This is a genomic window from Streptomyces tauricus, from assembly GCF_014650955.1.
GTDB lineage: Bacteria > Actinomycetota > Actinomycetes > Streptomycetales > Streptomycetaceae > Streptomyces > Streptomyces tauricus.
Genome location: NZ_BMVY01000033.1, coordinates 56,914 through 101,009, shown reverse-complemented (window position 1 = coordinate 101,009; position 44,096 = coordinate 56,914). Strand labels below are relative to the sequence as shown.

Below are 44,096 nucleotides of genomic sequence, written 5' to 3'. Positions count from 1 at the left end.
GGCGGCCTCGGGCCCGGCGGCCTCGGGCCCGGCGGGCGCCGGCGTCCCGCCCGAGGTGACCGGCGGGGCCCGCCACGGCCCGTCCGGTGCCGCGTCCCCTCCCCCTCTCGTCCCCGCAGCGGGGGACCACGCGCCCACGCAGGTGGTGCCGGGCGTGGGACCGGAGCCGCCGGAGGAGCGGGAAGACGTCCGGCACGCCCCGACCCGGCTCGTCACGGGCGACGGCGACGGCGATGGCGACGGCGGCGGCGACGGCGACGGCGACGGCGACGATGACAGTCCCGGTCCCGGTGACCGGTGATGCCGCCCGACACGGGTCCGCACTCGGGACGGCCCTCCGAGCTGATCGGCAAGCAGATCGCGGGTTACCGGATCGAGCGCGAGGTCGGCCGGGGCGGCATGGCCGTCGTCTACCGGGCCAAAGACCTGCGCCTCGACCGCACGGTCGCCCTGAAACTGCTCGCCCCGGAACTCGCCCGCAACGACACGTTCCGCAGGCGGTTCACCTACGAGTCGCGGGTGGCCGCCGCGATCGACCACCCGCACATCGTGCCGGTCTTCGAGGCGGGCGAGACGGACGGCGTCCTCTACATCGCCATGCGGTACGTGGCGGGCCGCGATCTGCGTCATCTCCTCGACAAGGAGGGGCCGTTGGCCGCCACGGTGGCCACCCGCATCGCGGTCCAGGTGGCGTCCGCGCTCGACGCCGCCCACGACCACGGTCTGGTCCACCGGGACGTCAAGCCCGGCAACATCCTGGTCGCGGCGGGCACGGACAGCGACCACCCCGAGCACGTCTACCTCACCGACTTCGGCCTCACGAAGAAGTCGCTGTCCCTGACCGGCTTCACGACCGTCGGCCAGTTCGTCGGCACGCTCGACTACGTGGCGCCCGAGCAGATCTCCGGACGCCCCGTCGACGGCCGCTGCGACGTCTACAGCCTCGCCTGCGTGGTGTACGAGACCCTGGCGGGCGGGCCGCCCTTCCAGCGCGACGACGACATGGCGCTGCTGTGGGCGCACCAGTACGACGTGCCGCCGGCGGTGTCAGGGAAGCGGCCCGATCTCGCCCGTGGCGTCGACGGCGTCCTGGCGAAGGCTCTCGCCAAGAGTCCCGACGACCGGTACGGGTCGTGTCTCGCGTTCGTGGCCGCGTTGCGGGCGGCGGCAGTGGGCCAGCCCGAGTCGCCCTGGGCTCCGCCCTCGCCGCCGGGGTGGGCGCGGCCCGTGTTTCCCGAGGCCGGGAGACTGTAGGGGGTTCGGCGGGTGCGGGTCCGTCGTGGCTGGTCGCGCAGTTCCCCGCGCCCCTTTCGGGGCTGTCAGGTCCTGGTGAGCAGCACGTGGGCGTGCGGGAACGGGCGTTCGTCCGCCATGGGGGCCCTGACGAGACGGGCCTTCTCCGTGAAGCCCGCTTCCGTCAGCAGGGCGACCACGCCGTCGGGGGACCAGCGGTAGGCGAGGGCCACCTTGTGGTCGAAGGACTCCGCGAGCTCCGACGGGTCGTCATGGGCCTGGAACGCGATCAGCAGATGACCGCCCGGCGCCAGTACGCGGTGGAACTCCGCGCATATCCGCGGCAGTTGCTCCGGCGGGGTGTGGATGATCGAGTAACGGGCCATCGCACCGGACAGCGTGCCGTCCGCGAGGTCCAGCGCGGTCATCGAGCCCACCTCGAACCGCAGGTCCGGCCGGGCCGCACGGGCGATGGCGATCATCTCCGGAGACAGGTCGACGCCGGACGCGTCCAGGCCCAGCGAGTCCAGCAGAGCGGTCACATGCCCCGGGCCGCAGCCGAGGTCGGCCACCGGACCGCCGCCGTCCGCGCGCACGAAGGCGGCGAACGCGCCGAGCATCGCCCGGTCCAGCGGGAAGTCCTCCAGACCGTCGGCGAAAAGCTCGGCGTAACGGGCGGCCATCGCGTCGTAGGCCGTTCGGGTGGTGCGCAGGAAGTCCGGCTCGATCATGGACGCGTACGGTAGTACGGCCCGCGGGCCTCAGTCCTTCGGATTCTCCAACTCGCCGTGATGGCGCGTCCGGGAGGCGAGCAGCGCGCCCAGGAAACCGGTGACCAGGCCCCAGAGCAGTGCGATACCGAGCGCGGCCCACAGTCGCGGCCGGAGGAAGAGCTCGCCCGACAGGCCGCCGAGGTCCCCGATGCCGAACAGCGACAGCCCGTAGTGCGCGTCGATCCGGCCGAGCAGACAGACGGCGAGGACCGTGAGCGCGAGGGCGACGGCCATGTGCAGGGCATGCCGCCAGGCCCGCATGTGAGCCGGTGAACGCGAGGCCATCAGGAAGGCGACGGCCAGCAGGAGCACAGCGTCGACGACCACGAGCCACCACACCCGGCTGTCCTGCTCCGCCAGCGTGCCCAGATTCAGGGTCGAGACATCCGGCGTACGCAGCACACGGTCCAGCACCTGCGGCACCGGCAGCCCGAACGGTCCCTCGACCCTGCCGTCCCAGGTCGCCCCCAGACCGATCGTGAAGACGGGCCAGACGAGGTTCGGCAGCCCCAGGAGCACCACGGCGAGCGTCTGGGCGGCATGCCCCCGGGTCACCGCCACCACCAGCGCGACGACAACCCCCAGAGCGACGTACGCGAGCAGCAGCACGACCATGGCGTACGCGGCCGGCCGCACCGACTCCTGGAAGCGCAGCAGCCGGGGCGGGAGCGGCGCCCCGGGCGAGACGAGCAGCGCGAGGACCAGGACACCGGCCAGCCAGAGGAGGCCGAAGGCCAGGGTCACCGGCACATCGGTCTCGAACCCGACCCGTGGCGACGAGGCGCCGAACAGATCGCCGAGTTCGGAGAGCCCGCCCTCGCCGAGGGAGACCGCGAAGGTCCGGCGGGCCGCCAGCGCGAGTGCGGTCAGGGCGAGCAGCCACAGGACGGCGACGCGGCCGGCCCAGCCCGCCAGTTCGGGCGCGCCCGTGACGGCCCTGTGGCGCAGCGGCCGAAGGAAACCGGCGGCGACGACCAGGGCTCCGGTCAGCGTCACCGAGAGCGGGAGCACGGTCAGGCCCGCCCGGGTCTCGGCGATCGCTCCGGCGTTCCCGGCGAACTTGACCGAGCCGCCGACCGCCGTGACCACCGTCGCGGCGACGACACGCGGGAACGCGCCGTCGGGCAGGTCGGCGGCCCCCGCCGCCCACAGTCCGAGCGCGGCGACCACGAGCATGGCGATCAGCCCGGCGAGGACCGTCACCAGGGCCTGGACCCAGCCGTGCCGGGAGACTGCCTGGTCAGGGATTGTAGGGAGGCTCACGCTGCCACGCTAAGCAGGCCGGTGGCGGCGCGCCTGCCGGGAGGGCCGACCGCGTCGGCTTGCGGGCGGTACGGGACCGGAGCACACAATGGGCTCGTTGGTGAACCAAAGGCCACAAAGCGGCGCAAAGCCTGTGGGGTGCCCCAGGGCCGCAAGGGCGCCGCTAGGTCGCTGCGCCGCAGTGCCGCCACGCCGGGAAGAGGAGCTTCGTGAGCGTCGAACCGCCGTCCTCCGGTCGCCCCACAGGACCGCCCTCCGGCCCCTTGTCGGGGCCTACCCGGCCGAACCCCGTACCCCCGTCCGACGGACCTCGCCCCACGGGCTCGTCGATCGGCGGACCGGGCGGGGGCGCCGGAACCGGCGCGGGAGGCGGTGCGGGCGGTGGGTCGGGCAGCGGCCCGTCCGGACCCTCCGGACCCTCCGGACCCTCCGGATCCTCCGGACCGGGCGCGGGCAAGGGGCCCGAACAGCCCTGGTGGAAGTCGGTGCCGCGGGTCGCCCTCATCGCCGCCGCGGTCGTCGTCGCCGTCGTCCTGGCCGTGGTCCTCACCCGGCCCGACGGCACGACCACCGCCACGGACTCGGACGGCGAGGTCTTCCTCCAGGCGGCGGGCAAGCCGGGACCCGACCCGTTCACCGCGTCGACGGCCCGGGACAGCTCCGCCGCACCCGTGACGCCCTCGCCCTCGGACACCTCCGGGTCGGCCAACGTCACGCGGAGTGTGGACGGTGCGGCGCCCGGCCTCTACGGCGGGACCCGTGACGTGGCCGGCTGCGACGTCGAGAAGCAGATCACGGCCCTGGACCGGGCTCCCGACAAGAAGCGGGCCTTCGCCTCGGTGCTGGACCTCCAGCCCTCCGAGGTGCCCGCGTACCTGCGCGCGCTCACCCCCGTACAGCTCCGGATGGACACCCGCGTCACCAATCACGGCTACCGCGACGGCAAGGCCACGAGCTATCAGGCGGTCCTTCAGTCCGGCACGGCGGTCCTCGTCGACGACCGCGGTGTTCCCCGGGTGCGCTGCGCCTGCGGCAACCCGCTGCTGCCGCCCGTCGCGCTGAAGACGACACCGAAGAGGACCGGGGACTCCTGGCCGTCGTACCGGCCGTCGGACGTCGTGGTCGTCTCGCCCGCGACCCAGGTCGTCGACATCTTCGTGATCTACGACCCGGACAGCGGCGACTGGTTCACCCGGCACAAGGGCGACACCGGCGGCAAGGACCGCAAGACCGATCCGCCGGCGAACCAGCCGTCCCCGTCCATGAGTTCCCCGTCGCCCTCGTCGGACTCCCCGTCCCCCTCGACCTCCCCGGCCACGCCCTCGTCGCCCGCCGAGGAGTCCGAGTCGCCCTCGTCCGAACCGCCGGCGCCGGAGTCCTCCGAGCCGTCGCCCGACGACACGTCCGGTACGACGACGGAGTCGGCCGCGAGTCACAGCGTCCCGGAGTCGGCCGCGACCTCTCCGGGACTGTGAGGAACCCCGGGAGGGCTACTCGTCGATCGCGGCGCCCACGTGGGGCGCGCCGAGGGTTTCGGCCCCGTACGTCCACGCACCCGAGGCCGTGATGCCACCCGTCCCGGCCGACAGCACCCAGACGAATCCGTCGCCCGCGTTCTCGCCCGGCGCCGAGGCCAGCAGCCCGAAACGGCCGTCCTTGTTCGGGTCGGTGAGCCGGACCTGGCCGCCCCACTTGTCGCCCTTCTCGGGGACACCGGGCACGTCGGCGGAGTTCTGGTCCCAGGAGCGTGCGCCCGTCGCGCGCAGACCGTCGGACGCGCCGCGCAGCACCCAGACCGCGCCCGCGTCGGCGACCGTGCCGATGTCCTCGCCCGCGGCACCGATCGCCACGTCCGCGTACCCGTCGCCGTCCGTGTCCGCCACGGACAGGTCCGTGCCCCAGCCGTCACCTTGCTCGGCGGTGCCGGGGACGCCGGGGGAGTCCTGCGTCCACCACTGGACCTCGTCGCCGGGGCCGTTCTCGCCGCCGTAGCGCACGCCGACCAGACCGCCCGTCATGGTCTCGCCGCCGTCGTCGGGGGAGTTCGGCTCGCCGGTCACCAGGTCGTCGTAGCCGTCGTTGTCGATGTCACCGGACGCGGAGACCGGGCCGCCGCGCACATCCCGCTCGTACGTCAGCCCGTCCGCGTTCCCTGACAGGTACGTCGACCAGCCGTGCCCGGGCTCGTCCCCGGCCGTCACGCCCGAGACGACGAGGTCCGCGAACCCGTTCCTGTCGTAGTCGCCCGTGGTCAGTGACGTGGGCAGGATGTGGCGCTCCTGTGCCCGGGCGGAGAGCCGCGCGGACGAGCGGCGCTCCAGCGAACCGGTCGCGGCGGCGTCGTAGGCGAACAGTTCCAGGCCGTTGTGGTCGATGACGGCCAGCAGGTCGCCCGGCGTCTCGTTCGTGAAGTGCCCCGCGGCGAGGCCCGCGCCGAACCGCTCGCCCGCGGTGGGCTCCTGCGTCTCCAGCCAGTCGCTGGCCGCGCCCGAGAGGCCTGCCTTCGAGCCCCAGAGGATCGCGATCCCGCCCGCGTCCGCGACCGTACCGAGGTCCTCGCCGGGGATGCCGACGACCGCGTCGTCGTACCCGTCGCCGTCCAGGTCGCCCGTGCCGACCGCCTTGCCGAAGCCGTCGCCCGTCTCGGCCGCTCCCGCGACGCCCGCGGTGGACTGGCTGAAGCGGGCGGCGCCGGTCGTCCCGATGCCCCTCGACGAGCCGTACTGGACGGTCACGAGTCCCGCGCCCTTCTTGCCGCTGACGGTCGCGCCGGGGGCGCCCACCAGCACGTCCTCGTACCCGTCGCCGTTGAAGTCGCTGTTGCGGTCGGCGGCCCGCGTACCGCCGGGAGTGCCCGCGTACGCGGAGGGCGCGGATGCGATGCCCAGTCCCGCCAGCAGAAGAAATGATGCCGCGGCGAGTGCTGTGGAACGGTTCTTGCGCATGAGTCGGCTCCTGTCAGGAAGAACGGCTGGGCAGCGCGGGGGTGTCCGGAAAGGGCCCGTTCCTTGTCCGGCGCCCTGTTTGACATCGCATGGGGCCAAAGGGTTGTACGGGAATTCCGACGCCGTTCACGACCGCGTCGCTCGGAGGGCGGGGTGAGTCCGCCCGGCACATCAGGCCGCGCTGCCGCCGGCGCCCCGCAGTTGGCGGAAGAACGCCCGCACGTCCCCGACGAGCAGGTCCGGCTGCTCCATCGCCGCGAAATGCCCGCCCCGGTCGAACTCCGTCCAGCGCACGAGGGAGTTCGTGCGCTCCGCGTGGTGCCGCAGCGGAATGAAGTTGTCCCGGGGGAAGACGGCGAGCGCGGTCGGCGCGCTGGACGGCTGGGCGAGCGCGTTCTCGCCGGCGGCGTGCGCGCGCTCGTAGTAGACCCGCGCGGACGAACCGGCCGTGCCCGTGAGCCAGTACAGCATCACGTTCGTGAGCAGCTGGTCCCGGTCGACCGCGTCCTCGGGGCAGGTGTCCGAGTCCGTCCACTCCTTGAACTTCTCGACGATCCACGCGAGTTGGCCGACGGGCGAGTCCGTCAGCCCGTAGGCGAGGGTCTGCGGCCGGGTCGACTGGATGTCGGCGTAACCCTGTCGTTCGCGGGTCCACTCCTGGTGGCGCCGCCAGGAGGCGAGGGCGCGTTCGCGTTCCCCGGGGCTCAGCTCCGCCAGCTCCTGGGAGGTCGGCTCGGTGGTGGTGTGGGCGCCGGGCAGCAGGTTCAGATGGACGCCGATCACCCGGTCGGGGTGGGCGCGGCCCAGCTCGCGGGAGATCGCCGCGCCCCAGTCGCCGCCCTGCGCGCCGAACCGCCGATACCCGAGCCGGTCCATGAGCACGGCGAACGCGGCGGCGATACGGCGGTACTCCCAGCCGGTGTCGCGGGTGGGCCCCGACAGGCCGAACCCGGGGATGCTCGGCACCACCACATGGAAGGCGTCGGCGGGATCGCCGCCATGGGCGCGTGGATCGGTCAACGGGCCCACCACATCCAGGAACTCGGCGATCGAGCCGGGCCAGCCGTGGGTGATGATCAGCGGGGTGGCGCCGGGTTCCGGCGAGCGGATGTGGGCGAAGTGCAGGTCCGCCCCGTCGACGACCGTCGTGAACTGCGGCCACTCGTTGAGCCGGGCCTCCGCCGCGCGCCAGTCGTAGGAGTGCCGCCAGTACTCCGCGAGCTCCTTGAGGTAGGTCCGCGGGACCCCGTAGGCCCAGCCCACTCCCGGCAGCTCGTCCGGCCAGCGCGTGAGGTCCAGGCGCGTGTGCAGATCGTCGAGGTCGGCCTGCGGGACGTCGATACGGAAGGGCTGGACGGTGTCACCGTGCGGGGAGGTCATGGCGGGCCATGCTAGTTCCGTGGCCGGACCGGGGCAGGTGAATAAAAGCCGAGGTCACCGCCCTGTCGTACTACGTCCGCGTCACCCGTCCTGAATCTCCGCCCGCGCCACCGATGAGTTTCCCGTCGAGGACCGGTCGATACAGATGACAGCGTTCCCGCTCCTGGAGGTACCGATGAGCACCGACGGATTCACCACGTGTCTCTGGTTCGACGGCCAGGCCGAGGAGGCCGCGAACTTCTACGTCTCGGTCTTCAAGAACTCCGAGCTCGGGAAGGTCGTCCGTGCCACGGAGGCCGGTCCCGGGCCCGCCGGTTCCGTCGTCACGGTCGACTTCGTGGCCAACGGCCAGAAGTTCGTCGGCCTGAACGGCGGACCGGAGTTCAAGTTCAGCGAGGCCGTCTCCTTCCAGATCGACTGCGCGGACCAGGCCGAGGTCGACTTCTACTCGGAGGCGATCACCGAGGGCGGCGGCGAGCAGGGCCCCTGCGGCTGGGTGAAGGACAGGTTCGGCCTCTCCTGGCAGGTGGTGCCGACCAGGCTGATCGAGATGATCAGTGACCCGGACCAGGAGAAGGCGGCCCGCGCCACGGCGGCGATGCTCACGATGCACAAGCTCGACCTCGCCGCCCTGGAGAAGGCGTACGCCGGCGAGTGAGCCGACCGCCCGCGGGGCGGCGCCCGCCAAGGTATGCGAAGCCCGCCACCGCACGACGGCCGCCGTCCGGCACGACGGCCGCCGTCCGGCGCGACGGCCGCCTTTCGACGGGTGCGGCGCGGTGGCCGCTTTCGGCACGTTCGGCCAGGTGGTCGTCCTGCGGGTGCGGCGTGGCGGTCACAGTCCGGTGCGTCCGGCGTGACGGCGGCCGCCCGACATGGGCGGCCCTTGCGGGCCCGGTCATGGGGCGGACCGGTCGCCGCCCCATGGCCGGGCCCCTCGCCGGCCTCATCCCGCGTTCAGGCCGGCAGGCCGCCGTGCAGTGCCGTGTAGGCGCCCGCCAGGGACATCAGCTCCTCGTGCGAGCCGATCTCCCGGACCGCGCCGTCCCCCATCACCACGATCCGGTCGGCGCCCCGGATCGTCGACAGCCGGTGCGCCACCACGAAGGTGGTGCGCCCGCGCACCAGGCGCGCCAGAGCCTGCTGGACCAAGGCCTCGGACTGCGTGTCCAGCGCGGACGTCGCCTCGTCGAGGATCAGTACGCGCGGATTGCGGATCAGGGCCCGCGCGATGGCGAGCCGCTGCCGCTGACCGCCCGACAGCCGCGCCCCGTGCTCGCCCACCACGGTGTCGAGCCCGCGCGGCAGCCGGTCCACGAACTCCAGCGCGTTGGCGTCCCGCAGCGCCGCGCGCACGGTCGCCTCGTCGGCGTCCGCGTCGTCCATGCCGTACGCGACGTTCTCCCGCACGGTTCCGTCGAAGAGGATCGACTCCTGCGGCACCACCGACACGAAGCGCCGGTAGGTCCGCAGGTCCAGGGTGTTCATGTCGGCCCCGTCGAGCAGGACCCGGCCCGAGGTCGGCCGGATGAACCCGATGACGAGACTGAGCACCGTGGACTTGCCCGCGCCCGACGCACCGACGAGCGCGATCGTCTCGCCCGGTGCGACGGAGAGGCTGAAGTCCCGTACGGCGGGCCGGTCGGCGTCCTCGTACGCGTATCCCACGCCGTCGAACTCGACCGCCCCGCGCAGCGATTCGAGCCGCGCCCTGCCCTCGTTGTCCTCCAGTTCGGGGGCTTGCAGGACCTCGCCGACGGACCGTACGGACTCCAGGCCCTTGGTGATGACCGGAGTCAGCCCGGCCAGCGTGGTCGTGGAGTTGGTGAGCGTGGTGAGGAACGCGCTGAGCATGACGACGTCACCGGGGGAGACGGCCCACACACCGTAGTACGCGACCAGCGCCGCCGCGGTGAGGAAGACGACCCCGATCATGTTGAGGAACACCCAGGCCAGCGAGGCGAAGCGGCCGTTGAGGAGGTCGAGCCGCAGCCCCGAGGTGAGGACCTTGTGCAGCGTGCCGTCCATCCGCCGCAGGGCCTTGCCCTCCAGGCCGTGCGCCCGTGTGACGGAGATGAGCCGTGTCATTTCGGTCACCCGCGAGGACAGTTGCTCGACCTCGTGCCGGAAGTCCTCGTTGTGGACACGCAGTCGGCCCCGCAGCCGCGCCACCAGCAGCGCCGCGACGGGCACCACGCACAGGAACACGGGGACGAACTCGGGTGTGCGCACGGCGATGATGACCAGCCCGCCGGTGAGTACGGTGACCGCGCCGAGCCCGGTCTCGGCGGTCTGCTGCACCATCTGCTCGACCGTCTCCACATCGCGGACGACCTTCGCCTGGAGAACGCCCGCGCTGACGCGTGAGTGATAGCCGATGGAGAGGTGCTGCATGCGCGTGCACAGCGCCGACCGCAGTGCCGTGCCCATGCGGCGCACGCTGCCGTACAGCAGCCGCACGTACAGCAGGTGCAGCGGCATGTTGACGACCAGGATCGCGAGGATGACCCCGGCGCTGAGCCAGAGGTCACCGATCGGCCCGTGCCGTACGACCGTGTCGATGATGGTCGCGGTGATCAGGGGCAGCAGCCAGACCGGGCTGTGCTTGACGGTGAAGACGACGAAGGCGGCGGCGAGCTTCCACCGGTCGGCCCGGAACAGATAGACGAGGGTGCGGATCGGGTGCTCGCCGCGGTAGCGGTGGTCGAGCGGTTTCTCCCACGAGGCCATACCGGCCGTCCCTCCCAGGGAGTCGTGAACAGGTGCCAGTCGTGAACAGATGCCAGTCGTGAACAGATGATGCAAGCGATGGGGCAAGCGCTTTCTCCCCATCCCTCGATCACCTACACCCGCCGCTCCCCGATCACCTGTCCTCGTCGGGACACGGCCCCCTCCGGTCCTCCCGCGCCACGTAACGGCTCGGTTTCCGACGTAAATTTCCGCGCTCCGAGGGTTGGCGGACCCCTGCCGGCTGGTTATCGTTCACGCACTTCACTCAATCGTTCCGCTGAACGAATAGCGAACGCCTAGCGAGAGGGACGGTCGGTCCATGCCCGACATCCATCGCCCCGGACGGCGCTCCGTCCTTGCCGCGGCAGCCGCGGGCAGCGCGTCGCTCGGTGCGTCCTGGCTGCTCACCGGCTGCACGGGCGCCTCGGCCGCCCCCGCTCTGCCCGAGGGGGCGAAGCAGGGCACCCCCGATCGCGGCGGAACGCTCCGCATAGCCAGGCCGCCCGCCTCCGAGGCCGAGACGTTGGACCCGGCGAGCGCCCTGTCCGCGTACGAATACCTGGGCGCCCTCTACAACCGGCTGGTCCGTATCGGCGCGGACGGCGATCTGGCGCCCGACCTCGCCGAGTCGTGGGAACCGGACGCCAAGGCCCGTACCTGGACCTTCCGCATCCGCAAGGGCGTCAGCTTCCACGACGGCCGTGAACTCACCTCCGCCGACGCCGCGTACACCCTGCGCCACATCCTCGCCAAGGACACGGCGTCCCCGCAGGCCGCCGTCCTCGCCCCGCTCATCGACCCGGCGAAGCTGCGCACTCCCGACGCCCACACGCTGGTCGTGCCGCTCAAGACCCCGAACGCCGAGTTCCCGAGCCTGCTGACGCACTACAACTGTTACGTCATCCCCGACGGCAGCGCCCGTGGCATCGGCCGCACCGGCATCGGCACAGGCCCCTTCAGACTGGAGTCCTTCGCACCCGCCGGACCCGGCCGGATCACCGCGTTCACGGACCACTGGGCGGGCCGCCCGGTCCTGGACGCCATCGACTTCTACTCCGTCGCCGACATGTCGGCCCGCTCGAACGCGCTGCTCGCGGGCCAGGTCGACCTCCTCTCGCAGACCAACCTGGACTTCGCGACCGCCCGGGTCGTCGCCGCCTCCGACCGCGCGACGATCGCCCGCGTCGAGAACGCCCAGTGGTACGTGCTGCCGATGCTCACCACGGAGAGACCCTTCACCGACGTACGCGTCCGGCAGGCCATGAAACTGGCCTACGACCCCGAGCACGTCGTGAAGGTCGCCCTCCAGGGCGCGGGCACACCCGGCTGGGACAACCCCGTCCCGCCGAGCGACCCCGCCCACCTCGCCGCCCACCCGGAGCACGACCCGGAACAGGCCAGGCACCTCCTGAAGAAGGCGGGCCACGAGGGCCTGACGGTCGACCTCTACACCTCCTCCTACGACCCGGTCTTCACGCCCATGGCCCTCGCCTACCAGGACTCGGCCAGGCGGGCCGGGATCCGCGTCCGGGTGAAGACGGCGTCGGCGGACTCGTACTACACGCAGATCTGGATGAAGAAGCCGCTCATGGCCACCTACTGGTACACCGGCAGACCCGTCGACCAGCTGTTCACGCAGGTCTTCCGCGGCGGCTCCTCCTACAACGAGACCGCGTGGTCGGACAAGGCGTTCGACGCCCTGCTCGACCGGGCCCGGCAGGAGACCGACGACGAGCGGCGGCGCGAACTGTACGGCGAGGCGCAGACGTTCGTCGTCGAGAAGGGCGGCGCGATGACCCCGATGTTCGCCGACCGGCTCGTCGGCATCTCGCGGAAGGTACGCGGCTACGCCGAGCACGGCTTCGAGTTCGACTACCTCGGCATCGGCCTGAAGGGAGCCTGACCATGCTCTCCTTCATCGCCCGCCGCGTCCTCGCCGCCCTCGGCACCCTCGTCCTGTCCTCCGTCCTGGTCTTCCTCGCCGTCCAGGCCCTGCCCGGCGACGTCGCCACCCAGGTCCTCGGCAAGGACGCCACCCCGGACGCGGTCGCCGCGCTCCGCGAGAAACTGCGACTCGACCAGCCGGCCTGGGAGCGGTACGCCGACTGGATCGGCGGCGCCGTGCAGGGCGACTTCGGGTCCTCCCTCGTCTCCGGCAAGGCGGTCGGCGGCGAGGTGGGCATGTACCTCGGCAACTCCGCGCTCATCGCCCTGGTGACGGTCCTGTTCGCCGTCACCGGCTCGATCGTCCTCGGTATCCTCGCCGGCCTGTACCGCGACCGCTGGCCCGACCACCTCATCTCCACGGTCAGCCTGGTCGGGATGAGCGTCCCCGAGTTCGTCGTCGCCACCGTGCTCGTACTCGTCTTCTCGGTCGCCCTGCCCTGGTTCCCCGCGGTCGTCCTGTACGGCCCCGAGGCGAGCGTCGGCCGGCTCATGCCCGCCGTATGGCTGCCCGCCCTCGCCCTCGCGATCGTGATGGCCGCGTACATCGTCCGGATGGCCCGTACCTCCGTCATCGACGTCATGGCGAGCGAGTACGTCACCACGGCCCGCCTCAAGGGCCTGTCGGGCTGGCGGGTCGTCACCCGGCACGCACTGCCGAGCGCCCTCCTGCCGACCCTGCACGTCATCGCCCTGAACGTGGCCTGGCTCGCGGGCGGGGTCGCCGTCGTCGAGAACGTCTTCAACTACCCCGGCATCGGAAAGCTGATGCTCGCCTCCGTCCAGAACCGGGACCTGCCCGTCATCCAGGCCATCGCCCTGATCAGCGCGGTCGTGTACGTCGTCTGCAACCTGGCCGCCGACCTCGGCGCCATGGCCCTCAACCCCAAGCTCCGTACGCGCGGGAGGACCCGATGACCACGCTCGACACCCCACCGGGCACCCCGGGGGACGCACCCGAGGCCCCCGCCGCACCCCCGTCCGCGACGGCCCGCGCCTGGCGCACCGTGCGCTCCTCCCGAGCGGCGGCCGTCGGCCTCGCGATCGTCGCGGTCCACGTCCTGATCGCCCTGCTCGCCCCGCTCCTCACCACCTACGACCCGATCGCCAACAACGCCGACCAGGCGCTGCTCGGCCCCAGCTGGAGCCACTGGGCGGGCACGGACCAGTACGGCCGTGACGTCCTGGCCCGTGTCCTGTACGGCGGCCGGTACGCGATCGGCGTCTCCGTCGCCGCGACCCTGATCACCCTGCTGATCGGCACGGTCGTCGGCTGCGCGGCGGCCCTGCGGGGCGGCTGGTTCGACGACGTGCTGGGCCGGGTGCTCGACGCGGTGCTCTCCATCCCGTCGGTGCTCGCCCTGCTGGTCGTCGTCACCGCACTGGGCACGGGCCCGTCGGTCATCGTCCTCGCCATCGCGGTCGTGTACGTGCCCCAGGTCGTACGAGTCGTCCGCGGCGCCGCGCTGGCCGTGGCGCCCGCCGACTACGTGACCGCGGCGCGGGCCAGGGGCGAGGGCACCTGGGCGATCCTGCGCCGCGAGATCCTGCCGAACATCACCGACGTGGTGTGCGTCGAGTTCGCCATGCGGGCCTCCTGGGTCGTACTGCTGATCTCCTCACTGTCCTTCCTCGGCTTCGGCGCCGACCCGCCGACGCCCGACTGGGGCCTGATGGTGGCCGAGAACCGCACCGCCATCACCGTCGTCCCGATGGCGAGCCTCGCACCGATCATCGCCCTGGCCACACTCGTGGTCGGGCTCAACCTCGCGGCCGACGGCCTCTCCAAGGCATGGGGCGTCGACCGCATCAGGGAGGGGTCCTGATGACCGCCGCCGTCGTATCGGTGACATCGCCCGTGTCCGTGGACTCCCTCTGCGTGGCCTACCGTTCGGGCGGCCGTGACGTGCCCGTGGTGCGTGAGGTGTCCCTGGAGGTGCTGCCGGGCCAGACCCTCGCCCTGGTCGGCGAGTCGGGCAGCGGCAAGTCGACCGTGGCCGCGACACTGCTCGGACATCTGCGGCACGGCTCGCGGGTGACGGGCGGCTCGGTACGGGTGGACGGGGCCGACGTCTTCGCCCTGCCCGCACGGGAGTTGCGACGTCTTCGGGGCGGCACGGTCGCCATGGTCGCGCAGAACGCCGGCCACGCCCTGACGCCCTCCATGCGCATCGGACGCCAGATCAAGGAGGCGGGCGGTGACATACCGGTCGTGGACCTCCTCGAACAGGTCCGGCTGCCCCGCCCCGCCGAACTCGCCCGCCGCTACCCGCACGAACTCTCCGGCGGCCAGCAGCAGCGCGTCGCCATCGCCATGGCCATCGCCGCCCGCCCCAAGGTCCTCGTCCTCGACGAACCGACGACCGGACTCGACGTCGTCACCCAGCGCGGTGTCCTCGACCTGATCGGCGCGCTGCGCGACGAACTCGGCCTGTCCGCAGTTCTGGTGAGCCACGACCTCGGAGTCGTCGCGCACATGGCCGACGAGGTGGCCGTGCTCCGGTCCGGCCGGATCGTGGAGGCGGCGCCGACGGGCCGGCTCTTCGCGGCGCCCCAGGACCCGTACACCGGACGCCTGTTGGCGAGCGTGCCGCGCCTCGACGACGAAGGGCTCGCGCGGGTCGGCGAAACGGGCGGGCGGGAGGTGCGGCCGAAGGCCGTGATCCCCGAGGAGGCCCCCGTCGCCGTGTCCGTGCGGGACGTCACCATCGACTACGGGTCCAGCCGTGCCGTGGACGGAGTCTCCTTCGATGTCCGGCGCGGTGAAGTCCTCGCGCTCGTGGGGGAGTCGGGCAGCGGGAAGTCGACGCTCGCCTGGGCGCTGGCGGGGCTGCGTACGCCGTCCGGCGGGACCATGACCCACGGGCCGGGCCACGACGGGGATCCCGGGGCGGGTGACCTCGCCCGGCCCGCCGGGAAGCGGCCGTCGGCGTTGCGGCGGCGGGTCCAGCTCGTCTTCCAGAACGCCGACACGTCCCTCAACCCGCGCCGGTCCGTCGGCGACGCCGTGCGGCGGCCGCTGCGGTTCTTCGGCACGACCGACTCGCGGGCCGCGACCGCCGCGCGGGCCCGGCAGCTCATCTCCGACGTGCGCCTCGACCCCGCGCTCGCCGAACGGCTTCCCGCGCAGCTGTCCGGCGGGCAGCGGCAGCGGATCGGGATCGCGCGGGCGCTCGCCGGCGAGCCGGACGTACTCGTCGCGGACGAGATCACGACGGCCCTCGACGTGTCCGTACAGGCCGACGTCCTGCGCCTGCTCGACGACCTGCGCCGCGAACGGGAACTCGCCTGCTTGTTCATCAGCCACGACCTCGCCGTGGTGCGGGGGATCGCGGATCGGGTGGTCGTGCTGTGGCGGGGGGTGGTGGTGGAGGAGGGGCCGACGGACGCGGTGTTCTCGGCGCCGGGGCATCCGTACACGCGTCAGCTGATGGCTGCGGTGCTTGAGCCCGATCCGGGGGCGCGGATCGTGGTGGCGCCGGCGCCGGGGTGGGTGGACGCGGCGGAGGGCGGTGACCTGTGGGTCGCCCCCGGCGGGGGGCATCGCGTACGGAGGTGGCGGGCGGCGGGCTGAGGAGCCCTTCCTCGCCCCCACTCACCCCCACCCCCGCCCGAGCAGCAAGGAGCCGAGCAGTTGCAATACCGTACGCACTTCGACCGGCAGGTCATGGTCCAGGACGTCTGGATCCCCACCCGCGACGGCCGCACCCACCTCCACGCCCGCATCTGGCGCCCCACGGACGCGGACACCACCCCCGTCCCCGCCCTCCTCGAATACCTCCCCTACCGCAAGACCGACTGGACGGCCCCCCGGGACGCCCAGCGCCACCCCTGGTACGCCGGCCACGGCTACGCCTCCGTCCGCGTCGACATCCGAGGCCACGGAGACAGCGAGGGCATCCCCGGCGACGAGTACGACGCCCAGGAACTCGCGGACGGCGTCGACGTCGTCAACTGGCTGGCCGAGCAGCCGTGGTGCACCGGCAAGGTGGGCATGTTCGGCATCTCCTGGGGCGGTTTCAACGCCCTCCAGATCGCCGCCCTCGCCCCCGCCCCGCTGAAGGCGATCGTCACCGTCTGCTCGACGGACGACCGCTACGACAACGACGTGCACTACATGGGCGGTGCCGTCCTCGGCGTCGACATGCTCGCCTGGGCGGGCACGATGCTCGCGTTCGCCTCCCGCCCGCCGGACCCGACGAGCGTGGGCGAGGACCGCTGGCTGTCGATGTGGCGCGAGCGCCTCGAATCCCTCGAACCCTTCCTGCACACCTGGCTGGCCCACCAGCGGCGCGACGACTACTGGAAGCACGGCAGCGTCTGCGAGGACCACTCGGCGATCGACGCGGCGGTCCTCGCCGTCGGCGGCTGGAACGACCCCTACCGCGACACCGTGCTGCGACTCGTGGAACACCTCCCCGAGGACCGCGTACGGGGGATCGTCGGGCCCTGGTCGCACCAGTACCCGGACCGTGGGCTGCCGCCGGGGCCCGCGATCGGGTTCCTCCAGGAGACCCTCCGCTGGTGGGACCAGCACCTCAAGGACGAGGACACCGGCATCATGCGCGAGCCGCTGCTGCGCGCCTGGCTCAACGACCCCGTCCCGCCCGCCACTTCGTACGATGTGATGCCAGGCCGGTGGGTGGGTGAGGCCGACTGGCCGTCCGCAGCGACCAGTTGGGACGAGCGGCCCCTCGGTCGGAACGGCGCCGCCCCCGTCCTCGTACGCTCGCCCCACCACACCGGTCTCGACGCCGGCCGCTTCTTCCCCTTCGGCAACGCGAGCGACCTGCCGCCCGACCAGCGCGAGGAGGACGGCCGTTCAACTCTCTTCGACTCCGAGCCGCTGCAGGCGAGGGTGGAGATCCTGGGGCGGCCTCGCGTCCGGATACGACTCGACAGTGCCACGCCCCGCGCCCACGTCATCGCCCGGATCTGCGACGTCGCCCCCGACGGCTCGTCCACGCTCGTCAGCCGCGGGGTGCTCAATCTGCTCAGCCGGCACGGGCGCGACCGGGCCGTGGAGTGGAACCCGGGGACGTACGAGACGGTGGAGTTCGAGCTCAATGGGGTCGGGTACGCCTTTCCGCCAGGACACCGCGTCCGGGTCGCCGTCTCCGACACCTACTGGCCCTGGGTGTGGCCGCACGGCGAGCGCGGCGGGCTGACCGTGCTGCCCGCCGAGAGTGCCGTACTCCTGCCCGTGCGGGACCCCGCGTCCGACGAGGGCCGCGCGCCCATCCGGTTCGAGGAGCCCGAGCAGGCCGTGCCGCTGGCCGTCGAGCACGAGGCGGCCGCTGATCCGGGACCGGAGCGGCTCGTCACGCACGATGTGGCCAAGGGGGAGTGGACTCTGGAGGTCGACCCCAACTACGGCGGCTCACGGGTCTACCCCGACGGGCTGCGCTACGACGAGAGCGCCCGCGAGACGTACCGGATCCGCTCCGATGACCCGCTGTCCGCGCGGGCGGTCTCCGAGTGGGCGATCCGGCTGCGGCGCGGCGACGACTGGGACGCTGAGATCATCACGCGTACGGAGCTGCGGGCCACGGCCACGGAGTTCATCATGGACAGCCGGTTGGAAGCACGGGCGGACGGAGAGACAGTGGTCAAGCGCGTATGGCACCGCACCACCCCGAGGACGTCCGCGTGACGGCCGCGAAGACGCCCCGCCGTGCGGTCGCCGCGGCCGACCGCACGCGCCAGCCCACCGAGGTCCGCCGCCGGCTCATCGTGGAGGCGGCCGTCCCGCTCATCGCCGAGCGCGGCTACGCGTCCGTGGGCGTGCGTGATGTCGCCGCCGCGGCCGGGGTGTCCGTCGGCACGGTCACCTACCACTTCGGCAGCGTCCAGGAGATCCTCTCCGAGGCCATGGTGCTGAACATCGAGCGCTACTACGCGGCACTGAACGAGGCCGCGGAGGAAGCGGCCGGCGGCGCCGAGGCGCTGCGCCTGCTCATCGACGCGCTCTTCACGGAGGACACCGACCGGCACTGGCGGATGTGGTTCGACTACTGGAGCGCCGGCGACCGCGACCAGGACCCCGAACAGGCCTTCGCCGGCGGCCAGGCCAAACGGTACGAGGACTGGCACGGCCAGATCCGCGCACTGGTCGAACGGGGCGTCGCCGACGGCGAGTTCGTCTGCGCCGACCCGGCCGGGTTCACCGTCCGCTTCGCCGCGCTCTCGGACGGCCTCGCCCTGCAACGGCTGCGGCAGGCGCCGCCGCTGAGCACGGAGGACGCGCGTCGGCACATGTACCGGCTGGTGGAGACGGAGCTGGCGACCGGCGGACGCTGAGTTCAGTCCGCCGCCGGTGCCACGGCCCGGCCGATCGTCCGGCTGATCGCGCGGGTGATGCGCAGGATGCCGGGGGAGCGGACGGGACAGGGCTTGGGCGTCGAGGTGGTGGGTGCCAGGCAGAAGTGCAGGTAGTCGTCGTCGCGGTGCAGCGCGGTGCGGCCACTGCCCGGCTGTGTGCAGTACGGGCCGTGCTCGCGCTCGTACGCGGTGCACGGCAGGTACTGGGTCCAGGTGTAGCGCGCCGAGGCCGCGCTCACGGTTTTCCCGGCGTCCGCGAGCAGATCGCCGGAAGCCCGCGCCTGCCGTTCGTACACCGCGTTGACGCGCCGGACCCGGTCGGGAGTGATCGGGTCGGGTCCCTGCAGCACCCAGACGATCCTCGCCCCGGCCGAGGCGCCCGCGATCTGGTCCGTCAGCCGCCCGGCGTCGGCGGTGTAGCGCGCGAAGTACTTGTCCCGCTGCTTGTCGTACGTGATGCCGTCCATACAGGGCGTGTAACCCCAGGCGTTGCCCCAGAACTGGAGCACCACGAAGTCCGGCCGCAGCCGGCGTACCAGGGCGGCGGCCTTGTCCTTCGGCGGGACGAGGGAATCCTCGCCGGTGCCCTCCAGGTAGTCGCACAGAGTGGTGCCGGAGTAGGGGGCGCTGGTGTAGCGCGCCCTCTCCTCGTCCCGCAGGAGTCCGCCGAGGACCTTCTGGTTCTCCATGGCGAGGGAGTCGCCGAGGTAGAGGACGGTGGGGCGGGGCCCGGAACGCCCGGCGGACGCGTCCGTCCTAGCTCCGGCGCTCGCCCCGGGCGTGGCACTCGCCCCCGGCGTGCCGCTGACCCCGGGTGTGGCGGCGGGGCGCTGATGCGTGGTCGAGGTGGTCGCGGGCGACGAGGGCGTGGACGCGGTCTCGGGTCCCGACGAGGGATCCCCGCACGCGGTGAGCAGCAGCAACCCCGTCAGCACTCCCGCGATCCACGGCCTGCTCATGCGGCAACTCCCGCCCCAGCCACCGAAAACGGCCCCCAGACAAGCACAGTGGCCCGCAAGGGGGAAGAGGCCCGGCAGGCAACAGGCCGAGCCGAAACCTGCCGCGACTCGGCTCGTGGCGGGGTTCGTAACTCGGTTGTTCAGGAAGCCAGTTGAGCCGCCGCCCGGGTCACGGCCGCGAGTACCCGGTCCGTATCGGCTCCGGACGTCCGCCAGTTGCTGAACGCGGCCCGCAGCGCGTGCGTCCCGTCCAGGAAGGTCGGTGTCAGGAACGCCTCGCCCGACTCGGCTACCGCCCGGCCCAGCGCGTGCACGCGCTCCCTGGTGGTGGACCCGGTGAGGGTGAAGCAGACGACGTTCAGCCGGACCGGTGCGAGCAGCCGCAGCCCCGGTACGGCCGCGATCCCCTCGCCGAGCCGCCGGGCCTCGGCCACGTTCCGCTCGACGATCTCGCGATGCCCCGCACGGCCGTACGCGGTGAGCGAGAACCAGGCCGGAAGCGCGCGCAGCCGGCGTGAGTTCTCGGGCGTGAGATGCACGAAGTCGGTTTCGCCGGTGGGCAGTCCGAGGTACGGCGACGCGTTGTGGAAGACCCGCACCTGCAGTTCCTGGTGGCGGGTGAACTGCACGGCCGCGTCGTACGGGACGTTGAGCCACTTGTGCAGATCGACGCAGACCGAGTCGGCGGCGTCGATGCCGGCGGTGAGGTGCGCGTGTTCGGGGGACAGCGCCGCGAACCCGCCGAAGGCGGCGTCCACGTGCAGCCAGAAGCCGTACCGCTCCTTGAGCTCCGCGATCGCCCGCAGATCGTCGAAGTCGACCGTGTTCACCGTGCCCGCGTTGGCCACGACCACGGCCGGGCGCCCGTCCAGCGCTTCGAGCGCCTCCGCCAGCCGTGCCACGTCGACGGCCTCCCGGCCGCCGGGCAGCACCGGCACCGTACGCAGCCGGTCGCGGCCGATGCCCAGGACGGAGAGGGCCTTGGGGATGCTGGAGTGCGGGCTGCCGGAGAGCACGTCGACCGGGCCGAGCGCGGCGGCGCCCGCCTCGGAGACGCGGACCCCCAGCCGGTCGCCCAGCCATTCGCGGGCCAGGGCCAGCCCGACCGTGTTCGACATGGTCGCGCCCGTCACGAAGGCGCCGCTGTGCGCGTCGCCCAGGCCGAACAGCTCCCGCAGCCAGCCCAGCGTCTCCCGCTCCAGCGCCGCCGCCGAGGAACCGTCCCCGCCGGCGGCGTTCTGGTCGTAGGCGCTGGTCAGCCAGTCCCCGGTGACCGCGGCCGGAGTGGCGCCACCAGTGACGAAGCCGAGATAGCGGGGGCCCGCGGTGGCGGCGAAGCCGGGCGCCCACCGCTCGGCGAACCGGGCGAGGGCGCCCTCCGCGCCCGCGCCCTCGGCCGGCAGCGGCCGCGGATCCGGCGCCTTCCCCTGCTGGACGACGGGCCGTGCCTCGATCTCCGACACCTCGCGGGCGGCGAAGTCACGAGCGGACCGGAGCAGTTCGGGGAGCCGGGAGAGATCGTCGGCGAGTGCGGGATGCATGGCGGCAGCGTAGGCGGGCAGCCGAGGGTCGAGCAGGGGCCAATCGCGGAGAACTGGCCCCCTCACGGGAAACCGGCCCCACCCCGGAACCGGGAAACCGGCCCCACCCCGGGACGGGGGAACCGCTCGTGTGCCGAATGACCTGGTTCAAGATCATGTCACCGTTTCGTTCCAGCCGGTCCGGCACCACAACCGATTCCCCCCGGCGCGTGTCCAGCTAACAGGGATCGACCGGATCGAAGAGGAAAGGCCTGATCATGGGGGACATGCGCAGACGGGCAGCCGTCGCACTGGGAATCACCGCAATGGTGGTGCCGCTCACCGTCGCACTGGGCGCGGGGCCCGCGCAGGCGGCGAGCTGCACCACGTCGAGCGGCCCGTATCAGAAGCAGGTGGAGAAGTTCCTCGGCCGGCCGGTCGACGGCAAGCAGTCCACCGCCGACTGCAAGGCGATCAAGGCCTTCCAGACCAAGCACGGCATCACCCCGAACATCGGCTACGCCGGCTCCGTCACCTGGGGCGTGATGAACCTGATGACCAAGCAGAAGGCCGTCGGGACGAACCCCAACAAAGACGGCAAATGCCCGGTCAACAAGGGCCGTATCGCCTGTGTGAACCTGACGCTCCAGCTCAGCTGGATCCAGGACGGCAAGACCCTCGTGTACGGGCCGGTGCCGGTGCGCACGGGCCGCAACGGGTACGAGACCCGTACGGGCCTCAAGAAGATCTACTGGCGGAACATCGACCACGTCTCGTCCATCTACGACGTGCCCATGCCCTACAGCCAGTTCTTCGACGGCGGCCAGGCCTTCCACTCGGTCGGCGTGAGCATGTGGAACCCGCCCGGCTCGCACGGCTGCGTCAACATGACGAAGACGACCGCCAAGAAGTACTGGTCGCTCCTGAAGAAGAACGACGACGTCTACGTGTACGGCCGCAAGCCCGGCACCTGAGAAGCACCGCCCGCGCGACACGGGTGAACGCCCGCGTCCCGCCCCACCGGTGCGGCGGGGCGGGACGCGGACTCCCCCCTTGGAAATGGCCGGAGCGTCAGAACAGCACGTTCACGACACCTCTCATGGTGCGGCGCCGGGTCCGTCCGGAGCAGAGGCAGGCGTCCTGTCCGGGTCGGGACGACGTCCCGGAAGGCGTGGGACGCGCTCGGGGGGGCGTGGGACGTGCTCGGGGAGCGTGGGACGCGCTCGGGGAGCGTGGGACGTGCGCCCCGGCACCTCCGCCTAGGCCGCGCGGGGCAGCGGGAGGTGTACGCGTACTTCGGTGCCGCTGCCCCGGACCGTACGGATGGAGAGGGTCCCGCCCGCGGCCTCGGCGCGGTCCCGTATCGACGTCAGACCCACCCCGGCCGTCGCACAGGCGATACCGCGTCCGTCGTCGGCGATCGTCACCAGCAGCGAGCGGGGCCCGCCGGCCAGGGTGACCCGCGCGTGCCGGGCGTCGGCGTGCCGCACGACATTGGTCATCGCCTCCGTGACGATCCGGTACACCGCGCTCTCCACGGCCGAGGGCAGCGCGGGCAGCGCACACGTCACGATCTCGACGGCCGTCGGCGGCGGAACGAACCGCGCGTGGTCGCGCAGCGCCCCGACGAGCCCGAGCGAGGCGACCGCGGCGGGAGGCAGGGCGTCCACCAGCCCGCGCACCTCCACCACGGCGTTGGACACCTCGGTGCGGATCCGGTCCACCAGAGCGCGCTCGACCTCGAGACCGCGCTCTTCCAGCCGGTCCGACAGGGCCCCCGCACACAGCGCCATGCCGGCGAGCAGGGGACCGAGCCCGTCATGGAGGTCGTGGCGGATCCGGGTGCGCTCCACGTCGACGGCCCGCCGGACGTGCGCGTCGCACGGGCCGCGGCGCAGCAGGGCGGGGGCCATGGCGGTGAGCGCCGCACACAGGGCCCCGATGCCGCAGAGGGCGAGCGCCACGTCGGCCCGTGCCGAGAAGAGGCCGACGGCGGCGAGGTGCAGGGCCAGACAGATCGGTACCGCGGCCAGGCACACCGGGACGGCCCGCGTCCTGCTGCTCACGCCCGGGGCGTCCTCACCGTGGGCCCGGCCGTCCGCGGGTGGGCGGCCAGTACCTGGCGCAGGGCCCAGCGCATCCGGGGCACGGCGGTCTCCGGGCGCTCGCCGTAGGCGCACGCTAGTGCGCCCGCGCAGCCGCGGCTGCCGCCGTTGCGCCGGATCGCCCGACGGATCGCCTCGGTGATCTCGGTCCGCGTCGGTTCGGATCCGGTGACCAGGTCGCTGCTGAACAGCGCCTCGGCCCGGGCCGCGGTCAGTAGGTCGGTCATGGGTGCCCCCGTGCTCGTGGATGTCGAAGTCGGTGTCTGCACCGATCTCAGTGTCGATCTCGGTGTCGGTGTCGGTGTGGAGAGGCCGGGCGGGAGGGGGTGTGTCACTTCCCGCCCGACCCCCGGACACCAGACTGCGGGCCGGGGTTGCAGCCCCCGCTGCAGGAGCCGTTGCAGTCGGGCGGCGGTGTTCCCACCGGTTTGGCGCTAGCGTGGACGACAGGTGCCGCCTGAGGTGGGAGCCCGTGATGACTGGGCCGGAGCCGTTCACCGGACTGCGTTTCCAACTGCTCGGACCGCTGCGGGCGTGGCGGGGCACGACCGAGCTGGACCTGGGACAGATGCAGCAGCGTGTGGTGCTCGCGGTGCTGCTGCTGCACGCCGACAGCCCGGTCGGCCGGGACCAGCTCGTCGACGCCGTGTGGGGGTGGGCGGTACCGGCGCGCGCGGCCAACCTGCTGCAACGGCACGTCTCCGGACTGCGCCGCGTCCTGGAGCCCGACCGTCCGCCCCGGGCGCCGTCGGGACTGCTCGCGTGGACCGAGGCCGGCTATCTGCTGACGCCGGGACCGGCACAACTGGACGTGCGTACCTTCGACGGCCTCATCGAACAGGCGCACACGGCCCGTGCCGAGGGCGACCGCGCCAAGACCTCCGAGGCCCTGCACGCGGCCCTGGACCTGTGGCACGGCCGGCTCTGCGAGGGCCTGACAGGACCGTTGGTCGACGCCGAGCGCGACCGGCTCGCGGAGCGCCGCCTGAGCGTCCTGGAGGAACGCATCGAGGTCGACCTGTCCCTCGGCGACGACTTCGACCTCGTGGGCGAGATACACCGGCTCACCGTCGAGCATCCGCTGCGGGAGGGCTTCCACGGTCTGCTCATGCTGGCCCTGCACCGTGCCGGACGGCAGGCGGAGGCGCTGGAGGCCTTCCGCCGCGCCCGCCGCCTGCTGCGCGACGAACTCGGCATCGAGCCGGGACAGCGGCTGCGCCGTCTGCACGCGAGGATCCTGGCCGACGACCCGGGGCTCGACACAGGTGCGGACAGCCACCGCGGGCCGACCGCGGCACCGGAGGGCCACGCGCCCCGCGGCACGGCCGGCACCGGCCTGCCGACGACCGTCGCCCCCGCCCAACTCCCGCATCCCGTCGCCGGTTTCGTCGGCCGGGAGGAGGCGATCGCCCGGCTCGACTCCTTCCTGCCCGGCGCGGGCGAGGGAGCGGGACCGGGTGGCGACGGCGGGACGGTCGTCATCACGGCGATCGGCGGCACGGCAGGGGTCGGCAAGACCACCCTGGCCGTGCACTGGGCCCACCGGGTCCGCGACCGGTTCCCCGACGGACAGCTCTACGTCAATTTGCGCGGCTTCGACCCGAGCGGCACTGCCATGCACCCCGCCGAGGCGATCCGGGGATTCCTGGACGCGCTCGGTGTGCCGGCGAAACGCATCCCGGTCGATCCACAGGGACAGATCGGCCTCTACCGGAGCCTGCTGGCGAACCGCCGCATGCTGGTCGTGCTGGACAACGCCCAGGACGCCGATCAGGTACGCCCGCTGCTGCCCGGCTCGCCGGACTGCTTCAGCGTCATCACCAGCCGCAGCCTGCTCACCGGTCTGGTCGTCACCGAGGGGGCCCAGCCGGTCGGCCTCGGCCTGATGTCGGGCACCGAGGCGGGCAACGTACTGGCCCGCCGTATCGGGACGCGGCGCCTCGCCGCCGAACCCGACGCGATGCGGGACATCATCGCCTCCTGCGCGCGCCTCCCGCTCGCCCTGGCCATCGTCGGCGCACGCGCCGCCACCCATCCCCAACTGCCCCTGGCGGCGGTGGCCAAGGAACTGCACGCCGCGGGCGGAACGCTGGACCTGCTCGGCGGCGACGACGAGTCCACCGACGTCCGCAGGGTGTTCTCCTGGTCCTACCAGCGCCTGACGCGGCCGGCGGCCCGGCTGTTCCGGCTGCTGGGGCTGCACCCGGGGCCCGACATCAGTCTCTTCGCCGTGGCCGGTCTCGCGGGACTGCCGGTGGGCCGGGTCAGGCCACTGCTCAGGGAGCTGACCGACAGCCATCTGCTGACCGAGACCACGGCGGGCCGTTACGCCTTCCACGACCTGCTGCGCATCTACGCCGGTGAACTGGCCCTGGCCCACGACACCCCCGACGACCGGGCGGCGGCGATCGGCAGGATGCTCGACCACTGCCTGCTCAGCGCCTACCGGGCCAGCCGGTGCCTCAGCCCCCACCGGGACGAACCCATCACCCTGATCTCCGCCGAGGAGACGGTGGCCGTCGAGGAGTTCGCGGACCACGACGAGGCGCTGAGCTGGTTCCTCGCCGAGCACGCGGTGCTGCTGGCCCTGCAGCAGCAGGCCCTGAGCAGCGAACTGCACGCCCACGCATGGCAGTTGGCGTGGACGCTGAGGCCCTATCTGGACCGGGGCGGACACTGGCACGACTCGGTGCGGGTCTACCGGCGTGCGCTCCAGGGCGCCCTGGGTGCGGGCAGTACCCAGGGGCGGGCGGTCAGCCACGGCTGCCTCGCCTATGCGTATCTGCGGCTCAGCCAGTATGAGGAGGCCGCCACCCACATTCGGCAGGCTCTCGACCTGTACGAGGCGCTCGGCGATCCGCTCGGTCAGGCGCATGCGCACAGGACGCTGACCTGGCTGGGTGATCTGCAGGGACGGTACGAGGAGGCGCTCGACCACGCCTGGCGGGCACTGGCCCTGTTCGAGGCGGCGGGGCATCCGTCGGGCCAGGCGCGGGCGCTCAACTCGGTCGGCTGGTTCTGCTCCCGGCTGGGCCGGCACGAGGAGGCGCTGGGCCACTGCGAGCGGGCCCTGCGGCTGCACGAAGAGGCGGGGGACCGGTTCGACCAGGCGGACACCTGGGACACCCTCGGCCACGCGCACCATCGGCTCCACCACTACGAGCAGGCCGCCGCGGGCTACGAGCGGGCGCTCGCCATCTACCGGGAGACCGGCGACCGCTACAACCAGGCCGACACCCTCTGCTCCCTCGGCGACCTGCACCAGGCCGCCGGTGATCCCCGCGCGGCCCGGGCGAAGTGGCGGCGCGCGGCGGTCCTGCTGGAGGAACTCGGCCACCGCGAGGCGGCCGAGGTGCGTGCCCGGCTGTCCGGCGATCCGGAAGCCGGCAGTCAGGAAAACGCGGCCACTTGACGGAGGAGCACCCCCTCGCCAGACTCCCCGGCATTCAACACTCTGCCACCGCTGCATCCGGAACACGGCATGCAATGTCGCGACAGGCCGATGCGCCCGTGCCGGATCCGTGGGCGAGTTGAAGACCAGGGGGAGAGATGAGGCAGGAAGAGGTTCACTGGCAGGATGTCGAGCGCGTCGCGAATCTGCTGGGAGAGCTGGGGAGAGAGTTCACCTCCGACGACAGGCGGGCACTGAAACTGGTATTCAGGGCCGCGGCCGAATATCTGAAACTGAAGGACCGCCGCCCGATCCTCGCGGGGGCCAAGTTCATTCCCGGACCCGATACGGAGAAGACCTACCAGGTCTTCAAGGTGGACGGACGCTTCAAGGGACCCGCCAGGGAGAGCAAAGGCGATCCCACCGAAGCGAAACTGCCCGAATCCGGCCCCGCCGAGTAGCGCGAGGCATTCATCGGGGTCGACGCGTCGACGCGGGGGAGGGGGCCTTCGATGCCGGGTGCGCGGGATCCACGTCGCCGGGACCGGCCGGTGGTCCTCGTCTGTATGCCGTTCATGGACGACCGCCGTCCCTCCTTGCAGGCGGGCCTGCTGGCCGCCATCGCGCGGGATCACGGATTCCCGGTGCGCACCCTCCACGCCAACCTGGACTTCGCCGCGGGCCTCGGCGTGGAGGCGTACCGGGCACTCGCCGACCGGACGGACCACCTGGTCGGGGAGTGGCTGTTCTCGCTCGAAGCCTTCGGCTCCGCCGTGCCCGACCCCGGCGACCGGTTCCTCGACCTGTGCGCGCAGGACATCGCCGAGGCGCACGGCACCTCCCCGGCACAACTGCGCGAACGGCTGCTGCGTATCAGGCACCGTGAGGTTCCCGCCTACCTCGACGCGCTCGTCGACGCCCACCCGTGGGACACGTTCGGCCTCGTGGGCTTCACCTCGACGTTCCAGCAGACCGCGGCCTCCGTCGCCCTGGCCCGACGGCTCAAGGAGCGGCATCCCCGCCTGCTGACCCTGTTCGGCGGCGCCAACTTCGACTCCCCGATGGGCGAGGAACTGGTACGCACCGTCGAGAGCATCGACATGGCCGTGATCGGGGAGGCGGACACCGCATTCCCCGCACTGCTGGCCGCGCTGGCCGAGGAACGCGCACTCGACGACGTACCCGGTCTGGCGCGCAGGGTCGGCGAACAGGTGGTGACCGGGCCGCCGGCGCCGCTCATCCGGCACCTGGACGACCTGCCCATGCCGGACTACGACGAGTACTTCCAGCGAGCCGAGAATCTGGAGCTCCTGCCCCGCACCGCCTCCCGACCGGTGCACATCCCGCTGGAGACCGCTCGCGGCTGCTGGTGGGGGATGAAACACCACTGCACTTTCTGCGGTCTCAACGGCGAGACCATGCACTTCAGGTCCAAATCGGCCGGGCGGGTCCTGGAGGAGTTCGCGCACCAGGCGCGCAGATACCGCAGTTTCCGTTTCGAGGCGGTCGACAACATCGTCGACATGCGCTATTTCCGGACCCTGTTTCCCGCTCTGATCGAGAGCGACGCACACTACGAAATCTTCTACGAGGTCAAATCCAACCTTTCCCGGGCGCAGTTGAAACTCCTGGCGGACGCGGGGGTGCGCCAGATCCAGCCCGGAGTGGAGTCACTCAGTTCGCGTGTGCTGCGTCTCATGCGCAAGGGAGTGACCGCCGGACAGAACGTCAATCTCCTCCGCTGGGCACAGCATTACGGAATCGACGTCAACTGGAACTTGCTGTGGGGCTTTCCGGGAGAGACATCCCAGGACTGTTCCGAACAGGCCGCGGCCGTCCGCGATCTGTGGCACCTCAAGCCCCCGGACAGCGCCGCACGCATCACGATGGAACGCTTCAGCCCGCTCTTCACCGACCGGGAGAAGATCCTGCGTGAACTGCGCCCCGAGGCCGCCTACTCCTACATCTATCCGCCGGACACCGACCTCGACAGGATCGCCTACTTCTTCAGCTGCGACATCGAAGGAGCGCTGCCCGACGACGCGTACACGCCGCTGCGGCGGGCGGTCGCGGACTGGCAGCGGGCCTGGCGGGACGAGGACCACCGGCCCGTCCTGGAATACCGGCGGGCACCGCACTACGTACAGATCCACGACGGGAGGCGAAAGGAGGACGAAGGCACGTACCTCTTCGAAGGGCCGGCGGCCGACCTCTACCTCGCCTGCTGTGACCGCCCGGTCACGGCGGACGCGGTGCACGAGCGGCTGGGGCTGCCGGGATCCGCGCAAGAGGTGCAGTCCGTTCTCGACGAATTCACGGAAGCCGGGCTCGTGTTCCAGGACGGTCCGCGCAACGTGGCGCTGGCCGTACCCGCGTCCCGGTTCTGACACATCGGGGGTTGATCACCTTGGCCTACAAGATCGACGACCGTCTGCCCCACGTGGTGTACGCGCACGCGTCACCCCCGTCCCGCGGCGGCGTCTCCCTCTTCGACGGACGTGACATCACGTCGGACACCGCCCGGGACTTCGTCTCGGAGGACTCGGCGACCCGAAGGGCAGCGGAGGAACTCGAGGGCGCCGGGTTCAGGGTGCTCGCCCGGGCGCCGGCGACCATCAGCATCGCCGGTCCGCCCGCCCTGTACGAGGAACAGTTCGGCACGTCCCTGGTCACCGTGGAACGGGAGGTCATCCAGCGAGGCGCACCGCAGTTGCGCACGACGCGGACGTTCCTCGACAGCGCCGGGGCGGACCTTCCCGGACTGATCGCACCCGGCGGACGGTGGGCCCGCTTCCTGGAGGGCGTGGCGCTGGACGCACCTGCCTCCAGGGTCGCCGGCGCCGTCGCCCCACCGCGGCCCGACTACTGGCACCTCACCCTCGACGACGTGGCCGAGCACCTGGGCGCGCGGACGGTGCACGAGCAGGGGATCAAGGGGGCCGGGGTCCGTCTCACCATGGTGGACACCGGCTGGGAACCCGTGCCCTACTTCGCCGAGCGGGGCAGCAAGGGCACCGTCGTGCTGGGACCGGAAGCCGCTGATCCGGGCGTCGACGAGGACGGGCACGGCACCTGCGAATCGGCCAACGCGTTCGCGGTGGCTCCCGAGGTCGACTTCACCATGGTGAAGTTCAGGGATCCCCTGCTGGTGGACGCCTTCGACACCGCGGCCTCTCAGCACCCCAGGCCCCACATCATCAGCATGAGCGTGGTGGCCGAGGAGAAGTACCCGCCCCTGAGCGCCGACAGCTTGATCCTCGCGGTGTCGGTGTCCCTCGCGATCGCCGACGGCATCGTCGTGGTGTGTGCGGCCGGCAACGGCCACCACGGGTATCCGGCCCAGCATCCCGAGGTCATCGCCGTCGGCGGCGTGCACAGGGACCAGCACGGCGGCCTTGAGGCGTCCGACTACGCCAGCGGGTTCACCAGCGCGCTCTACACCGACCGGCTCGTCCCCGATGTGTCCGGACTGGTCGGGATGCTGCCCGGGGCGACCTACATCCTGCTGCCCGCCCCGCCGGGTTCGGACATCGACCAGTCGCACGCCAAGGAGCCCTATCCCTTCGGGGACGGGACGACGGCGGGCGACGGCTGGGTGGTGCTGAGCGGCACCTCGGCCGCCGCTCCACAAGTGGCCGGAGTCTGCGCGCTGCTGCTGCAGACGGACCCCGCTCTGGAGCCGCGTGAGGTCCGGCGGCTCCTGGAGGCCAGTGCCGTCGACGTCACCCGGGGAGCGAGCAACAAGGACACCGGCGGCATCGCCCGCCCGAACCGGGACAACGCCACGGGATACGGGCTGGTCGACGCCGACGCGGCGGTGCGGCTCGCCCGGCAACGCAGGCAAGGGCAAGGGGTAGCTCCTCAGAGCGGGCAAGGAGGAACGCCCCGGTGACGCGGCTCGCGCCTTCCACGCCGGTACGCGGCGTGGAAGGCGCGACGGGTGCGACGGGTGCGGTGACGTATGTGACGTGTACGCGTCGGCCGGGTCCTTCACTCCACCCCGGCCGACTCCTCGTCCCGGCCCGCGGAGTCGGTCGCAGCACGCCGCAACTCCACCCGCACCGCCTGCAGGACGTCGAAGACCTCCTGCGTGCGCGCGGCGTACCAGTGGGCCGTCAGAGACACCAGCCAGGCGAGGGCTCCCAGCAGGAGCGGCACATACACGTTCTCCGGCAGCGGCTCGCTGCCCCAGTGGTGGACCAGCACCGCGTTGGTGACGAGCACGGCCACCGTGTACAGCACGCCGGTCGTCAGCAGGACCGGCTTCGCAGCCTCGCGCAGCCGGTGCGCCATGGCGACGGCGACGACGAAGACGCCGGGCAGCAGGACCGGGAGGCTGCGCAGCGCGACAGCGCGGTGCACCGCCGACGGATCGTCGGGGTACTCGCCGCTCCAGTAGCCCAGGCTGCCGAGACCCAGCCAGGTGGTCAGCAGATAGAGCAGCCAGAACGCCGCGACACCGAGCGCCGTGGTCAGGACCACGGTCCTGGGACTCGGCATGATCCGGGGCCGCGGACCGTGGACGGGAACCACTTCGGCCGCGGGGCCGGCGGCCCGCCGGCAGTCCGCGGTGGTGGAGCGTTGCAGCAGGGGCAGACCGGCCATGAGCAGCGCGGTCACCCCGGCGGCGATCTGGGCGACCTGCTCGGCGTTGCGCGTGTGCAGCAGCAGTCCGACGGACGCGGCGAGGAGCGGCGGCACCGAGGCGATCAGGGTGGACAGCCGGGAGAACCCGGCGGACGAGGGGGGCGACGACATGGAACTCCCTGGACTGGAACGACAGGACGACTCCCCGCGGACGTGCCACCGGGGCGGACGCCGATGCGCCGCGGGCAGGGGCTGGTGCGGGGTATGCGCCATGGTCGTGCACAGCCGCCGGGACGGCCTGAGGCGTACGTCCTGTCGTCACCGGGCGGACCACCCGGCGGGACCGGGACCACCGGGACGGGGATCGGGACCGGGACGGGGACCGGAGGCACGGTGCCGTGGGACGGCGGGTGTGCGGGATCGGCCGCACGGGAAAAAGTGACGTGCGGCCGGGAGCCGGGGCGCCGACCGGGCCGGGCGGCCGGCGAGTTGGAGGAGCGATGAGCGAGGCATCCCGGGCCGTCCGCGTGGTCATCGCCGACGACCATCCCATGTTCCGCTACGGTCTGGCCGCCGCGCTCGCCACCAGCGGGGCCGTGGACGTCGTGGCCGAGGCCGGTGACGGCGACGACCTCCTGGCCGCCGTCGAACGCACCGCGCCCGACGTCGTGGTGACCGACCTGGCCATGCCCGGCCTCGACGGCACGGCGGCCACGCGTGCCCTGCTGGCCCGCCGCCCCTCCCTCGGCGTCCTGGTGCTGACCATGCACGAGGACGACCAGGCCCTGTTCGGGGCGCTGCGCGCCGGAGCCCGGGGATATCTCCTCAAGGACGCCGACAGCGCGGAGATCGTCCGGGCCGTCCTCACCGTCGCCGCCGGGGATGCGGTCTACGGCAGGGCGGTGGCCCACCGCATCATCGCCTTCTTCACCGGGGCCCACCGCGAGTACGCCGCCCAGGTCTTCCCCGAACTGACCGAGCGCGAACGGGAGGTGCTGGACCTGGTCGCCCTCGGGCACGGCAACCACCAGATCGCCGGACGGCTGGTCCTGTCGGAGAAGACGGTCCGCAACCATGTCTCCGCCATCCTGTTCAAGCTCCAGGTCTCCGACCGCGCCGCGGCCGTCGCCCGGGCCCGGGACGCCGGGATGGGCGGGGGCGCGCGAAGGGGGGCGGTGCCGTGACGGCACCGCCCCCCTTCACGGGAAACTCGCTCACATCTGCGGCGCGTCCCCGAAGTCCGGGATCTCCAGCCGTGCCCCGCCCTGCCGCGCCGACTCGTGGGCGACGATGCCCGGCAGGGTGTAGCGGGCGGCGACCCACGCGTTCACCGACGGCAGGGTCCGGGTGTTGACGGCGGTCACGAAGTCGTCCACCAGGAAGTGGTGGCTGCCCTCGTGCCCGTTGTGCAGGTGGTCGAACTCCCTCGGCAGCCGCGACCGGTCGTGCACCGGGGCCGACCCGGAGGTGAAGGCCGCCCGCAGCTCCGGCGCGATGTGCTGCAGGGAGGGGTCGTCGGGGGACATGGTGGGCTTGGGCTCCAGGAGTTCGCTGATGTCCTTGACCCCCTTCTTGTCCTGCCAGAAGGCCACCGTGGCGAGCTGCTCCATGCTGGCGTCCGTCCCGAAGAACCGGAAACGCGACTCCCGGATGTGCGAGGGATAGCCCACCCGCCGGAACTCGTTCGTACGGAACGAGCCGCCGCCCGCGACCTCGAACAGCGCGGTGGCGTTCGAGAAGTCGTTGCCGAACTGGCTGATCTCCTCGTCGAAGACCCCGTCCCCGCGGTCGTCCCGCACCCCGATCGCGGACACGCTCACCGCGTGCGTCTGCCAGGCCCCGAGGACCCCGCCCACCGAGTGCGTGGGGTAGAGCAGCGGAGGATAGCTGGCGGTCGCCTTCCAGTTCTCGCCGCCGCTGTACTGGTAGGCCTCGTAGAACCCGAGGTCCATGTCGTGCACGTAGTCGCCCTCGGCGTAGAAGAGCCGTCCGAAGGAGCCCTCCGCGATCTGGTTGCGGGCGTGGACGGTCGCCGGGTTGTACTGGCTGGTCTCACCCATCATGTACGTGAGCCCGGTGGCCCGTACCGTGTCGATGATCGCGGCGATCTCCTCATGGGTGATCGCCATCGGCACCGCCGAGTAGACGTGCTTGCCGGCGTTCAGGCCCTGGATGACCAGCGGGCCGTGGGTCCAGCGCTGGGTGAAGATCGCGACGGCGTCCACCGCCTCCGACTCCAGCATCGCCTGGTACGAGGGGAAGGTGCCCGCCAGCCCTTCGGCGGCGGCCAGTTGCTCGGCGCGCTCCGGCAGCAGATCGGTGACGTACACGTCGCCGACACCCGGGTGGGCGAGGAACAGCTTCGCGAACTGGCCGGAGAACTGGCCGGCGCCGACGATGCCGAGGGAGAACGTCATGGAGTGTGTGCCTTTCACTGGCCGAGGATGAAGTTGATCTGGTCGTTGGTCTTGGTCAGGCCCTTCACCGGGGCGTTGTTGGCGAAGACGTCCTGCATCGCGGGGCGCATCAGGGCGTAGACGTCCGCCGCGTAGTCGGTGACCGGGAAGGAGAAGGTGGTGAAGTCCTTCTTGTCCGCGACCGGCCCGGTGAAGGCGGACACGTCGATGTCCTTCTTCCGGTACGCGGCGACGGCGGCCTCGGTGCCGCCCGGCGTCGCGGGGAAGACGATGCCGTAGCCGCCGACGGTCTTCTGGCACTCGTCGGAGGCCAGGTACCGCACCCACTTCTTCGCGCCCGCCTTGTTGTGGGCGTTCTTGGTGACGGAGTCGGCGAGGCCGTTCATCATGGTGGCCCGCTTGCCGGTCGGACCGGCCGGGGTGACGGCCGTCCCGACGTCGAGGCCCTTGGTGCCGTAGTACGTGGAGATCATCCAGGCGCCGTCGAAGGCGGTGGCCGCCCTGCCGGAGGCGACCTGGGCGTTGGGCGGGTTGGCGCCGTCGGTGTAGTCGGTGAACGGCGCGAGATAGCCCTTCTCCGCGAGGCCGAAGTACCAGTCGATCACCGACTGGAAGGTCTTGCTGTCGTACTGGTACTCGGTGCCCCAGCGCGCCTTGTCCGTGTACCTCCAGCCCGCCGAGGCGGCGAACGGGCTCCAGGTGGTCTGCCCGTCGCTGTCGCCGGCGCCGCCGGTGGCGAGGCCGTACACCTCGACGTTGTTCTTGTCGAAGCCCTCCTCGTCGCCGCGCCTGCCGTTCCTGTCGACGGTCAGGTGCGCGATGGCCTTCTCGAAGGTGCCGCCGTCCTCGGGGTTCCAGGCGAGACCGTTCAGCTCGTCCGCCGCCAGCCCGGCCGCCTTCGTCAACTTCCTGTTGTAGAAGAGGGCGACGGTGTCCCAGTCCTTCGGGGCGCCGTAGCGGTGCCCGTCCTGGCCGGTCCAGTTGGCGGCGAGGCCCGGCTGGTAGGCGGCTTCGTCGATGTCCAGGTCGTCCAGCGGTTCGAGCACGTTCAGGTCGGCGAACTGCCCGAACTTCTGGATGTGGTCGGTGAACACGTCGGGCTCGGTGCCCGCGATGAAGCTCGCGGTGAGCTTGGTCCAGTAGTCGGCCCAGCCCATCTGGGTGATCCTCACGTCCAGGCCGGGGTTCTGCTTCTCGAAGTCCTTGGCGCAGGCCTGGTAGGCGGGCAGCTGGTTGGCGTCCCAGAGCCAGTACGTCACCGTGCCGGCGCCCGCCCCGGCGGCTCCGCCCTGCGCGCAGCCCGTCACCAGGGACAGCGCCAGCGCCCCGGTCAGTGCCACGACCGTACGTGTACGAATGCGCATGCCCGTCCCCTTACTTGATGCCGGTGAAGCTGATGGTGCTGACGATGCGGCGCGCGAAGAAGCCGAAGAGCACGAGCATCGGCAGGGCGGCGATGAGCGTCGCCGCCATCAGGCCGGACCAGTCGTAACCGGTCTGCGGTGTCTGCGCCCGGAAGATGGCCAGGGCCACGGTGAGCACGCGCGAGCTGTCGCTGTAGGAGACCATCAGCGGCCAGAAGTAGTCGTTCCAGGAGGTGATGTACGTCAGCACGCCCAGGGTGAGGACGGGGGAGGACGCCATCGGCAGCATGACGCGGAAGAAGATGCGGATCTTCCCGGCCCCGTCGAGCAGGGCCGCCTCCTCGACCTCCCGGGGCACGTTCATGAAGAACTGCCGCATGAAGAACACCGCGAACGGGGTCATGAACATCGTCGGCAGGGAGATGCCCAGCAGGCTGTCGACCAGGCCGAGTTGCTTGATCAGGACGAAGTTCGGCAGCAGCGTGAAGATGGTCGGCACCATCAGCCCGGCCAGGAACAGCCCGAACACCGTGTCCCGGCCGCGCCACCGCAGCCGGGCGAAGGCGTAGGCGGCCATGGCGGAGAAGAGGATCTGGCAGACGGTGATCAGGGTGGACACGATCACCGAGTTGAGCAGGTAGCGCCAGAACTTCAGCCCGCCGCCCGAACCGCCCTGGGCGATCGCCTCCTCGGTGGACTGCAGGCCCAGCGCGCGTTCGAAGCCGCCGGTCGTCGGGTCCACGGGCAGCACGTCACCGGGGTGGGCGGCGAGCGCCGTGTTCGAGGACAGCGCGGTGCGCAGGATCCAGTAGAAGGGCAGCAGGGTGATGAGGACCATCGCGGCCATCACCGTCCAGGCCAGGACCTTCCCGGGGGAGAGCCTTCGGCGCTCGGGCCGTACCTTCGTCGTCGTTGCCGTCACGGCGGTCATGTCGGTCGCTCCCTTCGTCAGCCGAGGTCGGTCCGGCCGGCCCGCGTGAGCCGGTACTGGAGGATGGTGATCGCGCTGAGCACGACCAGGAGCGCCACGGACATCGCCGAGGCGTAGCCGAACTGGAAGCGGCCGAACGCCGAGCCGTAGATGTAGAACTGCAGCACGTTGGTGGCGTTCGCCGGACCGCCGTTGGTGGTCACCGCCACGGTGTCGAAGACCTGGAACGAGCCGATCACGGTCATGATCAGCACCACGGCCAGCACCGGCCGCAGCAGCGGCATGGTGATGCGCCAGAACATCCGCCACTCGCTCGCGCCGTCGACCTTCGCGGCCTCGTACATGTCGTTCGGGATGGCCTGCAGCCCGGCGAAGAGCAGCAGCGCGGTGTAGCCGACGTGCCGCCACACGTTGATCAGCGCGATCGTCGGGATCGCCCACGTCTCGTCCGCGAGGAACGGGATGCGGTCGAACCCGAGGCCCGCGATGATCTCGTTGCCGATGCCGAGCTGGGTGTCGAGCATCCACAGCCAGACGATGCCCGCGACGACGTTCGACATCAGATACGGCGTCAGTACGACGCCCCGCAGCACCGCGGACTGGGTGAGGCGCTGCAGGAGGACGGCGATGGCCAGCGCGGAGACCGTCTGGACGCCGATGTTGATGAACACGTACTCGACGGTGACCTTCAGCGAGTCCCAGAAGATGGGGTCGTTGACCATGCGCCGGTAGTTGTCGAGACCGACCCACTCGGCCGGGGTCAGCAGGTTGAAGCGGGTGAAGCTGAGATAGATGCCGCGCAGGGTCGGCCAGAGCAGGAAGACCAGGAACCCCAGCATGGCCGGGGCGATGAACAGGGCCGCGAGGGCCCCGTCACCGCGGCTGCCGCCGTCGCGTTCTCGCTTCCTGCCGCTCCTCGGCTTCGGAGCTGTCCCCTCGACGCCGCGCGATGGCAGACGCGACGGTGGGCTGCTTGAGGCGACGGTCATCGGGAGACTCCCTCGTCTGCGGCTCGTCCTCGGGCCCCACTTACTTTTGGGCCGAAAGAATCCAGCCGTCAAGAGGTCTGCGCATAACTTTTCCTTCCAGGCATGCATGGGCTTGAGTGACTCGGGATGGCATGATTAGTTCTGCGCCGAAAGAAACGACGAGGGGGTCGGTCATGACCGCACGCGCCGCCAGCTGGCTGCCGCTCAGTCCCGGTGAACGCTCCGTGGCGATCGAGGTCCTCACCCACGGCCCCCTGTCGCGCAGCGACATCGCCCGGCGGCTCGACCTGTCCGCGGGCAGCCTGACCCGGCTCACCAAGCCGCTCATCGAGTCGGGCCTGCTGGTCGAGGTCCCCGAGGGCAGCGCGCTCGTCGAGGCCGAGGTGCGCCAGGGCCGGCCCTCCCAGCCCCTCGACATCGTCGCCGAATCCCGTACCTTCGTCGGCTTCAAGATCACCGAGGACATGGTCTACGGCGTCGTCACGACCCTCCGCAGCGATATCGTCGCCCGCCACGACCTGCCCCTGGCCGGCCACGATCCGCAGCATGTCGTGGAGGTGCTGGGTGCGGTCACCGAGGAGTTCGCCCGGGACTTCCCGGGCCTCGCCGGAATCGGCATCGGACTGGGCGGACGCGCCTCGGACCGCTCCGTCGTCGACGAGTCCGCCTTCCTCGGCTGGCACGACGTCCCCCTGGCACGGCTCCTGCGGGAGCGCACCGGACTGCCCGTCGTCGTCGAGAACGACGTGAACGCGCTCGTCGAGGCCGAGAGCTGGTTCGGCGCGGGCCGCGGCCTCGACCGGTTCGCGGTGCTCACCATCGGCGCGGGCCTCGGCTACGGCCTGGTCAGCGGCGGCAAGCGGGTGGTGACCGCCGAGGACGGGCGGGGCGTCGGCCGCTTCTGGATGGTGAACCCGAACGGCCCGCTCACCCCGGAAGGCGAGCGCGGCAGCGCCATCTCCCTGCTGACCATCCCGAGCATCCGCTACCAGGTCCGGGCCGCCACCGGCCGGGACGTCTCGTACGACGAGGTCCTCGCGCTGGCCGCCGACGGTGAACCCATGGCCGCCCGGGTCGTCGACGAGGCGGCGCGCGCCCTGGGCACGCTCGTCGCGCAGATCGCCAACTTCGCGATGCCCGAGAAGATCCTCCTCGCCGGGGAGGGCGTGGGCCTGGTCGACGTCGCCGGTCCGGTGGTCGAGCAGGCGATCCTGGCCAACCGGCATCCGCAGGCCGACCCCGTCAACCTGGAGACCAAGGTGTCCGACTTCCACGACTGGGCGCGCGGCGGCGCCGTACTGGCCATCCAGACGCTGGTCCTGGGCGCCGGGCCCGGCCCTGTCTGACGCCGTGGACGTATGTCAGGTTGAGACACCGTGGCCCTTGTCACAGCCGCCGGAAGGCGGTAAGGATCACAGTCTCCACTCACATGGTCTTCACGCTGAGCCCCGTATGATTCACGGTATGTCCACCACTCACCGTCGTGCGCCGGGAGCCACGCAAAGATCAGCCGCCGAGGTCAATGACGAGATCCGGGCCCTGTGGCTCCGGGCCGGCGGAACACTGAGCGGTGAGCAGCGGCGGGACTATCAACGACTGGTCCTGGAGTGGGCGGCCGCCGCCCCCCGGCCCGACGCGCACGCGGACTCCACGCAGGCGGCCTGACCGTCCGGTCGGGCCCCGGCCCGCGTGTCCCCGAGCCGCGGCCCGCCTGCCTCCGGGCGCCGGCCCGCCTGGTCCGGAGGCCTCGGTCGACCGCCGAGCCCCGCCGACACCGCCCCACCGCTCAGCCCCCTCTCGTTCAGCCCTTCATCGCCCCCTGCAGCAGTCCCGCGATGAAGCTGCGCTGGAAGACGACGAAGAGGATCAGGATCGGCAGCATCACGATGATCGTCCCCGCCGCGAGCGTGGGGATGTCCGTGCTGTTCTGACCGACGAAGAACCCGAGACCCGCGGGCGCCGTGTGCTTCGTGGTGTCCTGGATGAGGACCAGCACCAGCAGGAACTGGTTCCACGACCACATGAAGACCAGCAGCCCGAGCGTCATCAGCGACGGCCGGGCCAGCGGCAGCAGGATGCGTACCAGGATCGTCGCCGACGAGGCCCCGTCCATCCGCGCCGCCTCCACCAGTGACGTGGGCGTCGACAGGAAGTGCGTACGCATCCAGAACACGCTGAACGGCATGAACAGCGCGATCTCCACCAGGATCACGCCCAGGTAGGAGTTGGTCAGCCCGAGGCCGCGCAGGTCGAAGTAGAGGGGCACCACGATCAGTTCGACCGGGATCGTGAGCCCGGCGATGAAGAACGCCGCCATCGCGTTGCCGCCGGGCAGTTTCATGGTGCCCAGCGCGTACCCCGCAAGCGCCGCGAGGACCAGACAGGCGGGCACGACACCGACCGCGATGATCAGGCTGTGCCGGATGAGGTCGGAGAACCCGGCCACCGACCACGCCGTCTCGTAGTTGTCCCAGCTCCACCGCTCCGGCCAGGTCAGACCCACCACCGGCGTGCCCGCGGGCTGCAGCGAGGCGAGGAAGACACTGAGGAACGGGATGACGACGACGATCGCCATGACGGTCAGCAGCGCGTAGCCGGACCAGCGTTCCGAGCGCGCGACGGTGTTCATGTCCGATCCCTCGACAGTCGGTTGATGAGGTAGACGATCGCGAGTATCAGGATGCCCAGGACGACGGCCAGGGCCGCGGCGAGCCCCACCTTGCCCTCGGAGAACGCCAGTCGGTACACGAGGAGGCCGGGGACCGTGGTCTGCTCGCCCGGACCGCCGTTCGTCGTCACGTACACGATGTCGAAGCTGGCCAGCGCGGCCACCGTCGTGACGGTCATGGCGACGGCCAGCTCACCGCGCAGATGCGGCAGGGTCACGGACACGAACTCGCGGACCGGGCCCGCCCCGTCGATCCGGGCCGCCTCGTACAGGCTGGGGTCCACCTTCTGCACACCGCTGAGGAAGAGCATCATGCACAGCCCGCTCAGCACCCAGGTGCCGACGAGCCCCACGGCGACCAGCGCGAAGTCGAAGTCGCCCAGCCACGCCCGCGCCACCCCGTCGAGGCCCACCGCGCGCAGCGCCTGGTTGACCACCCCGTCGTCCCCGTACAGCCAGCGCCAGGTCACGCCGACCGCGACGAGCGGGACGACCTGCGGCAGCATGAACAGGAAGCGGTACGCGCCCATGCCGGGCCGCCGGTAGCGGGCCAGCAGGCCCGCCGACAGCAGCCCCAGCACGATCGGCACGAAGGAGAAGAACACCACCAGCACCAGGGCGTTGAACACCGACCGGCGCAGGATCGAGTCCTGGAAGATCTCCGCGTAGTTGCCGAGCCCGACCCATTCGCCGAGCGTGACGCCGTCCCACTCGAACAGCGAGAGATACGCCGTGTGCAGGGCGGGCAGCACCGCGAAGGCGACGTAGACGGCGAACGCGGGCAGCACGTACACGTACCCGCGCCACCGCTTGCGTGCCTCCCGGCTGCGGACCGGCGGCCTACTCCCCATGATGGTCCTCCCACTCGTCCTGAAGAGAGTCGAGGTAGTCCGCGGGCTCGACGCGGTCCGCGATGAGCTTCTGGACGCCGGAGCGCAGCCTGTCGAGCATCGCGGGCGCCGCGAAGTCGGGGAACGTCGTGATGCCGTCGTCGGCGACGGCCCGCCGGTGCCCCTCCGCGATGTCCGCGAGCACGCCCGTCGGTTTCTTCACGGCATCAGGGTTGGGCGGCATGAAGCCGTTGTCGCTGATGATCTGGCCCGCCTCGGGGGAGGTCAGGAAGTCGAGGAACGCGCCCGCCGCCTGGGGGTGTTCGGTCTTGGCCGACACGGCGTACGACACGCTGAACCCCGAGGCCACCGTGGGGGAGCCGGCCAGTTCGCCGGGCATCGGGAAGAAGCCGACGTTGTCCCCCATGACGGTGGCGAGCTGTCCGGCCGCCCAGTTGCCGTTGATCAGGAAGACGCTGTCGCCCTTGGCGAACTGGGCGGTCGAGTCGACCTGCGCGGTGCCGTTCGCGGACTCGTTGTAGTAGCCCTTGCGGCCCCACTCGATCATGTCCTCGCTGGCCTCGACCGCGGCCGGATTCTCTATCGTGGCGCCCTTCTTGCCGTTCACCCAGTCCCAGTACTCGTCCGTGGGCATCAACTGGTTGAGCAGGGCGGCCCACAGGTGCAGGCCGCCGGAGTCGAGCGCGCCGACGCCGAGCGGGGTGAGGTCCGCGTCCTTGGCGGCGGCGAGTTGCCGCTCGAACTCCGCCAGCGTCCTCGGCGGAGTCTCTATCCCGGCCTTCGCGGCGAGTTCCTTGTTGTAGTAGATGCCCGTCATCGACAACCCGGCCGGCACTCCGAACAGGGCCCGCCCGCCGGTCGCCTCGCTGGTCTGCCCCGCCGTGAGCTGGTCGAGACTGACCGGCGGAATGGCCTCGTCCCAGCCGTACGCCTCCCGGTAGGGCGCCAGGTCGAGGATGTGGCCGTCCGCCGCGAGATCGGTCATGCCGACCGCGTACTGGGCGATGTCGGGGGCGGTGTCCGAGGTCATGGTCAGCTTGAGGTTCTGCACGTAGTCCGAGAACGTCTTGTACTGCGGCTCCACGTCGATGCCGGGGTGGTCCTTCTCGAACGCGGCGATCAGCGCGTCGACCATCAACGGGGCGTCGGCGAACTGGAGTCGCAAGGTGACGTCCCCGTCCGGCACGGCGGTCGAGGACGGCACGCTGGTGGGTCCCGGCACCGTCGTGGCGCTGCCCGGGGTGAGCGCGTCGCACGCCGCGAGCGGGAACACGAGGGCGACGGCGCAGACCGTCGCGGCGATGCGGCGGCGCACCCGGTGTGTGCTGTCCATCATCGGCCTCCTGGCATGGCCTCGTCGGTCGGATCGGTGGCGTCAGCCTCTCGGGCAGCGGTCCTTGAACCGCTCCAGCAGCGCGTTGTTGCGGTGCTCGGCGTCGGCGTCGGTGTTCTGGCTGACGATCAACGGCGGTTCCTGGTGGTGGTGTTCGACGAGCAGCTGGGCCGCACGGCAGGTCAGCGCGTTGACGAGAGCCGCCCCCAGCACGGTCGACAGGGCGCCCACGGCCAGCTCGCCCAGCGGCACCACCGTGTCACCGGGGCTGCCGTGGGTGTCGATGACGATGTCGGCGACGTCCAGCAGCCGCTGTCCGCCGGTATGCCGCGACTCGGCGGCCAGGGAGTGCGCCCGGCTGGTGACCGCGACGACCGTCGCCCCCGACTCGCGGGCGCCGAGAGCGAATTCGACGGGCACGGCGTTGATCCCCGAATTGGACACGACGATCACCACCTCGCCCGCCCTGATGTCCGCCGTACGGAGGATCGCCGCCGCGTAGCCGCTGACGCGCTCGGCCACCCCGGCGTGGCGCGGGGCGGCGGGGGAGAGCGCCGGGTCGGCGATGACGTTCACCGGCGCGAGTCCGCCGGCGCGCTGCAGCGGTTCGACGGCGACCAGTTGGGAGTGACCGCTGCCGAAGTAGTGGACGACACCCCCGGCCGCGATGCTGTCCGCGACGGCCCGGGCGGCACGCTCGATCGCCGGCCGCTCGGCGGTGGCCATCGCGGTGAGGTTCTCCTGGAGTGCGGCGAAATAGACGAGATCGGCGTTCATCGTGTCGAGGCCACCCGAGGTGTCGAACGGAGCCGCTGATGTGGCTGTGGACCGTACCAGAGGGAGATGAGCGTGCCCAGCCCTGCGGCCGACCCGCCTCCTTTCCGGTCGACTTCCTTGACCGCCCCGAGTGGCACGGCTAGCTTCGAGAGTTCTGTGGTACGTACCACGACCGGCTCCGTCGTCGGTCGTGGCGCCGAGCCAGTCGCCGATCTGGTCAGGAGCGGTCCGGACGATGACACCTCCCGAAGGACACCCCGGAGCAGCGGACACAGGAACCCCGGCCGCCCGGCAGCTGCTGCGGCGTCTGCTGGGCGACCGTGCCGCGGAGTTCACCGCCGAGGTGGTCCCCGGGGGGAGTGGCCCCGACTGGTACGAGATCGACGCCGGGCCCGGCGGAGTTGCCCTGCGCGGGTCCAGCGGGGTCGCGGTCGCCTCGGCGCTGCGCCGGTACCTGCGGAGCGCCTGCGGGACGCAGATCACCTGGGACGCGCCCGTCCCCCGGCTGCCCGACCGGCTGCCGCGCACCGGCACGACACCCCGCACGACCTCGCCCCACCCGCACCGCTACCACTTCAACGTGTGCACCTTCGGGTACACCACCGCGTACTGGGACTGGGCGCGCTGGGAACGCCACATCGACTGGATGGCGCTGCACGGCGTGACCACCCCGCTGGCGATGACCGGCCTGGAAGCGGCCTGGCAGCGGGCCCTGCTGAGCGCCGGCCTCGACGACGGGACCGCCCGGAGCTTCCTCGGCGGCCCGGCCTACCTGCCGTGGAACTGGCTCGCCTCGCTCGACGGCTGGTCCGGTCCGCTGCCACAGAGCTGGATCGACCAGCACGCCGTCCTCGGCCGGCGCATCCTCGACCGGGAACGCGCCCTGGGCATGCGCCCGGTCCTCCAGGGCTTCTCCGGGCACGTGCCGCAGGAGCTGATCGCGGACCGGGGCGCCCGGTCGACGACCCTTCCCTGGTGGGACTTCGAGGTCGGCATGCTGGACCCGCGCGACCCGCTCTTCGAGGAGTTCGGCACCACCCTGCTCACCGAGCAGACCCGGCTGTTCGGCACCGACCACCTCTACGCCGCCGACCCGTTCATCGAGACGACCCCGCCGGTGACCGACCCCGCCGGCCTCGCCCAGGTCGCGCGGGCGGTGCACGGCGTGATGACGGCGGTCGACGAGCGGGCCACCTGGGTGCTCCAGGCCTGGCCCTTCTCCTACCGCGCCCGCTACTGGACACCGGAACGGACCGCGGCCTTCCTCGACGCCATCCCCGACGACGGCATGCTGATCCTCGACCTGTGGGCCGAGCACCGGCCCGTCTGGCAGCGCACCGACGGCTACCGCAAGAAGCCCTGGGTGTGGTGCATGCTCCACAGCCTCGGCGGACGGCCCGGGCTCTACGGAAAACTGGACGAGATCGCCACAGGACCCGCCCGCGCGCACGCCGACGCACGCGGCGGCTCGCTGGCCGGGATCGGCGCGAGCATGGAGGCCTTCGGCGCCGATCCGGTCCTGTACGAGCTACTGGCCGACGTCGCCTGGCAGGGCGCCGTCCACGACGTACGGGCCTGGCTGGAGACCTGGACGCGGGCCCGGTACGGCCGGGCG

Annotated in this window: 36 protein-coding genes and 1 pseudogene (1 of these 37 running past the window's edge); 19 read left to right on the top strand and 18 right to left on the bottom strand. The window is 71.6% G+C overall.

The genetic code is table 11. The features are described 5' to 3' along the window. Positions 1-301, top strand: a pseudogene (locus IE278_RS33935) (hypothetical protein); the annotation flags it as partial. Further along, positions 301-1,254 carry a serine/threonine-protein kinase gene (locus tag IE278_RS33930; protein ID WP_189778035.1) on the top strand — a complete coding sequence of 318 codons (954 nt, stop codon included), beginning with the start codon at positions 301-303 and terminating at the stop codon, positions 1,252-1,254. The pseudogene IE278_RS33935 and the gene IE278_RS33930, both read left to right, overlap by 1 nt. Before the next feature lie 65 nt (positions 1,255-1,319). On the opposite strand, the gene IE278_RS33925 is transcribed toward IE278_RS33930, so the two are convergent. Together IE278_RS33925 and IE278_RS33920 are read right to left on the bottom strand one after the other, a co-directional pair. Continuing rightward, a complete protein-coding gene (locus tag IE278_RS33925; protein WP_189778034.1) occupies positions 1,320-1,964 on the bottom strand; it encodes a class I SAM-dependent DNA methyltransferase in 645 nt (214 codons plus the stop codon). Between the two features lie 30 nt (positions 1,965-1,994). Beyond that, positions 1,995-3,269 carry a streptophobe family protein gene (locus IE278_RS33920; protein ID WP_189778032.1) on the bottom strand — a complete coding sequence of 425 codons (1,275 nt, stop codon included), beginning with the start codon at positions 3,267-3,269 and terminating at the stop codon, positions 1,995-1,997. Positions 3,270-3,478: 209 nt separating this feature from the next. Here IE278_RS33920 and IE278_RS33915 point away from each other — a divergent pair, with 209 nt between their 5' ends. Next, positions 3,479-4,744 (top strand): DUF6777 domain-containing protein, encoded by a 1,266-nt coding sequence (locus IE278_RS33915; RefSeq protein WP_246571058.1) that lies wholly within the window; start codon positions 3,479-3,481, stop codon positions 4,742-4,744. Positions 4,745-4,759: 15 nt separating this feature from the next. Here IE278_RS33915 and IE278_RS33910 read toward each other — a convergent pair whose 3' ends face one another. Beyond that, positions 4,760-6,214: an FG-GAP-like repeat-containing protein gene (locus IE278_RS33910; protein WP_189778030.1), complete on the bottom strand. Its 1,455-nt coding sequence runs from the start codon at positions 6,212-6,214 to the stop codon at positions 4,760-4,762. Between the two features lie 171 nt (positions 6,215-6,385). Further along, positions 6,386-7,594 (bottom strand): epoxide hydrolase family protein, encoded by a 1,209-nt coding sequence (locus tag IE278_RS33905; RefSeq protein WP_189778022.1) that lies wholly within the window; start codon positions 7,592-7,594, stop codon positions 6,386-6,388. Between the two features lie 175 nt (positions 7,595-7,769). On the opposite strand from IE278_RS33905, the gene IE278_RS33900 reads away from it, so the two are divergent. Continuing rightward, entirely contained in the window at positions 7,770-8,252 is a 483-nt protein-coding gene (locus IE278_RS33900; RefSeq protein ID WP_189778020.1) for a VOC family protein, read from the top strand. Between the two features lie 299 nt (positions 8,253-8,551). Here the strand turns inward: IE278_RS33900 and IE278_RS33895 are convergent, their stop codons facing one another. Beyond that, a complete protein-coding gene (locus IE278_RS33895) occupies positions 8,552-10,324 on the bottom strand; it encodes an ABC transporter ATP-binding protein (protein ID WP_189778019.1) in 1,773 nt (590 codons plus the stop codon). Between the two features lie 319 nt (positions 10,325-10,643). On the opposite strand from IE278_RS33895, the gene IE278_RS33890 reads away from it, so the two are divergent. From IE278_RS33890 to IE278_RS33865, 6 genes are read left to right on the top strand one after another with little or no spacing between them, the layout of a single operon-like run. Beyond that, complete coding sequence (locus IE278_RS33890) at positions 10,644-12,227, top strand: ABC transporter substrate-binding protein (RefSeq protein ID WP_189778018.1); 1,584 nt, start codon at positions 10,644-10,646, stop codon at positions 12,225-12,227. A gap of 2 nt (positions 12,228-12,229) precedes the next feature. After that, positions 12,230-13,186, top strand: a complete 957-nt coding sequence (locus tag IE278_RS33885; protein WP_189778017.1) for an ABC transporter permease — start codon at positions 12,230-12,232, stop codon at positions 13,184-13,186. After that, positions 13,183-14,094 (top strand): ABC transporter permease, encoded by a 912-nt coding sequence (locus IE278_RS33880; protein WP_189778016.1) that lies wholly within the window; start codon positions 13,183-13,185, stop codon positions 14,092-14,094. Before IE278_RS33885 ends, IE278_RS33880 begins: the two co-directional genes overlap by 4 nt. Then, positions 14,094-15,842 (top strand): dipeptide ABC transporter ATP-binding protein, encoded by a 1,749-nt coding sequence (locus tag IE278_RS33875; RefSeq protein WP_246571055.1) that lies wholly within the window; start codon positions 14,094-14,096, stop codon positions 15,840-15,842. Before IE278_RS33880 ends, IE278_RS33875 begins: the two co-directional genes overlap by 1 nt. Before the next feature lie 60 nt (positions 15,843-15,902). After that, positions 15,903-17,921 (top strand): CocE/NonD family hydrolase, encoded by a 2,019-nt coding sequence (locus IE278_RS33870; RefSeq protein WP_189778014.1) that lies wholly within the window; start codon positions 15,903-15,905, stop codon positions 17,919-17,921. Beyond that, positions 17,918-18,568, top strand: coding sequence for a TetR/AcrR family transcriptional regulator (locus IE278_RS33865; RefSeq protein WP_246571053.1), 651 nt, complete (start codon positions 17,918-17,920; stop codon positions 18,566-18,568). Before IE278_RS33870 ends, IE278_RS33865 begins: the two co-directional genes overlap by 4 nt. Positions 18,569-18,570: 2 nt before the next feature. Here the strand turns inward: IE278_RS33865 and IE278_RS33860 are convergent, their stop codons facing one another. Further along, a complete protein-coding gene (locus IE278_RS33860) occupies positions 18,571-19,548 on the bottom strand; it encodes an SGNH/GDSL hydrolase family protein (protein WP_189778004.1) in 978 nt (325 codons plus the stop codon). A 140-nt stretch (positions 19,549-19,688) separates the two neighbouring features. Further along, positions 19,689-21,089 carry a pyridoxal phosphate-dependent decarboxylase family protein gene (locus IE278_RS33855; protein ID WP_189778003.1) on the bottom strand — a complete coding sequence of 467 codons (1,401 nt, stop codon included), beginning with the start codon at positions 21,087-21,089 and terminating at the stop codon, positions 19,689-19,691. Between the two features lie 257 nt (positions 21,090-21,346). Here IE278_RS33855 and IE278_RS33850 point away from each other — a divergent pair, with 257 nt between their 5' ends. Then, positions 21,347-22,042, top strand: coding sequence for a L,D-transpeptidase family protein (locus IE278_RS33850; RefSeq protein ID WP_189778002.1), 696 nt, complete (start codon positions 21,347-21,349; stop codon positions 22,040-22,042). A 285-nt stretch (positions 22,043-22,327) separates the two neighbouring features. On the opposite strand, the gene IE278_RS33845 is transcribed toward IE278_RS33850, so the two are convergent. Both IE278_RS33845 and IE278_RS33840 read right to left on the bottom strand, forming a co-directional pair. After that, on the bottom strand, positions 22,328-23,134 hold the full coding sequence (locus IE278_RS33845) for a sensor histidine kinase (RefSeq protein ID WP_189778001.1): 807 nt from the start codon (positions 23,132-23,134) through the stop codon (positions 22,328-22,330). Beyond that, positions 23,131-23,400 carry a hypothetical protein gene (locus IE278_RS33840; protein ID WP_189778000.1) on the bottom strand — a complete coding sequence of 90 codons (270 nt, stop codon included), beginning with the start codon at positions 23,398-23,400 and terminating at the stop codon, positions 23,131-23,133. The genes IE278_RS33845 and IE278_RS33840 overlap by 4 nt, the downstream gene beginning before the upstream one ends. Before the next feature lie 248 nt (positions 23,401-23,648). Here IE278_RS33840 and IE278_RS33835 point away from each other — a divergent pair, with 248 nt between their 5' ends. The 4 genes from IE278_RS33835 (at position 23,649) to IE278_RS33820 (ending at position 30,456) form a co-directional block, all read left to right on the top strand. After that, entirely contained in the window at positions 23,649-26,585 is a 2,937-nt protein-coding gene (locus tag IE278_RS33835; RefSeq protein ID WP_189777999.1) for an AfsR/SARP family transcriptional regulator, read from the top strand. Between the two features lie 137 nt (positions 26,586-26,722). Further along, positions 26,723-27,025 carry a hypothetical protein gene (locus tag IE278_RS33830; RefSeq protein WP_189777997.1) on the top strand — a complete coding sequence of 101 codons (303 nt, stop codon included), beginning with the start codon at positions 26,723-26,725 and terminating at the stop codon, positions 27,023-27,025. Between the two features lie 51 nt (positions 27,026-27,076). Then, positions 27,077-28,951 (top strand): RiPP maturation radical SAM C-methyltransferase, encoded by a 1,875-nt coding sequence (locus IE278_RS33825; protein ID WP_189777995.1) that lies wholly within the window; start codon positions 27,077-27,079, stop codon positions 28,949-28,951. 11 nt (positions 28,952-28,962) lie between these two features. Then, complete coding sequence (locus IE278_RS33820) at positions 28,963-30,456, top strand: S8 family serine peptidase (protein ID WP_189777987.1); 1,494 nt, start codon at positions 28,963-28,965, stop codon at positions 30,454-30,456. A 98-nt stretch (positions 30,457-30,554) separates the two neighbouring features. Here IE278_RS33820 and IE278_RS33815 read toward each other — a convergent pair whose 3' ends face one another. Beyond that, positions 30,555-31,322, bottom strand: a complete 768-nt coding sequence (locus tag IE278_RS33815) for a hypothetical protein (RefSeq protein ID WP_189777985.1) — start codon at positions 31,320-31,322, stop codon at positions 30,555-30,557. 329 nt (positions 31,323-31,651) lie between these two features. Here IE278_RS33815 and IE278_RS33810 point away from each other — a divergent pair, with 329 nt between their 5' ends. Continuing rightward, positions 31,652-32,335, top strand: coding sequence for a response regulator transcription factor (locus IE278_RS33810; RefSeq protein ID WP_189777983.1), 684 nt, complete (start codon positions 31,652-31,654; stop codon positions 32,333-32,335). Positions 32,336-32,365: 30 nt separating this feature from the next. Here the strand turns inward: IE278_RS33810 and IE278_RS33805 are convergent, their stop codons facing one another. From IE278_RS33805 to IE278_RS33790, 4 genes are read right to left on the bottom strand one after another with little or no spacing between them, the layout of a single operon-like run. Then, positions 32,366-33,568 (bottom strand): Gfo/Idh/MocA family protein, encoded by a 1,203-nt coding sequence (locus IE278_RS33805; RefSeq protein ID WP_189778059.1) that lies wholly within the window; start codon positions 33,566-33,568, stop codon positions 32,366-32,368. A gap of 14 nt (positions 33,569-33,582) precedes the next feature. Further along, positions 33,583-34,932, bottom strand: a complete 1,350-nt coding sequence (locus IE278_RS33800; protein ID WP_189777981.1) for an ABC transporter substrate-binding protein — start codon at positions 34,930-34,932, stop codon at positions 33,583-33,585. 10 nt (positions 34,933-34,942) lie between these two features. Continuing rightward, positions 34,943-35,863 carry a carbohydrate ABC transporter permease gene (locus tag IE278_RS33795; RefSeq protein WP_189777979.1) on the bottom strand — a complete coding sequence of 307 codons (921 nt, stop codon included), beginning with the start codon at positions 35,861-35,863 and terminating at the stop codon, positions 34,943-34,945. A 17-nt stretch (positions 35,864-35,880) separates the two neighbouring features. Continuing rightward, a complete protein-coding gene (locus IE278_RS33790; protein WP_189777977.1) occupies positions 35,881-36,852 on the bottom strand; it encodes a carbohydrate ABC transporter permease in 972 nt (323 codons plus the stop codon). A 173-nt stretch (positions 36,853-37,025) separates the two neighbouring features. Here IE278_RS33790 and IE278_RS33785 point away from each other — a divergent pair, with 173 nt between their 5' ends. Beyond that, the gene (locus tag IE278_RS33785) at positions 37,026-38,198 is read left to right on the top strand and encodes an ROK family transcriptional regulator (protein WP_189777975.1); all 1,173 of its coding nucleotides are present in this window, start codon (positions 37,026-37,028) and stop codon (positions 38,196-38,198) included. A gap of 106 nt (positions 38,199-38,304) precedes the next feature. Beyond that, positions 38,305-38,517, top strand: a complete 213-nt coding sequence (locus tag IE278_RS33780) for a hypothetical protein (protein WP_189777972.1) — start codon at positions 38,305-38,307, stop codon at positions 38,515-38,517. Positions 38,518-38,653: 136 nt separating this feature from the next. Here the strand turns inward: IE278_RS33780 and IE278_RS33775 are convergent, their stop codons facing one another. The 4 genes from IE278_RS33775 to IE278_RS33760 are packed head-to-tail and all read right to left on the bottom strand — an operon-like array spanning position 38,654 to position 42,481. Next, positions 38,654-39,481: a carbohydrate ABC transporter permease gene (locus tag IE278_RS33775; protein ID WP_189777970.1), complete on the bottom strand. Its 828-nt coding sequence runs from the start codon at positions 39,479-39,481 to the stop codon at positions 38,654-38,656. Continuing rightward, a complete protein-coding gene (locus IE278_RS33770) occupies positions 39,478-40,371 on the bottom strand; it encodes a carbohydrate ABC transporter permease (RefSeq protein ID WP_189777968.1) in 894 nt (297 codons plus the stop codon). Before IE278_RS33770 ends, IE278_RS33775 begins: the two co-directional genes overlap by 4 nt. Continuing rightward, positions 40,361-41,707, bottom strand: a complete 1,347-nt coding sequence (locus IE278_RS33765; protein ID WP_189777966.1) for an ABC transporter substrate-binding protein — start codon at positions 41,705-41,707, stop codon at positions 40,361-40,363. Before IE278_RS33765 ends, IE278_RS33770 begins: the two co-directional genes overlap by 11 nt. Positions 41,708-41,746: 39 nt before the next feature. After that, positions 41,747-42,481, bottom strand: a complete 735-nt coding sequence (locus IE278_RS33760) for a sugar isomerase domain-containing protein (protein WP_189777963.1) — start codon at positions 42,479-42,481, stop codon at positions 41,747-41,749. Between the two features lie 235 nt (positions 42,482-42,716). Between IE278_RS33760 and IE278_RS33755 the strand changes: the two genes are divergently transcribed. Further along, positions 42,717-44,096, top strand: partial view of an alpha-N-acetylglucosaminidase gene (locus IE278_RS33755; RefSeq protein WP_189777961.1) — the 5' portion only. Its footprint extends 804 nt past the window's final position; only the first 1,380 of its 2,184 coding nucleotides appear in the window; the start codon lies at positions 42,717-42,719; its stop codon lies beyond the right edge, outside the window.

Bases quoted from the DNA above. Each gene is read 5' to 3' on its own strand.
- IE278_RS33890 (WP_189778018.1), top strand. From the start codon at position 10,644: ATGCCCGACATCCATCGCCCCGGACGGCGCTCCGTCCTTGCCGCGGCA.
- IE278_RS33785 (WP_189777975.1), top strand. From the start codon at position 37,026: ATGACCGCACGCGCCGCCAGCTGGCTGCCGCTCAGTCCCGGTGAACGC.
- IE278_RS33835 (WP_189777999.1), top strand. From the start codon at position 23,649: ATGACTGGGCCGGAGCCGTTCACCGGACTGCGTTTCCAACTGCTCGGA.
- IE278_RS33795 (WP_189777979.1), bottom strand. From the start codon at position 35,863: ATGACCGCCGTGACGGCAACGACGACGAAGGTACGGCCCGAGCGCCGA.
- IE278_RS33780 (WP_189777972.1), top strand. From the start codon at position 38,305: ATGATTCACGGTATGTCCACCACTCACCGTCGTGCGCCGGGAGCCACG.
- IE278_RS33840 (WP_189778000.1), bottom strand. From the start codon at position 23,400: ATGACCGACCTACTGACCGCGGCCCGGGCCGAGGCGCTGTTCAGCAGC.
- IE278_RS33875 (WP_246571055.1), top strand. From the start codon at position 14,094: ATGACCGCCGCCGTCGTATCGGTGACATCGCCCGTGTCCGTGGACTCC.
- IE278_RS33805 (WP_189778059.1), bottom strand. From the start codon at position 33,568: ATGACGTTCTCCCTCGGCATCGTCGGCGCCGGCCAGTTCTCCGGCCAG.
- IE278_RS33885 (WP_189778017.1), top strand. From the start codon at position 12,230: ATGCTCTCCTTCATCGCCCGCCGCGTCCTCGCCGCCCTCGGCACCCTC.
- IE278_RS33760 (WP_189777963.1), bottom strand. From the start codon at position 42,481: ATGAACGCCGATCTCGTCTATTTCGCCGCACTCCAGGAGAACCTCACC.
- IE278_RS33775 (WP_189777970.1), bottom strand. From the start codon at position 39,481: ATGAACACCGTCGCGCGCTCGGAACGCTGGTCCGGCTACGCGCTGCTG.
- IE278_RS33765 (WP_189777966.1), bottom strand. From the start codon at position 41,707: ATGATGGACAGCACACACCGGGTGCGCCGCCGCATCGCCGCGACGGTC.
- IE278_RS33815 (WP_189777985.1), bottom strand. From the start codon at position 31,322: ATGTCGTCGCCCCCCTCGTCCGCCGGGTTCTCCCGGCTGTCCACCCTG.
- IE278_RS33930 (WP_189778035.1), top strand. From the start codon at position 301: ATGCCGCCCGACACGGGTCCGCACTCGGGACGGCCCTCCGAGCTGATC.
- IE278_RS33925 (WP_189778034.1), bottom strand. From the start codon at position 1,964: ATGATCGAGCCGGACTTCCTGCGCACCACCCGAACGGCCTACGACGCG.
- IE278_RS33810 (WP_189777983.1), top strand. From the start codon at position 31,652: ATGAGCGAGGCATCCCGGGCCGTCCGCGTGGTCATCGCCGACGACCAT.
- IE278_RS33825 (WP_189777995.1), top strand. From the start codon at position 27,077: ATGCCGGGTGCGCGGGATCCACGTCGCCGGGACCGGCCGGTGGTCCTC.
- IE278_RS33860 (WP_189778004.1), bottom strand. From the start codon at position 19,548: ATGAGCAGGCCGTGGATCGCGGGAGTGCTGACGGGGTTGCTGCTGCTC.
- IE278_RS33895 (WP_189778019.1), bottom strand. From the start codon at position 10,324: ATGGCCTCGTGGGAGAAACCGCTCGACCACCGCTACCGCGGCGAGCAC.
- IE278_RS33905 (WP_189778022.1), bottom strand. From the start codon at position 7,594: ATGACCTCCCCGCACGGTGACACCGTCCAGCCCTTCCGTATCGACGTC.
- IE278_RS33850 (WP_189778002.1), top strand. From the start codon at position 21,347: ATGGGGGACATGCGCAGACGGGCAGCCGTCGCACTGGGAATCACCGCA.
- IE278_RS33900 (WP_189778020.1), top strand. From the start codon at position 7,770: ATGAGCACCGACGGATTCACCACGTGTCTCTGGTTCGACGGCCAGGCC.
- IE278_RS33770 (WP_189777968.1), bottom strand. From the start codon at position 40,371: ATGGGGAGTAGGCCGCCGGTCCGCAGCCGGGAGGCACGCAAGCGGTGG.
- IE278_RS33880 (WP_189778016.1), top strand. From the start codon at position 13,183: ATGACCACGCTCGACACCCCACCGGGCACCCCGGGGGACGCACCCGAG.
- IE278_RS33855 (WP_189778003.1), bottom strand. From the start codon at position 21,089: ATGCATCCCGCACTCGCCGACGATCTCTCCCGGCTCCCCGAACTGCTC.
- IE278_RS33910 (WP_189778030.1), bottom strand. From the start codon at position 6,214: ATGCGCAAGAACCGTTCCACAGCACTCGCCGCGGCATCATTTCTTCTG.
- IE278_RS33790 (WP_189777977.1), bottom strand. From the start codon at position 36,852: ATGACCGTCGCCTCAAGCAGCCCACCGTCGCGTCTGCCATCGCGCGGC.
- IE278_RS33830 (WP_189777997.1), top strand. From the start codon at position 26,723: ATGAGGCAGGAAGAGGTTCACTGGCAGGATGTCGAGCGCGTCGCGAAT.
- IE278_RS33800 (WP_189777981.1), bottom strand. From the start codon at position 34,932: ATGCGCATTCGTACACGTACGGTCGTGGCACTGACCGGGGCGCTGGCG.